52 protein-coding genes (1 of these 52 running past the window's edge) are annotated in these 55751 nt (G+C 71.7%); 14 read left to right on the top strand and 38 right to left on the bottom strand.

The window, feature by feature from the left end:
* From ACZ4UB_RS08640 to ACZ4UB_RS08630, 3 genes are all read left to right on the top strand, one after another.
* A protein-coding gene (locus ACZ4UB_RS08640; protein WP_354381543.1) for a hypothetical protein crosses the window boundary here: on the top strand, positions 1–217 show its 3' portion. It extends 83 nt beyond the left edge of the window; 217 of the gene's 300 nt are visible here — the last part of the coding sequence; its start codon lies beyond the left edge, outside the window; the stop codon is at positions 215–217.
* 113 nt (positions 218–330) lie between these two features.
* A complete protein-coding gene (locus tag ACZ4UB_RS08635) occupies positions 331–2118 on the top strand; it encodes a sodium/solute symporter (protein WP_468069155.1) in 1788 nt (595 codons plus the stop codon).
* The gene (locus tag ACZ4UB_RS08630) at positions 2115–3323 is read left to right on the top strand and encodes a sensor histidine kinase (protein ID WP_468069153.1); all 1209 of its coding nucleotides are present in this window, start codon (positions 2115–2117) and stop codon (positions 3321–3323) included. Before ACZ4UB_RS08635 ends, ACZ4UB_RS08630 begins: the two co-directional genes overlap by 4 nt.
* 256 nt (positions 3324–3579) lie before the next feature.
* On the opposite strand, the gene ACZ4UB_RS08625 is transcribed toward ACZ4UB_RS08630, so the two are convergent.
* The 23 genes from ACZ4UB_RS08625 to ACZ4UB_RS08515 form a co-directional block, all read right to left on the bottom strand.
* Complete coding sequence (locus tag ACZ4UB_RS08625; RefSeq protein WP_468069253.1) at positions 3580–5043, bottom strand: GuaB1 family IMP dehydrogenase-related protein; 1464 nt, start codon at positions 5041–5043, stop codon at positions 3580–3582.
* A gap of 199 nt (positions 5044–5242) precedes the next feature.
* Complete coding sequence (locus tag ACZ4UB_RS08620) at positions 5243–6523, bottom strand: IS701 family transposase (RefSeq protein WP_468069151.1); 1281 nt, start codon at positions 6521–6523, stop codon at positions 5243–5245.
* 72 nt (positions 6524–6595) lie between these two features.
* Positions 6596–7240, bottom strand: coding sequence for a TMEM175 family protein (locus tag ACZ4UB_RS08615; protein ID WP_354381539.1), 645 nt, complete (start codon positions 7238–7240; stop codon positions 6596–6598).
* A gap of 84 nt (positions 7241–7324) precedes the next feature.
* Positions 7325–7666, bottom strand: a complete 342-nt coding sequence (locus ACZ4UB_RS08610; RefSeq protein WP_385777576.1) for a nuclear transport factor 2 family protein — start codon at positions 7664–7666, stop codon at positions 7325–7327.
* A 12-nt stretch (positions 7667–7678) separates the two neighbouring features.
* Complete coding sequence (locus ACZ4UB_RS08605; protein WP_468069148.1) at positions 7679–9148, bottom strand: ATP-binding protein; 1470 nt, start codon at positions 9146–9148, stop codon at positions 7679–7681.
* Positions 9145–10419 (bottom strand): MFS transporter, encoded by a 1275-nt coding sequence (locus ACZ4UB_RS08600; protein ID WP_468069145.1) that lies wholly within the window; start codon positions 10417–10419, stop codon positions 9145–9147. Before ACZ4UB_RS08600 ends, ACZ4UB_RS08605 begins: the two co-directional genes overlap by 4 nt.
* Positions 10420–10450: 31 nt before the next feature.
* Positions 10451–11302, bottom strand: a complete 852-nt coding sequence (locus tag ACZ4UB_RS08595) for an FAD binding domain-containing protein (RefSeq protein WP_468069143.1) — start codon at positions 11300–11302, stop codon at positions 10451–10453.
* Positions 11299–13710 carry a xanthine dehydrogenase family protein molybdopterin-binding subunit gene (locus ACZ4UB_RS08590; RefSeq protein WP_468069141.1) on the bottom strand — a complete coding sequence of 804 codons (2412 nt, stop codon included), beginning with the start codon at positions 13708–13710 and terminating at the stop codon, positions 11299–11301. The genes ACZ4UB_RS08595 and ACZ4UB_RS08590 overlap by 4 nt, the downstream gene beginning before the upstream one ends.
* 5 nt (positions 13711–13715) lie before the next feature.
* The gene (locus ACZ4UB_RS08585) at positions 13716–14180 is read right to left on the bottom strand and encodes a (2Fe-2S)-binding protein (protein ID WP_468069139.1); all 465 of its coding nucleotides are present in this window, start codon (positions 14178–14180) and stop codon (positions 13716–13718) included.
* Positions 14181–14182: 2 nt separating this feature from the next.
* On the bottom strand, positions 14183–14809 hold the full coding sequence (locus ACZ4UB_RS08580; protein ID WP_468069137.1) for an NADPH-dependent F420 reductase: 627 nt from the start codon (positions 14807–14809) through the stop codon (positions 14183–14185).
* 10 nt (positions 14810–14819) lie between these two features.
* A complete protein-coding gene (locus ACZ4UB_RS08575) occupies positions 14820–16304 on the bottom strand; it encodes an aldehyde dehydrogenase family protein (RefSeq protein ID WP_468069135.1) in 1485 nt (494 codons plus the stop codon).
* A gap of 34 nt (positions 16305–16338) precedes the next feature.
* Complete coding sequence (locus ACZ4UB_RS08570) at positions 16339–17079, bottom strand: type 1 glutamine amidotransferase domain-containing protein (RefSeq protein WP_468069133.1); 741 nt, start codon at positions 17077–17079, stop codon at positions 16339–16341.
* Positions 17080–17150: 71 nt separating this feature from the next.
* On the bottom strand, positions 17151–17894 hold the full coding sequence (locus ACZ4UB_RS08565; protein WP_468069132.1) for a MinD/ParA family ATP-binding protein: 744 nt from the start codon (positions 17892–17894) through the stop codon (positions 17151–17153).
* A complete protein-coding gene (locus tag ACZ4UB_RS08560) occupies positions 17894–19168 on the bottom strand; it encodes a PP2C family protein-serine/threonine phosphatase (protein ID WP_468069131.1) in 1275 nt (424 codons plus the stop codon). The genes ACZ4UB_RS08565 and ACZ4UB_RS08560 overlap by 1 nt, the downstream gene beginning before the upstream one ends.
* Positions 19169–19196: 28 nt before the next feature.
* Positions 19197–19664: an ATP-binding protein gene (locus tag ACZ4UB_RS08555; protein ID WP_468069129.1), complete on the bottom strand. Its 468-nt coding sequence runs from the start codon at positions 19662–19664 to the stop codon at positions 19197–19199.
* A gap of 11 nt (positions 19665–19675) precedes the next feature.
* Positions 19676–19987, bottom strand: coding sequence for an STAS domain-containing protein (locus tag ACZ4UB_RS08550; protein WP_354381527.1), 312 nt, complete (start codon positions 19985–19987; stop codon positions 19676–19678).
* 24 nt (positions 19988–20011) lie between these two features.
* Positions 20012–22150 (bottom strand): glycogen debranching protein GlgX, encoded by a 2139-nt coding sequence (glgX, locus tag ACZ4UB_RS08545; RefSeq protein ID WP_468069128.1) that lies wholly within the window; start codon positions 22148–22150, stop codon positions 20012–20014.
* A complete protein-coding gene (locus ACZ4UB_RS08540) occupies positions 22147–22488 on the bottom strand; it encodes an STAS domain-containing protein (RefSeq protein ID WP_399262331.1) in 342 nt (113 codons plus the stop codon). Before ACZ4UB_RS08540 ends, glgX begins: the two co-directional genes overlap by 4 nt.
* A 40-nt stretch (positions 22489–22528) precedes the next feature.
* Positions 22529–24349, bottom strand: coding sequence for an AGE family epimerase/isomerase (locus ACZ4UB_RS08535; protein WP_468069127.1), 1821 nt, complete (start codon positions 24347–24349; stop codon positions 22529–22531).
* A 1-nt stretch (position 24350) separates the two neighbouring features.
* Positions 24351–24803 (bottom strand): VOC family protein, encoded by a 453-nt coding sequence (locus tag ACZ4UB_RS08530; RefSeq protein WP_468069126.1) that lies wholly within the window; start codon positions 24801–24803, stop codon positions 24351–24353.
* Positions 24804–25045: 242 nt separating this feature from the next.
* Entirely contained in the window at positions 25046–27022 is a 1977-nt protein-coding gene (locus tag ACZ4UB_RS08525) for an RICIN domain-containing protein (protein ID WP_468069125.1), read from the bottom strand.
* Between the two features lie 509 nt (positions 27023–27531).
* Positions 27532–27945, bottom strand: coding sequence for a rodlin (locus ACZ4UB_RS08520; protein ID WP_468069124.1), 414 nt, complete (start codon positions 27943–27945; stop codon positions 27532–27534).
* Positions 27946–28097: 152 nt separating this feature from the next.
* Positions 28098–29003, bottom strand: coding sequence for a LysR family transcriptional regulator (locus ACZ4UB_RS08515; protein ID WP_468069123.1), 906 nt, complete (start codon positions 29001–29003; stop codon positions 28098–28100).
* Positions 29004–29083: 80 nt separating this feature from the next.
* Between ACZ4UB_RS08515 and ACZ4UB_RS08510 the strand changes: the two genes are divergently transcribed.
* Positions 29084–30067 carry a DMT family transporter gene (locus tag ACZ4UB_RS08510; RefSeq protein WP_468069122.1) on the top strand — a complete coding sequence of 328 codons (984 nt, stop codon included), beginning with the start codon at positions 29084–29086 and terminating at the stop codon, positions 30065–30067.
* Complete coding sequence (locus tag ACZ4UB_RS08505) at positions 30037–30567, top strand: YbaK/EbsC family protein (protein WP_468069121.1); 531 nt, start codon at positions 30037–30039, stop codon at positions 30565–30567. Before ACZ4UB_RS08510 ends, ACZ4UB_RS08505 begins: the two co-directional genes overlap by 31 nt.
* Before the next feature lie 131 nt (positions 30568–30698).
* Here ACZ4UB_RS08505 and ACZ4UB_RS08500 read toward each other — a convergent pair whose 3' ends face one another.
* Positions 30699–32741 (bottom strand): M4 family metallopeptidase, encoded by a 2043-nt coding sequence (locus ACZ4UB_RS08500; RefSeq protein ID WP_468069120.1) that lies wholly within the window; start codon positions 32739–32741, stop codon positions 30699–30701.
* Positions 32742–33215: 474 nt separating this feature from the next.
* Here ACZ4UB_RS08500 and ACZ4UB_RS08495 point away from each other — a divergent pair, with 474 nt between their 5' ends.
* Entirely contained in the window at positions 33216–33926 is a 711-nt protein-coding gene (locus tag ACZ4UB_RS08495; protein WP_468069118.1) for a hypothetical protein, read from the top strand.
* A 92-nt stretch (positions 33927–34018) separates the two neighbouring features.
* On the opposite strand, the gene ACZ4UB_RS08490 is transcribed toward ACZ4UB_RS08495, so the two are convergent.
* The 4 genes from ACZ4UB_RS08490 to ACZ4UB_RS08475 all read right to left on the bottom strand — a co-directional run bounded on the left by ACZ4UB_RS08490 (position 34019) and on the right by ACZ4UB_RS08475 (position 36825).
* Positions 34019–34474 carry a ribosomal maturation YjgA family protein gene (locus ACZ4UB_RS08490; RefSeq protein ID WP_468069117.1) on the bottom strand — a complete coding sequence of 152 codons (456 nt, stop codon included), beginning with the start codon at positions 34472–34474 and terminating at the stop codon, positions 34019–34021.
* 167 nt (positions 34475–34641) lie between these two features.
* Positions 34642–35070, bottom strand: a complete 429-nt coding sequence (locus ACZ4UB_RS08485) for a hypothetical protein (RefSeq protein ID WP_468069116.1) — start codon at positions 35068–35070, stop codon at positions 34642–34644.
* Between the two features lie 133 nt (positions 35071–35203).
* Positions 35204–35539: a hypothetical protein gene (locus ACZ4UB_RS08480; RefSeq protein WP_468069115.1), complete on the bottom strand. Its 336-nt coding sequence runs from the start codon at positions 35537–35539 to the stop codon at positions 35204–35206.
* A gap of 59 nt (positions 35540–35598) precedes the next feature.
* Positions 35599–36825, bottom strand: a complete 1227-nt coding sequence (locus tag ACZ4UB_RS08475) for a cytochrome P450 (protein WP_468069114.1) — start codon at positions 36823–36825, stop codon at positions 35599–35601.
* A gap of 153 nt (positions 36826–36978) precedes the next feature.
* Here ACZ4UB_RS08475 and ACZ4UB_RS08470 point away from each other — a divergent pair, with 153 nt between their 5' ends.
* The 5 genes from ACZ4UB_RS08470 (at position 36979) to folK (ending at position 40689) form a co-directional block, all read left to right on the top strand.
* Positions 36979–38181, top strand: coding sequence for a hypothetical protein (locus ACZ4UB_RS08470; protein ID WP_468069113.1), 1203 nt, complete (start codon positions 36979–36981; stop codon positions 38179–38181).
* Positions 38182–38301: 120 nt separating this feature from the next.
* Entirely contained in the window at positions 38302–38847 is a 546-nt protein-coding gene (locus tag ACZ4UB_RS08465; protein WP_468069112.1) for a GNAT family N-acetyltransferase, read from the top strand.
* Positions 38848–38878: 31 nt separating this feature from the next.
* Positions 38879–39211, top strand: coding sequence for a YkvA family protein (locus ACZ4UB_RS08460; RefSeq protein WP_468069111.1), 333 nt, complete (start codon positions 38879–38881; stop codon positions 39209–39211).
* 90 nt (positions 39212–39301) lie between these two features.
* Positions 39302–39976 (top strand): DUF4230 domain-containing protein, encoded by a 675-nt coding sequence (locus tag ACZ4UB_RS08455; RefSeq protein ID WP_468069110.1) that lies wholly within the window; start codon positions 39302–39304, stop codon positions 39974–39976.
* 140 nt (positions 39977–40116) lie between these two features.
* Positions 40117–40689: a 2-amino-4-hydroxy-6-hydroxymethyldihydropteridine diphosphokinase gene (folK, locus tag ACZ4UB_RS08450; protein ID WP_468069108.1), complete on the top strand. Its 573-nt coding sequence runs from the start codon at positions 40117–40119 to the stop codon at positions 40687–40689.
* A 75-nt stretch (positions 40690–40764) separates the two neighbouring features.
* On the opposite strand, the gene ACZ4UB_RS08445 is transcribed toward folK, so the two are convergent.
* From ACZ4UB_RS08445 to ACZ4UB_RS08430, 4 genes are all read right to left on the bottom strand, one after another.
* A complete protein-coding gene (locus ACZ4UB_RS08445; protein WP_468069107.1) occupies positions 40765–41262 on the bottom strand; it encodes a hypothetical protein in 498 nt (165 codons plus the stop codon).
* Complete coding sequence (locus ACZ4UB_RS08440) at positions 41263–44877, bottom strand: tetratricopeptide repeat protein (RefSeq protein ID WP_468069106.1); 3615 nt, start codon at positions 44875–44877, stop codon at positions 41263–41265.
* A 167-nt stretch (positions 44878–45044) separates the two neighbouring features.
* Positions 45045–46571, bottom strand: a complete 1527-nt coding sequence (locus ACZ4UB_RS08435) for a C40 family peptidase (protein WP_468069105.1) — start codon at positions 46569–46571, stop codon at positions 45045–45047.
* A 537-nt stretch (positions 46572–47108) separates the two neighbouring features.
* On the bottom strand, positions 47109–47546 hold the full coding sequence (locus ACZ4UB_RS08430) for a DoxX family protein (RefSeq protein WP_468069104.1): 438 nt from the start codon (positions 47544–47546) through the stop codon (positions 47109–47111).
* A gap of 96 nt (positions 47547–47642) precedes the next feature.
* Between ACZ4UB_RS08430 and ACZ4UB_RS08425 the strand changes: the two genes are divergently transcribed.
* Positions 47643–48242 (top strand): TetR/AcrR family transcriptional regulator, encoded by a 600-nt coding sequence (locus ACZ4UB_RS08425; protein ID WP_468069103.1) that lies wholly within the window; start codon positions 47643–47645, stop codon positions 48240–48242.
* 8 nt (positions 48243–48250) lie between these two features.
* On the opposite strand, the gene ACZ4UB_RS08420 is transcribed toward ACZ4UB_RS08425, so the two are convergent.
* A complete protein-coding gene (locus ACZ4UB_RS08420) occupies positions 48251–48682 on the bottom strand; it encodes a MerR family transcriptional regulator (protein ID WP_468069102.1) in 432 nt (143 codons plus the stop codon).
* Between the two features lie 120 nt (positions 48683–48802).
* Between ACZ4UB_RS08420 and ACZ4UB_RS08415 the strand changes: the two genes are divergently transcribed.
* Positions 48803–49630 carry an oxidoreductase gene (locus ACZ4UB_RS08415; protein WP_468069101.1) on the top strand — a complete coding sequence of 276 codons (828 nt, stop codon included), beginning with the start codon at positions 48803–48805 and terminating at the stop codon, positions 49628–49630.
* A gap of 8 nt (positions 49631–49638) precedes the next feature.
* Here ACZ4UB_RS08415 and ACZ4UB_RS08410 read toward each other — a convergent pair whose 3' ends face one another.
* The 5 genes from ACZ4UB_RS08410 to ACZ4UB_RS08390 form a co-directional block, all read right to left on the bottom strand.
* On the bottom strand, positions 49639–50331 hold the full coding sequence (locus tag ACZ4UB_RS08410) for a CE1759 family FMN reductase (RefSeq protein ID WP_468069251.1): 693 nt from the start codon (positions 50329–50331) through the stop codon (positions 49639–49641).
* A complete protein-coding gene (locus ACZ4UB_RS08405) occupies positions 50331–51431 on the bottom strand; it encodes an LLM class flavin-dependent oxidoreductase (protein ID WP_468069250.1) in 1101 nt (366 codons plus the stop codon). The genes ACZ4UB_RS08410 and ACZ4UB_RS08405 overlap by 1 nt, the downstream gene beginning before the upstream one ends.
* A 226-nt stretch (positions 51432–51657) precedes the next feature.
* The gene (locus ACZ4UB_RS08400; RefSeq protein ID WP_468069100.1) at positions 51658–52182 is read right to left on the bottom strand and encodes a hypothetical protein; all 525 of its coding nucleotides are present in this window, start codon (positions 52180–52182) and stop codon (positions 51658–51660) included.
* Between the two features lie 59 nt (positions 52183–52241).
* Positions 52242–53588 carry an endonuclease domain-containing protein gene (locus ACZ4UB_RS08395; RefSeq protein WP_468069099.1) on the bottom strand — a complete coding sequence of 449 codons (1347 nt, stop codon included), beginning with the start codon at positions 53586–53588 and terminating at the stop codon, positions 52242–52244.
* Between the two features lie 45 nt (positions 53589–53633).
* Complete coding sequence (locus tag ACZ4UB_RS08390) at positions 53634–54161, bottom strand: winged helix-turn-helix transcriptional regulator (protein ID WP_468069098.1); 528 nt, start codon at positions 54159–54161, stop codon at positions 53634–53636.
* 104 nt (positions 54162–54265) lie between these two features.
* Between ACZ4UB_RS08390 and ACZ4UB_RS08385 the strand changes: the two genes are divergently transcribed.
* Positions 54266–55627, top strand: a complete 1362-nt coding sequence (locus ACZ4UB_RS08385; protein ID WP_468069097.1) for an MFS transporter — start codon at positions 54266–54268, stop codon at positions 55625–55627.
* Positions 55628–55751 lie beyond the last annotated feature (124 nt).

The following is a 55751-nucleotide window of genomic DNA, read 5'->3' as shown; positions in this document are numbered from 1 at the left end:
GCTGGCCCGGCTGCGCAGCGCGGCCGCGCGTTGGGCCGACGTCCTCTACGAAGCCGACGAGAGCTGCCGCCAGCACCTGCCGCCGCGCGCGGAAGCGGCCCTGACCCTGGCCTTCAGGCGGGCCGAGGAGTCCTACGTGGAGCTGGAGATCGCCCGCCGCGACTGCGCCGAGCACCGCGACTGCGAACACCCGCACGCGCACGACCGGATGCGCTGACCCGGTCCGCTTCCCGCCCCGCCGCGGTGCCGGATCCGGCCTGTCGCCCGCCGCCGGGGCGCGCCTAGAATCCGGTGACCGCAACCCGCCCCCTTCCCCTCCGAGGCCGCACGGTGAACCAGACGTACGCGCTGAGCGCGGTCGCCGTCGTCGTCCTGGCCACGGTGCTCCTCGGCGGGCTCGGGCTGCGGATATCGCGCACCACCTCCGACTTCTACGTCGCCTCGCGCACCGTCGGTCCCCGGCTCAACGCGGCGGCCATCAGCGGGGAGTACCTCTCCGCCGCGTCCTTCCTCGGGATCGCCGGGCTGGTGCTGCTCCAGGGGCCGGAGATGCTCTGGTACCCGGTCGGGTACACCGCCGGATACCTGGTGCTGCTGGTGCTCGTGGCCGCGCCGCTGCGCCGCTCGGGGGCGTACACGCTGCCCGACTTCGCCGAGGCGCGGTTGGAGTCGCGGGCGGTGCGCCGGATCGCGGTGGTCTTCGTCCTCGGCGTCGGCTGGCTGTACCTGCTGCCCCAACTCCAGGGCGCGGGGCTGACCCTGCAGATCCTGACGGGCGCCCCGCGCTGGGCGGGCGGGCTCGTGGTGGCCGTCGTGGTCACGGTGGCCGTGGGCGCGGGCGGGATGCGCAGCATCACCTTCGTGCAGGCCTTCCAGTACTGGCTCAAGCTGACCGCGCTGCTGGTCCCGGCCTTCTTCCTGATCGCCGCCTGGGCCGGGGACGGCGCCCCGCGCGCGACCTTCGACGCCCCGGCGGTGCTCCGGGAGCACACCTCGGTCACCCTGGGCCAGGAGGTGCGCATGACCCTGGACGCGCCGCTCGTCCTGAGCGTCACCGGCCGGATCGACGGCCGGACGTACACCGGGGACACCACCGCGCTGGGCCCCGGCGAGCACACCGTGGCGGCGCACACCCGGCTGGAGTTCGCGCCGGGCAGCGCGCTGCCCGCGGCCCGCGCGGGCGATCGGCCGGCTGCCGCGTCCTGGTCCCAGCCGCTCTCGGGCAAGCGGGAGGAGTACCGGCTCTACGCGACGTACGGGCTCATCCTCGCCACCTTCCTCGGCACCATGGGCCTGCCGCACGTCGCGGTGCGCTTCTACACCAGCCCCGACGGGCGGGCCGCGCGGCGCACCACCCTGGTCGTGCTGGGGCTGGTCGGCACCTTCTACCTGCTGCCGCCGGTCTACGGGGCGCTGGGCCGGATCTACGCTCCCGAGCTCGCCTTCACCGGCGACACCGACGCGGCGGTACTGGTGCTGCCGGCGCGGATGGTCGGCGGCCTGCTCGGCGAACTGCTGGGCGCGCTGCTCGCCGCGGGCGCCTTCGCCGCGTTCCTGTCCACCGCCTCCGGGCTGACGATGGCGGTGGCGGGGGTGCTGCACCAGGACGTGCTGCCGGCCCGGGGGCGCGGGGGCCCCGCGGCGCCGGGCGGCTTCCGCGGGGCCGCGGCCTTCCGGCTGTCGGTGCTGGTGGCGATGACGGTGCCGCTGGTCGGCGGGGTGCTGGCCTCGCACGTGCCGGTGGCGGACGCCGTGGGGCTCGCCTTCGCGGTGTCGGCCTCCTCCTTCTGTCCGCTGCTGGTGCTGGGGATCTGGTGGCCCCGGCTGACCCCGCCCGGTGCGGTGACCGGGCTGGTGGTCGGGGGCGGGGCGGCGCTGGGCGCGGTGCTGGCGACGCGGGCGGGGCTGGCCCCCGCGGGCTGGCCGACCACCCTGCTGGCCTGGCCGGCCGCCTGGTCGGTGCCGCTCGGCTTCCTGACGATGGTGCTGGTCTCACTGGCCACCCCGGGGCGGATACCGAAGGGGACGGCGGCCACCCTGGCCCGGCTGCACCTGCCCGAACAGCTGGTGCGCCGGCCGGAGGGCCAGCGCCCCGGTGGCCCCGGGGACGCCCGGTGACGGGCGCGGCGCTCCTGGCGCCGACGGCCGCGGCCTGCGCGGTCCTGGCCGTGGGGTACGCGCTGGGCCGGCTGCACGCGCGCCGGGCCGGTCGCGGCGCCTCGGATCTGGGCACTCCGGTGGAGCGGGCCACCTTCCACACCCTGCACACCGCTTCGCTGGCCGCTCCCCCGCTGCGCGCCGGGCTCACCGAGGACACCGCCCGCAAGGCGGCCCGGCGGCTGCGCTCGCTGCTCGGCACCGAGGCGCTGTGCCTGACCGACCGGGAGAAGGTGCTGGCCTGGGACGGTCCGGGGGCCGGTCACCACGGGCGGCGGGCGATGGAGCGGGCGGCGCGGCTGCTGGAGTCGGGGCGCGGCAGCAGCGGGTACACGGACTGCCGCGAGCCGGGCTGCGTCCTGAAGTGGGAGGTCGTCGCACCGCTCACCGGGGAGGACGGGGTGCTGGGGGCGCTGGTGGCGTACGGGGCGCAGGAGTCGGCGGTGTTGGTGCGGGCCGCCACCGAGGTGGCCCGTTGGGTCTCCGTACAGCTGGAGCTCTCCGAACTGGATCGTTCGCGCACCCGGTTGATGGAGGCCGAGATCCGGGCGCTGCGCGCGCAGATCTCGCCGCACTTCATCTTCAACTCGCTGGCGGCGATCGCCTCCTTCGTCCGCACCGATCCGGAGCGGGCGCGCGAACTGCTCCTGGAGTTCGCGGACTTCACCCGCTACTCCTTCCGGCGCCACGGCGACTTCACCACGCTGGCGGACGAGTTGCGCTCCATCGAGCAGTACTTGGCGCTGGCCGGGGCCCGGTTCGGGGACCGGCTGAAGGTGACCCTGCGGGTCGCCCCCGAAGTCCTGCCGGTGGCGCTGCCGTTCCTGTGCCTGCAACCGCTGGTCGAGAACGCGGTCAAGCACGGGCTGGAGGACTCCTCCGGGGAGTGCCGGATCACCATCGCGGCCCGGGACGCGGGTCCGGAGGCGGTGCTGACCATCGAGGACAACGGGGTGGGGATGGACCCCGCGCTGCTGCGTCGGATCCTGGCCGGGGAAGCGACCGGCTGCGGGACGGGGATCGGGCTGCCCAACGTCGACCAGCGGATGCGCCAGGTGTTCGGGGACGACTACGGGCTGGTCTTCGAGACGGCCGTCGGCGAGGGCATGAAGATCACCGTACGGATCCCCAAGTACCGGGCCGGCGTCCACAGCTCGGAGCGCTGAGGCCCGGGCGGGAACGACCGTGGCCCCCGACCCGTCCTGGAGCGGACGGGCCGGGGGCCACGGGGTGGTGCGGGGAGGTACTAGGGCGTGTTTCGAAAGTAGCGCCGGGCGCCCGAAGGGCGTGGCTCGCGGCGTCTGGTGCCGTGCATCGCAAGGCGGAGGGGCGCCCGCCTACTGGACGTAATCGGGCGTTCCGACAACGCCGCGAGGTGCGGTATCAGGCGTCGCGAGCCAGGGGGGACTTTCGAAACACGCCCTAGCTCCAGCTGGCGTGCAGCGGCTTGCCCTCGGCGTAGCCGGCGGCGGACTGGATGCCCACGACGGCCTTCTCCTCGAACTCGGCGAGCGAGCCGGCACCGGCGTAGGTGCAGGAGGAGCGGACGCCCGCGATGATCGAGTCGATCAGGTCCTCGACGCCCGGGCGGGCCGGGTCGAGGAACATGCGGGAGGTGGAGATGCCCTCTTCGAAGAGCGCCTTGCGGGCGCGGTCGTAGGCGGACTCCTCGGAGGTGCGGTTGCGCACGGCGCGCGCGGAGGCCATGCCGAAGGACTCCTTGTACAGCCGGCCGTCGGCCGCCTGCTGGAGGTCGCCCGGGGACTCGTACGTACCGGCGAACCAGGAGCCGATCATCACGTTGGACGCGCCGGCGGCCAGCGCCATGGCCACGTCGCGCGGGTGACGGACGCCGCCGTCGGCCCAGACGTGCTTGCCGTGCTTCTTGGCCTCGGCCGCGCACTCCATGACCGCGGAGAACTGCGGGCGGCCCACGCCGGTCATCATGCGGGTGGTGCACATGGCGCCGGGGCCCACACCGACCTTGATGATGTCCGCGCCGGCCTCGATGAGGTCCTTGACGCCCTCGGCGGCGACGATGTTGCCCGCGACGATCGGGACCTGCGGGTCGAGCGCGCGCACGGTCTTGATCGCGTTGATCATCGACTCCTGGTGGCCGTGGGCCGTGTCGATGACGATGGTGTCCACGCCCGCGTCCAGCAGCTGCTTGGCCTTGACGGCGAAGTCGCCGTTGATGCCGACGGCGGCCGCGATGCGCAGCTTGCCGTCGGCGTCGGTGGCGGGGGTGTAGAGCGTCGCGCGCAGCGCGCCCTTGCGGGTCAGGATGCCGACGAGGCGGCCGTCCTTGTCGACGGCGGGGGCCAGCTTGCGGTGGCCGGCGTCGAGCTGGTTGAAGGCCTCGCGGGGGTCGATGTCGGCGTCGATGAGCAGCAGCTCCTTCGACATGACCTCGGAGAGCTGGGTGAAGCGGTCCACGCCGGACAGGTCGTGCTCGGTGACGACGCCGATCGGGCGGTTGTCGGCGTCGACGACGACGCCGGCGCCGTGCGCCCGCTTGGGCAGCAGGGACAGCGCGTCGGCGACGGTCTGCGTGGGGGCCAGCGTGATCGGGGTGTCGAGCACGTGGTGGCGGGTCTTGACCCACGAGATGACGTCGGTGACGACCTCGATCGGGATGTCCTGCGGGATGACGACGATGCCGCCGCGGCGGGCGACCGTCTCGGCCATCCGGCGGCCCGCGATCGCGGTCATGTTGGCGACCACGAGGGGAATGGTGGTGCCGGTCCCGTCGGGCGACGCGAGGTCGACGGCCTGCCGGGAGCCCACCGCGGAACGGCTGGGCACCATGAACACATCGTCGTACGTCAGGTCGTACGGCGGCTTCAGGTCATTGAGGAAACGCACGTGCTGAACATCCCAGTCGATCGGAGGGGCCGCCTGCCCTGACGGGGCAGCCGAGGAAACGCACGTACTTCATTCTCCCATGTCCTGGCGTTGGTGCAGCCCGGGGCGATCGTCCAGGACGTGGTGGGACGATTGGTTCTTTCCTACGGGACCTTAGTCCCGGCAGGGGGGTACGGAAAGGACCCACGCGCGTAGAGCGGGGTCGTGGGGCGGCCGCCGGTCAGCGGATGAACTCCCGGCGGGTCGCCTGGCCGGGGATCAGGGGCCGGGGCGGCAGCACCGCGGGAGTGGTGCGGGGCTGACCGGGGGGCCTGACCGTCGCGGGGTACGGATCGGAGGCGGCCCGCCCGCGCGCGCCCAGCAGGGTCGCGGCGTGGGCGACGCTGGCGAGGGTGGCGTGGTGGTGCCAGCCCCGGAAGGAACGGCCCTCGAAGTCCCGGATGCCGACGGGCTCGCAGATCCCGGCGAAGTCGAGGGAGACCCGGTCGGTGAGCTTCGCCAGCAGGAAGAGCTGGGCGAGCGGCCGGTCGCCGATGTTGGTGATCCAGAATTCCGAGGGCAGCAGGGCGGCCTCGGTCCAGGCCCCGACCAGCAGCAGCGGGGTGGGCGCCGGTGCGACCCGGTCCTCCAGGGGCGTGCCGAGGACGGCGGCCGCGGTCAGCAGGGTGACCGCGCCCTCGCCGCGGCCGTGCCGGGTCCATTCGACGACCCGGCGTTGCGAGCGCAGGGAGTCGATGAGCTCGCGGGCGGGCGCGGTGTGCGGTCCGGGTTTGTGGCGGCCGGTGCCCCCGAAGGACACCGACAGCGATCCGTCGACCTTCAGAACGAAGGGGATGTCCTGGAGGGAGAAGGATTCGATGGTGTGTGCGATGTCGGTGTTGGCGACCTCCATCACCACCGGCCGGCGCTGCAACTGCCAGCTGGCGGCCATCCGTTGGACCGCCTGCACGGCGTCCTGCGCGGGGGTGAGCGAGCGGGCCGTGTCCGGGATGCCGGCGCGGCGGCGGTGCAGGAGTTCGCTGGTCCAGGGCCCGGGGAGGGTGAGGGTCCACTCGACGGGGAAGCTGGCCTCGCTGGAGGCGAGCCAAATGCCCCCGGCCTGCTGACAGTTGGCGGTGCGACCGAGCTGGGGGACGAACTGGCGGCCCACTCCGACCGAGCGGTCGCCGGCCTTCTCGATGACCATGGGCTGCACCACCCAGGCCAGCGGGCGCTGGGCGGTGCGTTCGAGGTGCTGGGCGAGGGAGCGGCGTACCGGCGTCCAGTCCCAGGGCGACTTGCTGATGAACTGCTGGAGGCTCTGCTCCACGGAACTCGCACCGGTTCCGGCGATATTCCGTATGGTCTTCTTTCCGCTGGTCCGCACGAGGCCGTTCAGATATACGCGGGCCCAGTTTCGCTGGTCCCGCCGAGGTAAGGACTCGAAGAACAGCGAGATCAGAACGTCGATCAATTCGGAGATATCCTTGGCGGATTCCTCCGGCAGGACTACGCGAGCCATCCGGGCCTCCCCCGCGACCAGCTAGATCCAATACCCTACTTGACCGGCACAACCGCCCGTAGGGCCCTGCGGCTACTTCATGAGGTCGCTGGTGTTTTCGAGCCGCTCTTCTTCTATCACGAGGGGGATGGGGATCTGGTTCGCCGCGTAGTAGAGCGCGATCAGGAAGTGTGCGACGAGAGTGAGGGGTGCGGAGAAGAAGGACAGGATCACGGTGCAGGGGTAGGCGATGGCTCCCAGCCCGAAGCGCATCCGCGTGGCGCGGGCGCCCTCCCGGTCGACGTGTTCGTGGAAGAGGTGGCCCACGCGCGTGACGTACCACCAGAAACCGAGATAGGCGAGGGCGTAGACGACGGTCCACGCGCTGTAGAGGATGGCGGCCGCGTTGGCCGAATCCCCGTCGTCCAGGTGCTCCGCGAGCACAGAGGTGGTCCACGGGATCACCGAAACCACCATCAACACCAGGAGATTGAGGAACAGGAGCGGCCTGTCCACCTTCTTGAGGTGAATGAAGATGGTGTGGTGGTTGACCCACATGACGCCGATGATGAGGAAACTCACCACGTATGCCGCGTAATGCGGCCACTGCTCCCACAAACCGTGCCAGAGTGCGGATCCAGTTTCCTCCGGTACCTTGATCTCCAGTACGAGAATCGTGATGACAATGGCGAACACGCCGTCACTGAACGCCTCGACGCGCCCGGTTTCCGATTCCATGACCTCCCCTTTACCCCGCTGCTCCGCGTGCCGGGGAGGGCGCTGCCCCCGCCCTCCCCGCACACGCTACCCAGATATCGGGAGTCAGCCGCCGAACCCGGCGGTCTGGCGCCAGATCCGGCCATCGCGGACGACCAGCGTCCCGAACGCGTGCTCCGGTTCACCGTTGAGGTTCATGATCGCCCGGTAGAAGATCGTGTCCTCCGTCTCGACGTATTCCTGGAGCTCGACCAGCGTGGGCTTCACCGAGAGGTAGCCGGTGAAGGTCTCCCGTACCGCGTCGATCCCCACCGACGCGCCTTCGAATCGAAGGAGCACGGCGTCGTCGGTGTAGTTCCTCATCACCGCCTCGATGTCCAGCGCGGCCAACGCGTCCATCTGACGGACGAAGACCGGGTGCAGTGTGGCGATGTCGTAGGTGGCCATGTCGACTGCCTTTCAACTGGGTTGGGTGGTACGGGGCGGTGCGGGGGCCAGCGGGAGGCGGACCACCATCCGCGTCTCACCCGGCCGGGACCGCGCCGCGATGGAGCCGCGGTGGCGCTGGGTGACGATGCGGTAGCTCAGGTGCAGCCCGAGCCCGGTGCCCTTCCCGACGTCCTTGGTGGTGTAGAACGGCTCGAAGATCCGGGGCAGGGAGCTTTCGGGAATGCCGCGGCCCGTGTCGCAGACCTCGACGACCATGCACCCGCCCTCGGCGCGGGCACGCAGCGTGAGCACTCCGGAGCCCTCCATGGCCTCGGCCGCGTTGTCGACCAGATTCGTCCACACCTGGTTCAACTCGCTCGGATAGCCCGTCAGTTCGGGCAGATCGGGGTCGTACGCCCGCACGATGCTGATCCCGGGGAGCTTGGACCTGAGCACGACCAGCGTGTTCTCCAGCCCGTCGGTCACCGCGAAGCGCTGCTCGGGGGCGCGGTCGAGATTGGCGTAATCACGGGTGGCCGATACCAGGTGGGAGATCCGCGGTCCGGCGGCGCGCAGCTCGGCCGCCAGCGCGCGGACCTCCAGGAGGGCCGACAGGTGGTCGAGGGCCGCGGGCAGCGCCGGTTCGCCGATCCCTTCCAGGCGTTCCAGCAGCCAGCCCAGCTCCAGCCCGAGGTCCGAGAGCCCGGCGCCGAGCGAGCCGGGCCGCTCCACCCCCGCCTCCTCGGCCCAGTCGCCGATCGCCTCCTCCGCGTCCGCCTGGGCCAGCGGGTCGGTGGTGACCGGTGGCGGGAGCTTGTCCAGCTCGTCCGCGATCCGGTCCAGGACGGCCCGCTCGGCGCCGGTGGCGGCCGCTCCCCAGGACTGCGCGGTCCGGGTGAGCCGGTCCAGGGCGGGGGCCAGCTCCTGGGCGGCGCGGGCCACGGCCGCCGCCGGGTTGTTCAGCTCGTGCGCCAGGCCCGCCGCGAGGGTGCCCAGCGCCTCCACGGTGGCCCGCTTGCGGGCCTGGATCTCGGAGGACTTGATCCGCCAGGCCAGCACGGGCAGCAGGACCGCGGCCACCCCGTGGCAGCGGGTCAGCATTTCGAAGAAGACCGGCCTGGGGTAGGCGACGACGGTGGTGGCGGGGCCGCTGGCCGCCGCGGTGGCCACGTACGCCCCCTCGGTGAGCAGGGGCAGTTCGCCGGTGAACCGGTGGGCGGCGGCGGGCTTGCCGTCGTGGTCCTCGGCCGCGGCGCCCTCCTCTTCGGTGGAGTGCCGTGTGAGCACCTCCTCCCGGCCGTCGACGACCTTCGTCACGACCAGGCCGCCCGAGAGCAGCACGTGGAAGCCGGTGGCCTCCTCGCCGTCGCGGAAGAGCACCTCGCCCTCGGCGAGCGTGCGGGGCTCGGAGACGGAGACCAGCCAGTCGAGTTGGTCCTCGGTGAGCGCGGCGAAGATCTCCAGCGCGCCCAGCGCCGTGCGCAGCTCGGACGGGTTCACGGCGTGCTCCCCTCTGCCCGGGTGCGGGCGGCCAGTCGCAGGGTCACCCACAGGGCCACCGCGCAGACGGCGGCGACGGCGGTCATGAAGCCGACCGAGGTGCGGTGCAGCCCGTGGATGTTGGTGAGGAGCCCGGCGAGCACGGCCGGGACGCTCATGGCGAGGTACGCGAACACGTAGACCGCGGCGGTCAGTTCGCCCCGGTGCGCCGGATCCGCGAGGGCGCTCAGGGCCCGGAAGGAGCCGAGGAAGGCGGCGCCCCAGCCGGCGCCGAGGACCGCGGTGCCGATCAGGAACACGGCGGCCGAGCGCGTTCCCAGCGCGAGCAGGACCAGCGCCAGTCCGGCGAGCAGTCCGCACAGGCCGAGCACGGCGGTCCGCAGGGCCTCGGTCCGGCCGAGGAAGAGCTGGGCGGTGGTGGCGGCCCCCGCGAGGAGGGCCACGGTGGCGCCGCCGACGAGGTAGTTGGTGCTCTGGAGGAGCGAGAGCGCCAGGTGCGGTCCGAGGGAGAGGTAGAAGCCCCCGACCGACCAGACGGCGACGATGGTCAGGACGAGGACGGCGAAGCGGCGCCGGACCGGGGCGGGTACGCCGATCCGGTGCGGGCTCAGCGAGAAGCCGCGGCCCGGCCGGGCGGCGCCGGGGGCGCTCTCCCGCATCCGCACCACCCCGATGAGGGTGAGCGCGAAGGCGCCGATGAGCAGCAGGTAGCTGAGCGCGGTGGGCGCGGGCCCGTACTGCACGAGGAGTCCGGCCCCGAGCCCGCCGAGCCCGATCCCGACCGTCGGTCCGGCGCTGTTGACCTGGGCCCCGAGCGCGGGCCGGGAGCGCGGGGCCAGTTCGAGGAGTCCGGCGCCCATGGCCCCGGTGGCCAGTCCGACGGCGAGCCCCTGCACGGCGCGGGCGGCGAGCAGCCAGCCCAGTCCCCGTGCCCCGGCGAAGAGGGCCATGGAGACGATCGCGAGGACGAGTCCCGCGCCGAGCACGGGCCGGCGCCCGAGGGTGTCGGAGAGGGAGCCGAAGAGCAGCAGACCGCCGAGCACGGTGACGGCGTACAGGGCGAAGACCACCGTGATCGTGCCGGCGGAGAGGTCCCACTTGCGCTGGTAGAGCACGTAGAGGGCGGAGGGCACGGAGGAGGAGAGCATCAGGAGCACGAGGACCGCGCCGATCACCCAGAAGCCGGAGCCTCTGGAGGGCGCGGCCGCCCCGCCGGCAGGGTGCACCGTCACTCCCGTCGTCGTCTTGGGCAGGTGGGCCACTGCTCTCACTCCCCCGTGGTGCGTCGCTGCGCGGCCGCGCTCAGCCGAGTGCGGTCCATGCGGCCAGGGCCCTGGTCAGGGCCCGGGCCGTCAGTACTCCCGCGAGGTGGCCGAGGTACTCGGCCGAGGTGCCGCGCCCGGGGACGAACAGCTCCCGCGGTTGGGCCCGGAAGGCCGCCAGCACCTCCTGCGTCGGGTACGCGTCGTGGTCGCGCAGGAGCTCCTCGACCCCGTGCAGCCGCACCGCCCGGGCGGTGGCCCCGGTGACCGCGATCCGCGGTCCGTGGCGGGTGATCCGTACGGCGACCGCGCAGACCGGGTAGCGGGTGGCCCGGTCGGCGGTCTTCTCGAAGGCGCCGGCGGCTCCCGCGGCGGGCACCAGCAGCGCGGTGATGAGCGCGTCGGTCGGCGCGCCGGTGGCCGTGAACTCCTCGGCGGTGCGGGTGGACCGGCCGCCGGGCGCGGCGAGCTCGACCAGCGCGTCGGCGGCGAGGGCGGCCACCGGGAGGTCGGTGGCCCGGCCGGGCGCGGCGAGGTTGCCGCCGAGGGTGCCGAGGTTGCGGACCTGCGGGTCCCCGTTGGCCCGGGCGGCGGCGGCCAGCTCGGGGGCCTCGCTCAGCACGAGCGGGTCGGCGGCCAGTTCGGCGAGGGTGGTGAGGGCGCCGATGCGCAGCCCCGCGGCGGTGCGGACGGTGCCGCGCAGCCCTTCGAGCCGGGTGACGTCGACGAGCAGGCGGACCGGCCCGCCGCCGGGGAGGGCCTCCCCGGTGCGCAGTCCCGGGAGCAGGCTCTGGCCGCCGGCCAGGACGCGCGCTCCCGGGGTGCCCGCGAGGAGGGCCAGGGCCTCCTCGACCCCGTCGGGCCGGATGTAGTCGAATGCGGTGGGGATCACTGCTCCGCTCCTTCTCCGCGCAGGCGGCGCCAGACCTTCTCCGGGGTCAGCGGCATGTCGATGTGCCGGACGCCGAGGTCCGCGAGGGCGTCGACGACCGCGTTGACCACGGCCGCCGCGGGCGGCACGGTGGCGATCTCGCCGGCCCCCTTGGCTCCCAGCGGGTTGTGGGGGCTGGGGGTGCAGGTCTTGTCCAGGGTGAAGAAGGGGACGTCGGCGGCGCGGGGCAGGGCGTAGTCGCGCAGGTCCGCGGTGACCAGGACGCCCTGGTCGTCGTATTCGGCGGCTTCCATCAGGGCCTGGCCGAGGCCGTGCACGATGCTGCCCTCGATCTGGCCGAGGACCACCTTCGGGTTGCCGATGTTGCCGGCGTCGTCGACGGCGGTGTAGGCCACCACCTCGGTCTCGCCGGTGAGTTCGTCCACCTCGACGACGGCGACGTGGCTGCCGAAGGGGTAGTTGAAGTCCGGCGGGTCGAAGTGGGTGGTCTCGTCCAGGGCGGGTTCGATGTCGGCGGGCAGTCCCCAGCCGTACCACATGCTCATGGCGAGTTCAGCGAAGGTCTTCGCGTTCTCCTCGTTGCCCGCTTCGAAGACCTTGCCGTTCGCGTAGACGGCCCGGTCCTCGGGGATGCCCAGGAAGACGGCTCCGGCCCGGACCAGCTTCCGCTTGAGCTTGCGGGCGGTGAGGGCGACGGCGGGGGCGGCCATGCTGTAGGAGCGGCTGCCGTACGTGCCTTGTCCGTAGGGGGCCTTGAGGGTGTCGCCCTCGTAGACGTTGACGGTGTCCACGTCGATGCCCAGCTCGTCCGCGGCCACCTGGGCGAAGACCGTGCCGTGGCTCTGGCCGGTGGAGGCGGAGCCGACGGTGACGCTGACCTCGCCGGTCGGGTGGACCCGGATGTTGGCGCTCTCCCAGGTCCCGCCGAGCATGCCCTCCTGGGACATCCGGGTGGAGGGGCCGACCCCGCAGATCGCGACGTAGGTGGCGAGGCCGACGCCGAGGCGCTTGCCGCGGGTGCGGGCCTCGGCCTTGCGGGCGGGCATGTCGGCGTATCCGGAGAGCTCCAGGGCCCGGTCGAAGTTCTCCCGGTAGCTCCCCGAGTCGTAGGTCCAGCCGAGGCCGTTGTCGTACGGGAAGCGGTCGGCCGGGACCAGGTTGCGGCGCCGGACGGCGGCCGGGTCCATGCCGATCTCGCCGGCGTACCGGTCCACCAGGCGTTCCATCAGGAAGGCGGCCTCGGCCCGGCCGCTGCCGCGCTGGGCGCCCAGCGGGACGGTGTTGGTGAAGGCGGCGTACACCTCGCAGAACGCGGCGTCGATGGCGTACATGCCGGTGATCGAGCGCCCCATCAGCGCGGTGGCCACCCCGGGTCCGATGGTGGAGGGGTACGCGCCGAGGTTGGCGTAGCTGGTGCAGCGCACCGCCGTGATCCGACCGTCGCGGGTGCCGGCCAGGGTGACGTGCTGGCGGTGGTCGCGGCCCTGGACGGTGGAGTTCATCAGGCCGGTGCGGGTGTCGACCCACTTCACGGGGCGGCCGAGCGCCTTGGCGAGGACGAGCACCAGGGCCATGTCGGGGTAGAGGTACCCCTTGGTGCCGAAGCTGCCGCCGACGGTCGGGGCGATCACCCGGAGCTTGTTGAAGGGGATGCCGAGGACCAGCGCGGAGAGCAGGAAGCGGTGGTTGTGCGGGCCCTGGGTGGAGGAGTGGAGGGTGTACTCGCCGGTGGCCCGGTCGTAGGTGCCGATCGCGCCGCGCGGCTCGATGGGGCTGTTGATGGTGCGCTGGTTGACCAGGTCCAGCTCCACGGTGACCTCGGCGTCGGCGATGGCCGCGTCCGTACGCTCCTGGTCCCCGCAGGTCCAGTACGCGTTCAGGTTGCCGGGGACGGCTTCGTGGAGCTGCGGGGCGTCATCGGCGAGGGCGTGGTCGGCCCGGGTGATCACGGGCAGCGGCTCGTACTCCACGCTGATGGCGGCGAGCGCGGCCACGGCCTGGCGCTCGGTCTCGGCGACGACCACGGCGATCGGGTCGCCGACGTGGCGCACGGCGTCGCCGGTGAGCACCGGGCGGGCGCCCGGAAGTCCGTACGGGTGGGGCGGGAAGTGGCTCTCGACGCCGCCGGGTATCCAGATGCAGGGCAGCGGCATCAGGTCCGTGAAGTCGGCCGCCGTGGCCACCTTCAGGACGCCGGGCATCTGCCGCGCGGCCTTGGTGTCGATCCCGAGGATCTTCGCGTGCGCCACCTCGCTGCCGAGGATCGCCATGTGGGCGGTCCCGGGCAGGTCGATGTCGGCGACGTACACGGCCTCGCCGCGCAGCAGTTGCGGGTCCTCGCGGCTGTCGATCGGCTGCCCGAGCAGCCCCGGTGCGTGGAGTTCGCTCTCCCCCGTCACGGTGGTCATGGCGTTCACCCCTCCTGTCTCGACGTCGCGCAGGCGCGCTGCACGCCCCGGACGACGCTGTGGTAGCCGGTGCAGCGGCAGAGGTTCCCGGTGAGCCATTCGCGGATCTCGGGCTCGGTGGGGGCGGGGCCGCCGGCGGTGGTGTCGACGAGTTCGCCGAGTGCCATGACCATGCCGGGGGTGCAGAACCCGCACTGGGTGCCGTGTTCCTGGCGCAGGGCCTCCTGGAGTCCGCTCAACTGGCCGTCGGGCCCGGCGACGCCCTCGATGGTGGCGACGTCGGAGCCGGCCGCGGCGACGGTGAGGACGAGGCAGCTCTTGGCGGACTTCCCGTCGAGCCGGACCACGCAGGAGCCGCATTGGCCGGTGTCGCAGCCGACCTTGGTGCCGGTGAGGCCGAGTCCGTCGCGGAGCCGTTCGACGAGCAGTTCGTTCGGCTCGGCGGCGAACCGCTCTTCGACCCCGTTCACTTTCAGTGCGATATCCATGCGAGGGCCTGCGCTTCCGTGAACGGATGATTGAAGAGGGGTCCGCCGGGCTGGTGGAGAATTCCTCCGGAATGCAGCGGACCGGTGTCGACGGGGGCGAATCCGAGATCGGCGATGATTCCCGCGACGATTTCCTTGGCCTTCGCGTCGTCGCCCGCCGTGTAATGCGCCAGACGCTCCGCGGGCGTGACGCGCGACACGCTTCCGGCGACGGCGAGGGTCTCGAAGTGCATGGTGTTCAGGGATTTGACGATGCGGGCCCGCGGATACCATTCGGCGACCCGCTCGCTGGAGGACTTCGACCCGAAGCCCGGCGGCACGCCGCGGTCGCCGAAGGCGTTCATCGCGTCCACGAGCACCGTCCCGTCGACGGCGCCCGCGGGCAGCAGGTCGGCGGCCCGGTCGAAGGGCACCATCAGCACCAGGAGGTCGGCCCGCTCCGCCGCCTGGACGGGGGTCGCGGCCTGCGCGTCCGGGCCCAGTTCGGCCACGAGGTCGTCCAGCGAGCGCGGGCCGCGCGCGTTGGCGAGGACGACCTGGTGGCCGGCGGCGACCAGGATCCGCGCGAGGGTGGATCCGATCCGCCCGGTGCCGATGATGCCGGTGTTCATGGGTGACCCTTCAGTCCATGCCGATCCAGACCGACTTGGTCTGGGTGTAGCTCTCCAGGGACTCGGGGCCGCACTCGCGGCCGAAGCCGGAGGCCTTGTAGCCGCCGTACGGCACCGAGGGGTCGTACTGGTTGTAGCAATTGACCCAGACCGTCCCGGCCTTGATCTGCGAGGCGACCCGGTGGGCCCGGCGCAGGTCCTTCGTGTGCACCCCGGCGGCGAGGCCGTACGCGCTGTCGTTGGCGATGCGCACGGCGTCCTCCTCCGTGTCGAAGGGGATGATCGACAGGACCGGTCCGAAGATCTCCTCCTGGGCGATCCGCATGCCGTTGTCCACCCCGGTGAAGATGGTCGGCAGGAAGTACAGGCCCTCGGCCGAGGCCCCTTCCGGGGTCCAGCCGGTGCCGCCGACCCGCAGGACGGCGCCCTCCTTCTGGCCGATCTCGACGTACGAACCGACCTTGTCGAACTGCCCCTGGTGGGCCAGCGGCCCGAACAGGGTGGCCGGGTCGCGCGGGTCCCCGGGCCTGAGCGCCGCGGCCCGGCGCACCAGGCGCTCGACCATCTCGTCGTGGACGGGCCGCTGGAGCAGCAGCCGCGAACCGGCGGTGCAGATCTCGCCCTTGTTGTAGTAGATGCCGAAGAAGGCGAGCTCCTCGGCGGCGTCGAGGTCGGCGTCGGCGAAGACGATGTTGGCGGACTTGCCGCCGAGTTCCATCGTGACCTTCTTCAGGGTGTCGGCGGCCCTGCGGATGATGGACTGGCCGACGACGGTGGAGCCGGTGAAGGCGATCTTGTCGATGCCCGGATGCCCGGTCAGCGTCTCGCCCAGCTCCACCCCGGGCCCGGTGATCACGTTGAGCACCCCGTCCGGGATCTCCGCCTCCTGGAAGAGCTCGGCGATCTTCAGGGCGGTGAGCGGGGTGGCGGGAGAGGGCTTGTGCACGACCACGTTGCCCGCCGCGAGGGCTGGTGCGATCTTCGTCATCGACAGCAGCAACGGGAAGTTGAAGGGGGTGATGGCGCACACCACCCCGACCGGTTCCCGCAGCGTGTAGGCGAGCTGGCCGCCCGCCGGAGCCCGCGAGGAGCCCTCCACCCGGGTCACGGCCCCGGCGTAGTAGTGCATGAGCTGGGCGGCCATGGGCGCGTCCACGGTGCTGGAGAAGGCGAACGGCTTGCCCATGTCCACGGTCTCCAGCAGCGCGATCTCCTCCAGGTCCCGCTCGATCAGCTCGCCGACCCGGTTCAGCCGGAGCGCGCGCTCCTGTGCGGAGAGTCTGCTCCAGGGGCCCTCCTCGTACGCCGTGCGGGCGGCGGCGACGGCCGCGTCCGCGTCGGCGGCGGCGGCCTGGGCCACCGGCACGATCTCCTGGCCGTCCACGGGGCTGACGTCCGGTTCGGTCCGGCCGTCCCGGGCCTCGACCCAGGTGCCGCCGATGAACAGCTTCCCGGGGTTGGCGAGGGGTTGGCCCTTGAGCTGACGCTTCGTCATGGCTGCCTTCCGGTATCGGGTGCGGGCGGGTGTGCTACCCCTGGTCGAGCTGACGCAGGAACGTCTCGGCAAGGGCCTTGGAGGAGTAGGGGTTCTGTCCCGTCGTGAGCCCGCGGTCCACGACCACGTGCGAGTCCCAGATCGCCTCGGCCTTCTCGTAGCGGGCGCCGAGCCGGGTGAGTTCGACTTCGAGGATCAGCGGGAGCCGGCCCGCCATGTTGGTGACCATCTCCTCGCCGTGCGAGAAGGCCGTCATCCGATAGCCCTCGAAGGGCCACCGGCCCTCGCCGTCGCGCAGCGCGAGCAGCGCGGTGTGGCCGTGGCAGACCGTCGCGAGCGGCTTGTCCTGGGCGATCGCCCACCGCAGGACCTGCGCGAGCTCGTCGGACTTGGGGAGGTCCCCGATGGCGCCGTGACCGCCGCTGATGTAGATCCCGTCATAGTCGGCGACGTCCTTCTCGCCCAGGGTCTCCAGGGCGATCGGCCGCCTCAGCTGCGGGTTGCGCTCGATGGCCCGCAGGTACGCGGCGGCGTTGGCCGCGTCGTGGTCCTCGGAGCCCTGCGGCCGGACCCACCGCAAGAAGGCGGCGTCGACGCTGGTCTGGTCCACCGTGGGGGCCTGGCCGCCGATCGTCGCCACGTCCACGCTGTGGCCCGCGGCCTTGAAGAGCTCATAGGGCACCACGAATTCCTCGGCCCAGAATCCCGAGGGGTGCTGTTCACCGTCCAGCAGGTGGAGCGTGGCCTTGGCCGTCATGACGACGAGAATCTTCATGACTGATCTCCTTGTTTCCGATGCGCTGCCGATTCAACACGCCCCCCGCAAGGGGCGTAAGGGGGATGCCCTCAGGCCCGTGATACTTCGTCACGTGCGTCGAGCACCGCGATGATGGTGCGGAATTCATTGACCATGGGGTGGTCGGGATGGGCTTCGGCGAATATGCGTTCGCCGTACAGCGCGGCCAATTCCGGTGCGTACGGCAGGATTCCGGCCAGGGGCGCGCCGTAGACCTCCTCCGCGCAGCGCCGGAAGCGGACCGGGTCCACGCCCTGCGGGGCCATGCTCATCACCAGGGCCCGCCGGCAGGAGAGCCGCCCGGCCAGGGCGATGCTCTCCTCGACCCCCGAGAGGTCGATCCGGTCGGCGCGCGCGAGGATCAGCAGGACGTCGGCGCTCGCCATGGCGGTGACCGACTCGTTGCTGAGTCCGGCGTGGGTGTCGAGCAGCAGCACGTCCAGGGCCAAGGAGGAGACCAGTCGGTCGAAGCCCTCCGGGAGCAGCCCGACGTCGTAGCCCGTGGTCATGATCTCCCGCAGGGCCGCGCTGCCGGTCCTGGCGGGTACGACGTACAGCCCGGGGACGCCGGCCTGCCGGGCCGCGGCCTCGATCTCGCAGCGGCCGAGCAGGTAGTCGGTCAGCGACGGGCCGGGTCCGAGCCGGAAGAGCAGGTCGAGGGCGGGCGACTGGAGGTCGGTGTCGACCACCCCGACCCGGCGGCCGGCGCCCGCGAGCAGGAGTGCCAGGTTGGCCAGGACGGTGGACTTGCCGGTGCCGCCGCGGTGCGAGTGGACCACGACGGTCAGGGCCATCAGGCCACCGCCCGCTCGGCCGGTCCGGCGTCCCCGCCACCGGTCCCGTGCGGCCCCCGCGCCGCAGGTGGCCGGTGCAGGGCCAGCATGGTGACGTCGTCGTGCTGCTCCGCGCTCCCGGTGTGCTCCCGTACCGCGGTGTCCATCCGGTCGAGCAGGTCCCGGCCGCGCAGCGGCGTACGGGAGAGCAGGTCGAGCATGCGCGCGTCGCCGAGGAAGGTGCCGTTCGGGCACCGGGCCTCGGGCACCCCGTCGGTGAAGATGAAGAGGGTGTCCCCGGGGTCGAGTTGGGCGTACCCGAGGGTGTAGACGCAGTCGGGCAGCACCCCGACGGCGGGTCCGGTGACGTCCAGGGGCCTGGGCGTGGAGCCGTTCGCACTGAGCAACAGGGGTGGGTTGTGGCCGCCGTTGATGTAGACGAGGCTGCCGGTCAGCGGGTCGAGGACGCCGAAGAAGAGGGTGGCGAAGTACCCCTGCCGGAGGTGGTTGCGGGTGAGGTAGCCGTTGGTCGCGGTGACCGCGTTGAGCAGCGGGGTGGCGCCGACGACCGGGATGCGCCTGCTGCCGCCGGCGCGCCCGGCGGCGACCAGGTTCTGCAGGCCGCTGTTCTCGGCGGTGTGCCGCAGCAGCGAGCGGATCAGGGCCATGAAGAGGGCCGAGCCGACGCCCTTGTCGCAGACGTCGGCGACGACCACGGCGAGGCGTCGGCGGTGGGAGATCTCGAAGACGTCGTAGAAGTCCCCGGCTACCTGTCGGGCGGGCCGGAAGCGGACGTCGATCTCCCACCCGTCGGGCACGGGCAGGGACTCGGGCAGGAAGCCGGCCTGGATCTCCCGACCGATTTCCAACTCCTTCTCGTAGCTCATGAGTTCGGCGCGGGCATCGGCTTCGCGCAGGGTGCGGCCGAGCTCGGCGCGCTCGGAGCAGGTGTGCAGCCGGGCCGCCACCAGGGCGGGCAGGAAGGGCGGGACGAGGTAGTCGTGGCCGATGCGCACGTGTTCCTCCAAGCAGGCGAAGCCGCCCACGGTCCAGACGACCACGATCGGGGCTCCGGCCCAGCGGCGCAGCCGGCGCACGACCGTGCGCACGGACTCGCCCGCCACCTCGGCGGGGGCGAGCAGCACGTCGGCGACGGGCAGCGTCGCCAGCGGTCCGGTGAGCAGCTGCGACAGGGTGCGGGCGACCACGGCGGCGTCCATCGCCGCCAGGGCGGCGAGCAGTTCCGGGGGCGGCGGCGGGTCCGCCTCTAGGACGATCACGGTCGTGGAGGGCATGGGCCGGTCCCCTCTGCCTGCATGGGTGTCATCGCCGCGGCCGCGGGCCCGCGAGGACGGTCAGCGTGCTGATGTTGCGGCCCTCCCTGCGTACGTAGCCGAAGTCGTCCACGCTGGTGAGGGCGAGGTGGATGCCCAGGCCCCCGATGCGCCGGCGCTCGGGCGGCAGCTCGGTGGCGGGCGGCAGCCGGCCGGCCACCGGGTCGAAGGCCGGCGCGCCGTCCTCCAAGGAGATGCTCGCCCGCCCGGCCCCGGCGCGGCCCAGGACGGTGATCCGCCCTTCGTCGCCCCGGTATCCGTGCGTCACGATGTTCGTCGCCAGTTCGTCCACCGCGAGCCGCAGCCGGTAGGCGGCCCCCCGGTCGAGTCCGGCCGCCACCGCCACCGCCCGGACGAACTGGGCGATGGCGGTCAGCGAACCGAGGGTGGCCGGGACGTGCAGCTCGGCGGTGGCCGGTTCGGTCAGGCGGGTCCCGCGGTGCGGGCTAGCGCCCATGGGCGCTGCCCTCACTCATCGGAGAGGACGATGCTGCGGTCCAGGCCGGCCGTCCGGATGGTCCGGGAGACCGGCTCGATCGCGCCGACGACCCGGATGGTGACGTGGCCGGCGACCTTCTGCTGGGCGAAGACCAGGGAGCGCAGCCCGGCGCTGGCCATGTAGCCGACGCCGGCCATCCGGATCTCGACGGTGCTCGTGCCGTGCCCGGCTGCCTTCTCGATGGTCTGGTGGAAGTCGGGCGCGGTGTTGGCGTCCAGTTCGCCCGCCAGCTCGATCACGGTGGTGTCGCCCTCGATGCTCAGGGACACGGAAAGCGGCATGTCAGGTCTCCTTCGGCCGTGCGGTCAGGACGTCTCGGGATCCGGAGCGCGGCCGACCAGGACGACGACCGAGCGCGGACCGATCAGGTACTTGCCGGCGTTCTCCAGGAGGGCCTCGCCGCCCGGGGAACGGATGTCGTGCGGAGCCGCGGCGCCCGTGTCGGCGTAGAGGTGCCAGCTACGGTGCCCGGGCAGGGCGGGCAGCTCCAGGTCGTGCGGTTCCCAGTGCGCGTTCATGGCGACGTACACGACGTCGTCGTCGGCGGGCCCGCACCGGGCGACCGCCAGCAGGCGGCTGTCGGGCGACCAGTCGGGCTGCCAGGCCCGCTCCCCGTGCCAGCTGATGTCCGGCAGGCCCACGTGGTCGCGGACGAGGCCGGTGGGGTGCTCGGTGGAGCGCAGTTCGCGGTGGTGCTTGCGCAGGGCGATCATCTGGCGGGCGAAGCGCAGCAGTTCGGCGTTGTCCTCGACCTGGTCCCAGTCGAACCAGGAGAGTTCGTTGTCCTGGCAGTAGGTGTTGTTGTTGCCCTGCTGGGTGCGGCCGACCTCGTCGCCCGCCAGCAGCATGGGGATGCCCTGGCTGGTGAAGAGGATGGCGAGGGCGTTCTTCATCTGGCGCAGCCGCAGCCGGTTGACCTCGACGTCGTCGGTGGGTCCCTCGACACCGCAGTTCCAGCTCTGGTTGTCGTTGGCCCCGTCGTTGTTGTACTCGCCGTTGGCCTCGTTGTGCTTCTCGTTGTACGAGACCAGGTCGGCCAGCGTGAAGCCGTCGTGCGCGGTGAGGAAGTTGACGGAGGCGGCGGTGCCGCGGCCGGTGTACAGGTCGGGCGAGCCGGCGATCCGGGTGGCGAGTTCCCCGGTGAGGCCGGGGTCGCCCTTGAGGAAGCTGCGGACGGTGTCGCGGTACTTGCCGTTCCACTCCGCCCAGCGTCCGTAAGCCGGGAAGTTGCCGACCTCGTAGAGGCCGCCCGCGTCCCAGGCCTCGGCGATCAGCTTGGTGTGCCGCAGCACCGGGTCGTACGCGAGCATCTCCAGCAGGGGCGGATTGGGCAGCGGGGTGCCGTCCAGGTCCCGGCCGAGGATGGCGGCGAGGTCGAAGCGGAAGCCGTCGACGTGGTAGTCGGCGACCCAGTGGCGCAGGCAGTCGAGCACGTAGTTGCGCACGACCGGGTGGTTGCAGTTGACCGTGTTGCCCGTGCCGCTGAAGTTGAAGTAGTACCCCTCGGGCGTGAGCATGTAGTAGGTGGCGTTGTCGAGGCCCTTGAAGGAGATGGTCGGGCCGAACTCGTTGCCCTCGGCGGTGTGGTTGAAGACGACGTCGAGGATGACCTCGATGCCCGCCGCGTGCAGGTCCTTGATCAGGGTGCGGAACTCGTCGCCCTGCATGCCGTAGCGTCCGGTCGCCGCGTACCCGGCCTTCGGGGCGAAGAAGGAGACGGTGTTGTAGCCCCAGTAGTCGAAGAGGTGCTCGCCGGTCTCCGGGTTGGAGCGCGGGTTGTCGCTCTCGTCGAACTCGAACACGGGGAGCAGCTCTATGCAGTTCACCCCGAGTTCCTTGAGGTACGGGATCTTCTCGCGCAGGCCCGCGAAGGTGCCGGGGGCCGTCACGCCCGAGGAGGGGTGCCGGGTGAATCCGCGCACGTGGGTCTCGTAGACGACGAGGTCGGTGGCGGGGATCTGGAGCGGGGTGTCGTCGCCCCAGTCGAAGTCCTGGAGGCAGACGCGCGAGCGGTACTGGTAGGCCCGGTCGCGGTCCGGTTCCACGCCCCACACGTCACGGCCGCTGATCAGCCGGGCGTAGGGGTCGGAGAGGATCTGCCGGGCGTCGAAGCGGTGCCCGGTGACGGGGTCGAAGGGGCCGTCGGCCCGGTAGCCGTATTCGATGTTCTCGTGGTCGAGGCCGAAGACGGTCATGGAGAAGACGCTGCCGGTGCGGAACTCCTGGGGGAAGTCCAGCTCGGCCATCGGCTCGGGCTCTCCGCGCTTGAAGAGGACCAGGGCCATCGAGGTGGCCTGGTCGGAGAAGACGGAGAAGTTGACCCCGCCGGGGACCACGTTGGCCCCGAAGGGGAAGGGCTTGCCGGCGCGGACGCCGTACCCGCCCACCTCGTGGGTCGGGTAGGCGTCGACGCGCAGGACCTGTTCCGAGCTGCCCCCGCTCATCGCACGGCCGGTTTCGCGGCGGCCGCGGCGGCTTCGCCGGTCTCGAAGAAGTCGAGGAAGCCGGTGGCCGACATGACGAACCGGACTTCCTCGCTCACCCCGTACAGGGTGACGGCGACCCCGGCGTGCTGGGCCTCGCGGTAGACGACGAGCAGGGTCCGCAGGCCCGCGCTGGAGACGTAGGTGACGGTGGTGAGGTCGATGCGCAGCGGACGGCCCTCGCGGACCAGCGGCAGCAGCGACTGGAGCAGGGACCCGGAGGTCTCGCTGTTGATCTCGCCGGTGGCGACGAGCACGGTGCCCGTCTTGTTCCGGCGTTCCTTCACGCTGAGTGTCATGGTCTTCTTCCCCTCGTGTTGGGGCGCCCCCCGCCCCGCGCTACTTGTTCACCGGCCGCAGCCGGACCTTGACCTTCACCCGCCCCTGGACGTCGGGCAGCCGCACGGTGAGGCCGTCCGCGTCGAAGTCCGTCCACGGCTTCTCGTCGATCTCGACGGACGCGACCTGGACCGAGCCGGCGGGGAGCAGGTCGGGCGAGACGCGCAGCACGCGGTCGGGCAGGCCCGCCGGGTCGGGCTGGAAGTGGAAGTCCATCTCCCGGCCGTTGATCAGCAGGTTGTTGTAGACGGCGGAGAGGTAGCAGAGCTCGGCCGAGTGGTACATGGACATCGAGTGGCTGCCCTTGAGCCGCTCGGTGCCGAGCAGGTACGGCGTGCCGCTGGCCAGCACGTTGAAGTAGACCGCTCCCTCGTCGTGGTCGAGGAAGAAGGTGTTGTAGAAGGCCTGGGCCTGGCGGCCTTCGCGCAGGAAGTCCTCGTCGCCGAGGGTGCCGTGCAGGATCAGGTAGGCCAGGACGGCCTGTTCCTGCTGCCACCACGCCTTCCGGTCGTGCCAGGCGAAACGATACGTCTGGGCGTCGCCGACCTTCTGGCGCTCCACGACGTCGTACCAGCCGCCGCGCTGGAGGTCGCTCCCGACCTCCGGCATGATCTCGCCGATCCGGCGGGCCAGCTCCTCGTAGGCGGGCTTCGCCTTCAGGGAGTTCATCCGCATCAGGTTCCAGGCGATCTTGAGGTTGTGGCCGACGACCGCGCGGTTCTGCTGCCAGCTGTGCGTGGTGTCGTGGGACCAGTCGCGGTAGAAGCGTTCCTGGACGAAGGGGCTGTTCTTGTAGTCCGGGAAGCGGTCCGCGATGGTGTCGAAGGTGTACTCCAGGAAGTCGGCGTACTTCTGCTCGCCGGTCGCCAGGTACAGGTTGATCAGGTAGGCGGGCGCGTGGTCCCCGACGGAGTTCCAGTTCTTGCGCTCGCGGTTCTCACCCAGCGACTCGTGGTCGGCGCTGAAGAGGATCGGGTCGATGTGCGAGTAGTAGCCGCCGAGTTCGCCGTCGTGGAAGAACTTGTCGAACAGCCGGATGGTGGCGTCCGCGTCGTTCTTGATCCGGACGTCGCCGGTGATCCGGTAGGTCTGGATCGGCCCGGCGAGCGCGTAGATCTGCTCGTACATCGGGATCGCGTCGTAGTCGTCGGAGAACTCCGAGGTGAAGAGCTTGCGCTCGCTGTCCCCGTCGACGCTGATGCCGTGGTACCAGAAGACCACGTCCTCCTCGCTGTCCACGACCCGCATGTGCTTGCGCAGGTACTCGGTGCCGCGCTCGGCGACCTCCAGGTACTCGTCCTTGCCGGTCAGGAGGTAGGCCGAGGCCATGCCGTAGACCAGGCGGGAGATGGTGTCCGTCTCCTGGACGTGGCTGGCCGTCTTGTCGCCGCCGAGCCGGATCTCCGTGCGGTACTGCGCGAAGTCGACCGGGCCGTCGCCGAACTGGGCGCGCCGGTAGAAGGAGGCCAGCGATTCGATCTGTTTGACCCACCAGCTCGGCTCCTCGAAGCGGAAGTCCTCGGCGCCGCGGCCGAGGAACACCAGCCGCTTCGCCTCGAACCGGCCCCCGGCCTCGGGGTAGTGCACGCCGTAGACGTAGAGGAAGCGGCCCGGCGAGAGCATCTCGTCGATGTGCCCGGAGGCGTCCACGTACGGCTCGTCCAGATTGCGGACCAGTTCGGCGCTGGGGTCCCCGGCGAGCGAGACCTCGAAAGCGCGGCCGTCGGCGGTGTTCAGGCGCAGGGTGCGGGCGCTGGAGTCGAAGCGGCCGACGTAGCCCGCGATGGTGTCGGAGAAGGAGAAGCTCACGGCGTCCGCCATGTCATGCACCGTCCTTGTCGGGAGAGCGGTCGGTCACTGAACGGTCTTCGTCCTCGTATCCCTGGCTGACCTCGACGATCACCCCGTCGGGATCGCGCAACCACACCGTGCGCCAGCCGCAGATGAAGTCGTCGAAGTCCAGCGGCCCCAGGGTCACTTCGGCCGCGTCCCCCAGCTCCGCGAGGAAGGCGTCGACGCTGTCGGTCTGGAAGGCCAGGTGGCGCATCCGTCCCGGGGCCCGGGGGCCGTCCTCGTGCGCCGGGCGGGCCGGTCCGTCGGCGGAGCCGAAGAGCTCCAGGTACGCGTCCCCCTTGCGCAGGAACACGATCCGGGCGTCCCCCAGGTCCACCACGCGGGCCCGGGCGAAGCCGAAGTACCGGGTGTAGAACTCCTCGGTGGTCTTCTGGTCGGCGCAGTTCAGGCCCACGTGCGAGAAGCGCAGGCTCGCGTCCATCAGCGGGCACCTCCCGGCGGCGGGGGGGGGGGGGGGGGCCCGGGGGGGGGGGGGGGGGAGGGGGGGGGGGGTGGGGGGGGGGGGGGGGGGGGGGGGGGGGGGGGGGGGGGGGGGGGGGGGGGGTGTGGGTGGTGGGAGGGGCGGGGGGAGAGGGAGGGGGGTGGGGGGTGGCGCCCCCCCCCCCCCCCCCCCCCCCCCCCCCCCCCCCCCCGGAGGGGTTGTCAGGCGGGCTTCAGGGAGGGTCAGCCGACCTTCTGCGCGGTCCAGGACTGTGCGGCGCGGCCGTCCGCGCGCTGGAGGTCCAGCAGCCAGTTCCCGTAGTAGGGACGGCTGCTCACCGTCAGCGCGAAGCCGCCGCTCGGGTCGGTGACGGTCACCGCGGCGCCTCGGGAGGCGAGCTTCCAGGCCTGCGCGGCGCCGCCGCACGGCTGCTGGGCGACCCACACCCCCGCGGCCGGGGCGCTGCCCGGCTGCAGGCACTTGCCGGAGACCGCGGAGCGGATGCGGACCAGTCCGTTGCCCGCGTCGTCGAAGTACCACTGCTGCTGGGCGTACCCGTTGGAGCGGGCCCCGACGAGCACGGTCCCGTCGGCGGCGCGCCCGCCCCAGACCTCGGCGTTCATGCCGGTGCTGCCGTTGCCGAGCAGGTAGCGGGCGCCGGGTGTGGTCGCGCCGCCGCCCGTGCCCTTGGTACGGAAGGACGCGCTCTTGCCCGCTCCCGTGTCCCGGCCGGCGTTGTCGCGGACGGAGACGGCGACCGTGTAGGCGGTGTCGGGCCGGAGGTTGTAGACGCGCAGCACCGGGGACTGGACCCAACCCAGGTGCTTGCCGTTCAGCAGGACCTGGTACCAGGCGGCGCCGTCGACCTTGGGCCAGTTCACGACGGCGGAGTCCGACTGGATCTGTCCCACCGTCACGTCCGGACCGCCGGTGGGGCTCTTGGTCGGCGTGGGCGTCGGCTTCTTGGTCGGCGTGGGGCCCGGGTTCGGGCCGGGGTCCGTGCCGCCTCCGCCCTGGGTGCGCATCAGGAACTGGTTGTCCGCGATGTTCCAGTGCGTGGCGAGGTAGCTGCCGGCCTTGGGGCTCGTGTGGAAGTAGTCGTCGTGGTTGCAGTCCAGGATGTTCTCGGACGCCTGGTTGGTGCAGACGTTGCGCATCTGCGGGTAGTAGGGCGTGTCCGAGTAGCACATGACGTCGAACTCGTCGGTGCAGTGAGCCCCGCGGCTGCTGTTCGGGGCGCTGTTGTTGACCGCTCCCAGATTGTGGCCGAGCTCGTGCGCCGCGGTGTGGCCGCCCCAGCAGCCGGAGTCCGTGCGCCCGTACGAGGGGCCGAAGTTGCTGATGTTGGCCTGGCCGGGCCGCTCGTCTCCGTTGAAGGTGCCTATGCCGCAGTAGACCTGGGTGTCCGCGAAGATCATGTACTTGCGGTCGCGGCGGTCGAGCCCCTTGCCGGCGAGGGCGGTGTTGGTGGCGCTGAACTCGGCCAGAGCGGAGTCGGGGAGCTCGATGTTGACCACGGTCGGAGTGCAGTCCGCGGCCGTGACGTAGCGGATGTGGCGGATCCCGCCGGTCTCCTGGGCGCTCGTCGCGTAGATGAGGTCGGCGTCGGCCGCCCACTTGCGGAACGAGGCCACGTATTCGGAGTAACGGTCGCGGCCCGGTCCGTGGACGTACACGACCTGGACCCGGTTGCCCGTGCTGCCGTCGCCGTCGCACTGGACGGTCTGGCCGGCGGGTCCGGCGGCGACGGCCTGACCCGCGGGCGAGGGCGCGGGCGCGGCGGCCTTGTCGGCGGCGCGACCGGCGTCGGCGGCGGGCGCGTCCTCGGGACGTCCGCCCCCTTCGGAGCTCGCGGGGTCGTCGGCCTGCGGGCGGGCCGGATCGGCCGCCGGCGCCTGGGACTTGACCGCGGGCTGGATGTCCTTCGTGATGTCGACGCCCTTGGGCGGGGCGTCCGGTCCGTGGGTACAGAGGCCGGCGCTGGTCCGGTAGACGCCGACGCACCGGTCGCCTCCCGGCGCGGGGTCGAGACCGTCGTAGACCATGCCGCGCGCGCTCTCGTTGGCGGGCGCGGCCGCGAGGGGCTTGGGCTCCTGGTCCCGGGCGGGCGCGGCGGCCGGGGCGCCGGCCCCCGCGGCGGCTTCTACGGACACGGCCTGGGCGCCATCACCCATGCCGGAGTAGGCGATGCCTGCGGCGATCACCGCCGCCGTGCTCATGGCGGCGGTGAGAAGTATCAGCCGCCGGGGCTTGCGGCGATGCTCCCGCCGTCTACGTCGTCCTGTCATGCGCACCTCAACTGTGGATCGGATGAGTGGGTGCGCGGAAGCCTGCCAGACGAACACGGCGGAGAATTCGGACAAAGAGGGGCCGCACCTCAAGAAATCATTCCGTTACCTGCCCGTCGAATTTGACGAACACTCACCACCCTTGAAAACAAGGCCAGTTACGCGCGTCACGTGGATTGGTCCAGGCCTTATAGAGGACAGTCGTTATCGAAATGAAATATGAAGCGGAGGGCTATTGACAGGAATTCAGTCAAGAATTCACCTAATTACTACCTGTCGAAATTCCCTCGTCACGACCTGTGAGGAACGCGAGCCTCCGGCCGGCCCTGACAACCGGTCAGGGCCGGGGCGCCGACCGCACTCGTGCATGCGGCCGGCGCCCCGGCCCGCCGGGAGGCAACGGATCAGCTGACGGATCGGCTAACGGATCGGCTCACGGGTCAGCTGTTGAGGGAGCCGTTGCCGGACAGCACCGGGATGTTGTCCAGGATGTGCGAGAGCGACTCGTCGCCCTTGGCCTGGGTGGAGTTCTCGGTGCACTGCTGGTTCATCGGGTTGGACAGGACGTTGATGTCCTGGACCCCGACGTTGGCGATGATCGCGACCAGCGACTGGGCGTTGACCTTGACGGGCAGTCCCACGCAGGGCTTGTTGGCGGAGCCCTGGACCAGGCTGAGCTGCGGGCTCTGGTTGCCGGCGGTCTTCTGGTTGCCGTAGACCTGGGAAGCACCGTTGCCGTTGACGGTGTTGACCCCGTCGTCGTTGCCGATCGCCATGGCGGGGGCGGCCACGGCGGCGCCCGCTCCGAGGATGGACGCGGTCGCGGCGGCGGTGGCCAGAATCTTGTTGAACATCACAGGTCCTTCTACGAGTGCACGGTCAATGACGCCTCGATCAACGACGGGACCGGCCGTAGGTGTCTGTGATCCGCCTGAACAGCCCACTGCTGGGCCCTCGTTCGACGCCGGCCGCACACGGCGAGCCGCGTCGGCCGTGCGATCGAAGCTCAGCGGCCGGGGCCCTGGATCCGGGCCGCGGCGCGGTGCAACTCGGCGAGGACCGTGCGCACGGCCCTGCGCGCGGTGCGTTCGGGCCGGTGCAGGACGTCGATGTCGCGCCGCGCGCGCACTCCGCTCAGGGGCCGCAGGACGACGTCGGGGTGTGGCCGGGCGGTCCAGCGGGGCATCAGCGCGAGACCTCCTCCGGCGGCGACGACCTCGGCGACCACCGCGAACTCGTTGATGCGGTGGACGATGTCGAGTCGGCGGTTGGCCACGCTGGCGATGGCCTCGATGGTGGACATCAGCGGGAAGCCGTCGTGCACCGTGATCCACGGTTGGTCCGCCACGTCCCGCGGGGTGAGCCGCGACTTGGCCGCCAGCGGATGACCGGCCGGCAGGGCGACGTCGAGGGGCTCGCGCAGCAGCGTCGTCGAGGTCACGGTCCGCGGCCAGGGCGGGCCGTGGTCGAGACGGTGGGCGAGTACGAGGTCGTAGTCACGGGTGAGGGTGGGGAACCGGTCCTGGGGCACGTCCTCGTCGGCGAGTGCGGGGCGCGGGCGTCCGGGGCCGGCGAGGCCGCGCAACAACAGCGGGAAGAACGCGGACGCCGCGCTGTGGAACGCGGCCACCGACACGTCGCCGTCTCCTTGCTCCGCGAAGTCGCTGATCGTGTTCCGGGCCTGGGCCAGGGCGGTCTCGACTCCGACGGCCGCCACGGCCAGGGCCTGGCCGGCATCGGTCAGTACCACCTTGCGTCCGGCACGTTCGGTGAGCGGGACGGGAATCGAACGCTGGAGCAGCCGCAGTTGTTGCGAGATCGCGGACGGCGTCACGTGCAGTGCCTCGGCGACCGCGCTGACGCTGCCCAGGTCTCCCAGTTCGCGCAGGATGCGCAGCTGCCGTTCGTCCACGCCGACATTGTAGTGCCGCTACACCGTAGGTTTAGAGATTGGTCGTGGCCTTCAACGTGCTGGTGGGGCAGCGTGGCGGCATGCATGTTGCCCGCCGCACCGATGCGGTACTTTTCCTGGTCGCGCTGGTCTGGGGTTCCAGCTACCTCGCGGCCAAGACGGCCACCGTCGCGCTCCCGGTGCTGGCGGTCCTGTTCGCCCGGTACGCGCTGTCCGCACTCGCGTGCGGAGCCCTGGTGGCCGTACGCGGCCGCGCCCGGAGCCGCACCCGCTGGACCCGTGCGGAGGTCCGCGTCGGGTCGCTGCTGGGAGTCACCCAGGCGGCCGTGCTCGTGCTGGAGACGTACGGGGTGGCGCACACCAGCGCCGCGAACGCCGGTTTGATCATCAGCCTGACCATCGTGTTGACGCCCCTGCTGACTCCGCTGCTGCACCGCACGGGCGGCCGGCGACTGCCGTGGACGTTCTTCCTCGCCGCCGGTGTCTGCGTCGTGGCCGTCGGGCTGCTCACCGCCGGCACCGGGCTGCACGCCCTACGCACGGGAGACGCGCTGATGCTCGCCGCCGCGCTCGTCCGGGCCGGGCACGTCGTTCTCGTCGGCCGGCTCACCGCGCGCCGTCCTCTGGACCCGCTGCACCTCACGACCGTGCAGACGGTCGTCGGCTCGGTCCTCTTCCTGCCGCTCGCCGCCGTCCACCTGCCCGACCTGTTCCACAGCAGCGCCACCACCTGGGCCCAGCTGGCCTATCTCGCCCTGTTCTGCAGCGTGTTCGCCTTCCTCGCGCAGACGTGGGCCGTGCAAGGCACCTCCGCCAGTCGAGCCAGCCTGCTGCTGGGCACCGAACCGATCTGGGCCGTCGCCATCGGCATCGGCGTCGGCGGGGAACGGCTCACCCCGTGGGCCGCCCTGGGCGCCCTGCTGATGGTCGCCGGTACCTACTGGGGCCAGAACATCGAACGTACCCACCGGACCGAGCCGACCGCGCACCACACCACCACAGCGAGAGCAAGCACCGGAAAAGAGGAAGAACCATGCCCGAAGATGACACGTACCAGCGCCTGATCACCCTGTTCGACACCACAGGGACGCCCTACCGACTCATCGATCACGAACCCGAGGGCAGCACGGAGGCGGTGTGTGCCCTGCGCGGGCACCCCACCTCGCACGCGGCGAAGTGCATCGTCCTCAGGGTCAAGACCGACAAGAAGACCACCCGCCACGTCCTCGCGGTCGTCCCGGGCGACCGGCGCGTCGACCTGGACGCCGTCCGTACGTTGTTCGACGCCCGCTACGTCGGCTTCAGCGACGCCGCCACCGCCGAGCGACTGGCCCACGCCGTCCCCGGCACCGTGCTGCCCTTCGCCTTCGATCCCGACCTCGAACTCGTCGCCGACCCCGCGGTCGTCGCCCGGCCCGAGCTGTACTTCAACGCCGCCCGGCTCGACCGGTCGGCGGTCATCTCGGGCGAGGACTACGCCCGGCTCGCCGTGCCGCGCGTCGCGCCCATCGCCGCTGCGGCTCCCGCTGCCACCGCCGCTGCCGCGACCGACACCGTGACGTAACGAAGATGCCCGGGGCCTGGGGAGGCTCCGGGCATCTTCTTCACTTCACTTCACTTCACTTCACGTCACTTCACTTCACGTCATCTCGTGTCACGTCACGGCCGGTCGGCCGTTCGGCTGATCGGTACGTGTCAGAAGGTGAGCTTGAAGTCGGTGATCGTGCCGACGTCGGCGGCTCCCTTGTCCTGGACCTTCAGCTTCCAGGTGCCGTTGGCCGCTACGGCCGAGGCGTTGACCGTGTAGGTCTTGTCCAGGTTCGCCGTGGAGTCGGACGACGAGCTCTGCAGGCGGAACGAGGTCCCGTTGGGGGCCACGAGGTCGATCTGGAGGTCACCGATGTAGGTGTGCGTGACCTTCACGCCGACCTTGAGGGTGCTCGGCGCGTTGCCGGTGACCCCGCTGACGGCGACCGACGAGGTGACCGCGGGGCCGGGCGAGTCCGGAATGGCCACCCGGGTCGTGCTCTCGAAGACCTTCCCCGGGGTGGTGGTGCCGCCACCCGAACGGGCGCCCACATTGACGGCCGCCCAGGCGTCGGTGACGTTCTTGACCTCGGCGCTGCCGGCACCGTACAGCTCGGTCGCCGCGGCGATCGTGCCGGTGCGGGCACCCGCGTAGTCCGTGCTGGAGTTGAACTTGGTGGTGAGGGCCTTGTACCAGATGAGCTGCGCCTTGTCCCGGCCGATGCCGGTGACGGGCAGGCCGTCGGAGGTCGGCGAGTTGTAGCTGACGCCGTTGACCGTCTTGGCGCCGGAGCCCTCGGAGGCCAGGTAGAACCAGTGGTTGGCCGGGCCCGAGGAGTAGTGGACGTCGAGGTTGCCGACGCCGGAGTACCACGCGTCCGCGGAGCCGCCGTCCTTGCTCGGCTTGTCCATGTAACGCAGCGGAGTGCCGTCGCCGTTGATGTTGATCTGCTCGCCGATGAGGTAGTTGCCCGGCGCGCTGGGGTTGTTCGCGTAGAACTCCACGGACGTGCCCATGATGTCGGAGGTCGCCTCGTTCAGGCCGCCCGACTCGGCGCTGTACTCCAGACCCGCGGTGGCGGCGGTGACGCCGTGCGTCATCTCGTGGCCGGCGACGTCCAGCGAGGTCAGCGGGTCGTTGTTGGCCGTTCCGTCGCCGTAGGTCATGCAGAAGCAGTCGTCGTCCCAGAACGCGTTGACGTAGGCGTTCCCGTAGTGGACGCGGGAGTAGGCGGCGACGCCGTCGCCGCGGATTCCGGAGCGCCCGAGGACGTTCTTGTAGAAGTCCCAGGTGACCCCGGCGCCGTACGCGGCGTCCGCGCCCGCGGTGGCGAGGTTGGAGTTGGCCCCGTTGCCCCAGGTGTCGGTGGACTGGCTGAAGAGCGTGCCCGTGCCCGACGTACCGCGGTTCAGGTTGTACGTCTTGTGGCCGCCGCGGGCGGCGTCGTTCAGCGTGTAGGTCGAACCGGACGCGGACGTGCCGAGGGTGACCTGGCCGCTGTAGTGGGTGTTGCCGACACCGGTCTCGATGCCCTGCCACTGGTGGAGCTTCGCGCCCGTCTTGGCGTCGGTGATGACGTGGAGCTTGTTGGGGGTGCCGTCGTCCTGGAGGCCGCCGATGACGGTCTCGTAGGCCAGCGTCGGCACGCCGTTCGCCATCCACACGACCTTGCGGGGCGCGGCGTCGGCCTTGTCCGCCTTGGAACCGACCGACTTCGCGGCGTCGAGCGCCTTCGCGGAGGCCGCTGCCGGCGCGTCGGCCGGGGCGGAGGTGGAGATGCCCTGGAGCTGGGCGGCGGACGCCTTGCTCACGCTCTGCGTCCGGTCCGCGGCGGTGCGGCTGACGACCAGGTCGCCGCCCAGGACGGGGAGGCCCTCGTACGTCCGCTCGTACCGGGTGTGGGTGGTGCCGTCCTGGTCCTTCACCACGTCGTGGACCAGGAGCTTCTCCTGCGAGCCGAGACCGAGCTCCTTGGCCGTGGCGGCCGTGGTGCCCTGCGCCTTGGCTATGAGCTCGGCGCGCTGGCTCGGGGTGAGCTGAGCGGGCAGTGCACCCGGGTTGCGCACGGGTGCGCCACCGGGGGCGTTCGTGTTCGCGGACGCCTCGGGCTGCGCGCTGGCGCTGCCGGCCTGGACGCCGACGGTCAGCAGGGCGGCGGCTGCGAGCAGGGCGCCGGTGGCGGTGGCGTTCCGGCGGTGCGTGGACTTCACGCGGACTCCTTCAGAGTGTGGGGGGTGGAACGAACCGGCGGCCGGGACGAGGCCGGCTTGCCGGACAGAGCCGGAGGTGTCAGTGGTTCTGGTGGTGCTGGTGGTGCTGATGGCACGTCTGGCTCTGGTGGTGCTGTTGGGGATGGGGAGAGGTTGCCAGCGATCTTCGTGATCGCCATGGACACGCCATGTATCAGCCGAAACATGTCCGGATTTCGATGAGTGGCGACCGCCGAGCGGACACGTAGGGGCAGAACGAAACGCCCCCCAAGGATCCCAACTGGCCCATCACGGACAGGATTTGACCAGATCCTGACACTCGGCTCGGTCTTGCGCATTCAGGTAAAGCGTTCGACATCAACCGTCAAACAGTCTTGCTCCGCGCATGACTTGACGGGTGTGATCACGGAAACCGCCCCGACAGCGGGGCACAATCGCGTTGACCCGCGTGGGCGGGGCGGAGATCGTGAGCGCATGACGGACAGCACCTGGCTCAACCGCGACCACCACTTCGCTCCCGGCAAGGAGCTCTTCCGCAGCGGGCGCAGCTTCCACCTCTTGGCCTTCACGGCGAGCCACAGCCAACTCCTGATGCGCAGCGTCGGTCGGCCAGACGAGCCCGGTGAGCCCGAGACCACGATCGACCTGCTCTTCAAGCCCGCCGCTGTGGTGAAGATCAGCACCGGTTACCGCGGCTTGGTGATCAGGTGCGCGACCGAGGCCGAGACCGAGCGGGTGAAGGCCGAACACGCCAGCATGTACTTCGGCAGGGAAGATCGCGTTTTCGTCCTGGAGAGCGAGGGCGATTCCGATTACGTGGTCGCCATGGCCGTCGGCTGGACCGAAGGAGTGCTCCGCCGCACGCAGCAGAGCTTCTTCAACACCTTCTACCCCGCCGGGCGGCCCGCCTGGCCCAGCCAGCCGCTCTCCGGTGTCGATGCCGGCCTCGACATCGCGTCGGCCCAGGAACTCGTCGAGGCACTGTCGGCCGAGGAGAACACCACGATCCGGCGCGAGCGCCACCGCCACATCAGCGTCCTCATGACACGGGTGATGCGCCCCGAGGGACCCCAGGTCACCGCGGCGGGGGCCTTCCTGAGCAGAGCCGATGCCGAGGAGGCCCGAGCCGTGATCACCGCGGAGTCGATCGACTGCTGGATCGAGGAGATCCCGATCGCCGTGTGACCGGATGCGGCCCGGGCGTCCCGGCCATGGGCGGACCGCGCCTAGAGTCGAAGGCCGCGGATCGACCCGCCCGTTCCGCGGACCGTTCCGCGCTAGTGCGGTGCCCGGGAACCGTTGCCGGGCCCGCGATGGGGGGCGGGCCGGCGGCGGTGCGCCGAGGCGTGGAGGCGCCAGCCGACCGCGGCTCCGACCGTGTACCAGAGCAGGTCCGGGGCGTTGAAGGTGGAACCGAGGACGAGACGGGCCGCGGTGCTGTGCCGCGCCAGTTCCGCCGGCAGCGGGCCGAGTTGGAGGAACTCGATCGCCCAACTCGCGGCCAGGGCGATCGCCGCGGCCCGCGAGGGCGTCGTACGCGGCGCGACCACGACGACGAGCGCGAGCAGCAGGACCGTGTAGAGGGCGTCGCCGCCGTACTTGGCCACGTCCCCGCCCGCCACGGCCCGAAGCCCCAGACCCGCGCACTCCGTCGCCGCGGCAGCGGCGGCCGCCACGAGGCGGATCCGTACGGGGTCGGCGGCCGTGCGGCCATGGGTTCCTGGTACGAGCACGGAGTCATCCTGCCGCACGCCGCTCGCCCGGGAGGCCCGGGCCCTACGGGCGGACTGCGGGACGACACGGCCGACGGCGTCGGTCCGATCGCAGTGCGCGATCGGACCGACGCCGTCAGTAGGAGGTCCGGTGGCGGGCCCAGCGGCAGGCCCCGTGGCGGGTCGGATCAGCCGCACTTCAGGCCGGACTGGGCACTGGCCACGGCCGTGTCGAGCTTCTGCAGGTCCGGGGTGAGCTTGGTCAGGGCCTCGGCGCCCGTGGTGTCCCCGGGCAGACCCTCGTACGTCTTCTTCACGGCGTTGGCCGCGGACTTCACCGCGTCCTTCTGAGCGGCGTTGAACTGCGCGGTGGACTCGGCGACGGTCTTCCAGTCATCCTGAACGGCGTTGTGCGCGCTCTTGATCTGGTCCTTGGTGGCCGTCGCCGGGTCGAGCGTACGCAACTTCGCGTTGTCGGCCTTGAGTTCGGTCAGGCTGCTGCACAGCTTGTTCGTCGCGTCGTCGGTCGGCGCGGCGGCGAAGGCCGAGGCGGCCCCGCCGGTCACGAGAAGTGCTGCGGCGGCCGTGCTCACGGCAGTGGCGAGAAGTCGGTTCATCTGTGATGCACCCCTTCGGGGAAGAAGACACCCCCCGTCCAGCCCCCACTCGTACCAACCTCGCACAGGCCCACCGAGGCCGCATCCCCGCACGGCGCTCCCCCACCACCGCTGATCTGTATGAAACCGCAGGTCAGCGGACTTCTATCGTGATGTAGGAGATGTTCTGCCGGTACGCCGCCGCGCACGAGACCTTCGAATTCTGGTACCACTGCGCCCACGGGCCGTAGAAGGTGTACCTCTCCCCGTTGACCCCGTCCAGGCAGGTGATCACCACTCGCTGCTGGCCGGGTCCGTAGTGGCAGGTCGAGCTGGCCGTGGCGTGGTCCAGCTTCGTCGACTGGCAGCCGTGCGGGGCGGCGCTCGCCGGGGTGGCGAGCGCGATGGGCACCGCGGCGACCGCCCCGGTGAGCAGGAGCGGCGCGGCGAGTGCGGAGACTAAGGAAGCCCGTCGTGAGCGGTCGTACATGGCAGTCCCTCCGATGGTTTCGTTCGTTCGTTCGTTGTCTCGTTGGCTTCGGCTGGCGCTCACCAGGTCGCGTGGAGCGTCGGGGGCGAGCGGTGGATGAGGGTCGGGCGCATGGGCGCAGGTGAGCGGTCCGAGTCCAGGCGCAGACCGGGAAGGGTCTGCGAGAACAGCTCCAGCGTCAGGTGGAGCTGGGCACGTGCCAGGCGGGAGCCCGGGCAGTTGTGCGGTCCGTGTCCGAAGCCGAGGTGCCGCCGGTCCGCGGGCCGTCGGATGTCGAAGCGGTCGGCCGTCCCGTGCCGGCGGTCGTCGCGGTTGGCGGATGCGTAGGAGACCAGCACCGCGGCGCCCGCGGGCAGTCGGGTCCCGCCCAGCGTCACCGACCGTGTCGTGATCCGGCGGAAGGCCTGGATGGGTGGATCGAAGCGGGCGCATTCCTCCACGGCCGAAGCGGTCAACTCCGGCTCGGAACACAGCAGCTGCCACTGCTCCCGGTCCCCCAGCAGGTGCAGCAACGCGGTGGAGATCAGCGCGCTCGTCGTCAGGAATCCGGCGATCAGCAGGTTCTGCAGATTGGCCACCAGTTCGTGACGCTGCTCCAGGGTCAACTCCCCCTCCCCCGGCGCCAGAGCCGCCACCAGGTCCGAGCACAGGTCGTCGCGGGGGCGGGCCCGTCGGTCGCGAACGTAGCCGTCCAACAGGTGTTGCAGCGCCACCACGTCCTGCGCGGCGGTGGCCTGCCCCTGCGGCGTCAGCGGCCGGAAGAACAACTCCTCGGCGCGGTAGCCGCCGTGGACCGCCGTGAGGGCGTCTTCGGGCTCCAGCCCGATGAGACGCCCGATGACCAGCCCGGGCAGCTTTCGGGCGTACGCCTCCACCAACTCGGCCGAGCCGTCCGTGGCGAAGGCGTCCACCAACTCGCGTGCCCGCTCCCGCGCGTACGGCAGCAGCGCCGCGATCCGGGTGGAGGACAGGCCCCGGTTCAGCGGGGCGCGCAGGCGGTGGTGGGCGGTCCCGTCCGTGGAGACCACCGTCGGCCGTGGTCCGAAGCCGCGCGGGAGGACGCCGAGCGCGGCTTCCGACAGCGGGACGTCCGGCAGGAGCGCGTTCGCGGAGGAGAAGTCCGTGTCGCGGCGCAGGACTTCCCGCACGTCCGCCTCTCGCGCGACCAACCAGGCGTCGGCCTCCGGCAGCCAGGTCAGTCCTTCGGCTCGCCGGGCGAGGGCGTAGCGGGGATAGGGGTCCTGGTAGAACGCGTCCCGGAACGCCTGCTCGTGACCTACTGACACACGGAGCCCCCGTCCCACGGTCCGCGCCCGGGAGCGGCCCCGCGCGCACCGGGCATCCTGCCGGACGCCGGGCCGGACCGGAAGAGCGCGTCGCGACGGCGCACGTAGCGCGCGAACGGCCACCAGCGCCACCGAACCTGTCATGGTGGGGCAATGGCCTTACGGATCCCGTACGCGGGCGGTCGGCTCGGTGAGGAGCTCGACGTCACGGTGTACCTGTTCCCCCGCGAGCCGGACCGGCCCGCTGACGACGGCACGCGCGCGCTCGGGTCCTGGCGGACCTGGCCGCCCCGACAGGTCGACGTGGACGGTGCTCCCGAGGAGGTCGAGTGGTGGACCGCGGCCGCCGCCTCGCTCCTGCGGCGGATCGCCGAGGCGGAACGGCTGCTGGGTCGGGCGGAGCGCCGTATCCGGAGGTGGGACTCCTTGGTGACGCGTCGACGGGCTCGGGCGAGGTACGACGACTCCCGAGCGGACTTCCTGGCGCAGGTGCGGGCCGCGGCGGCCGACTACCAACCGGTCCGGGACGTCATCGAGGTGCGCCTGGCCGCTCAGGAGGCTCACGCGCGCGACGTCGCGCGACGGGCGTACCAGGAGAAGGAGCGGCGATGGAAGGAGGTCGTGGCCCGGTTCAGGCAGTGGGAAGCCCGCCAGGCGGTCGCCGACCGGCCCTTGCCCGGCGGTCTCACCCCTCGCCAGATGGCGGCCCGGGGGGAGGAAGGTCCCGCGAGCTGGCCCGCGGACGTACGGGCGGCCGTGGGCGACCCCGCCGCGTGGTGGGCGGGTGTGCGCGCCTCGGTCCGCAACCGGCAGGCGGAGGCACTGGCCCTGCGGCAGGTCCTCGGGGCGATCGCCGAGGCGGCCTCGGCGCTGGAGGCCGCGGGCAGGCCCGGCATCGAGACCATCAGGGGCAATCCCAGCGAGGTGCTCCGTGGCTGGTGTCTCCACTTCGACTGGTCGGACCTGCCCGACACCAGGCGGCTCAGGACCCCACCGGACGTGCCGCCAGGGACCGTTGACGCGAGCAGGTGGCTCTACCAGCTGTACCTGCCCACCGACCAGATCTTCGTCGCGGGCCGATCCGCCGCCGCGTACGGCTTCGCGACGGAAAGCCGGTCGAAGATCCCCCCGGGGGGCTACGGCTACCGCTACAGCTGGTCCAAGAGGGACCCCGAACGGTTCGCCGAGCTGCTGGTCCACCACGAGATCGTCGCTTTCGACGCCCCCGGGCACACCGGTCCCGTGACCTTCCCGATGGCCGACCACGCGGACCCCGACGCCTACGTGCCGTACGTGGAGGCCGTGGCCGAGCGGGCGGCGGCCCGCTTCCGGGCGCTGATCCCGCGTCAGCCGTAGGAGGGCGTGGTGGGGTGGGGGCCGTACACGCTCCGGCGCGCGGTCCGCCCCGTCCAAGGTGGCGGCCCGGGCGTCCGTACTTCGACAGGGCGGTGCGTGCCTTCGCGGTCGCGTCGCGCCATGATCGAGGACCAGGCCCAGGACCGAGACCAGGAGTTCCCCACCATGCCCGACATCACCGTCCGTGCGCCCCGGCCCGGCGACTTCGCCCAGTGGCGCGCCCTCTACCGCGGGTACGCCGACTTCTACGCGGTGGAGCAGACGGAGGCCGCCGCCGCGACCGTGTGGGCGTGGGTGAACGATCCCGCGCACGAGGTCGGTGCGCTGGTGGCCGAGGACACCGAGGGGCAGCTCGTCGGGCTCGCCCACTACCGCCCGTTCGCCCGGCCGCTCTCGGCCACCGTCGGCTGCTTCCTCGACGACCTGTTCGTGGCACCCGAGCACCGCGGTGCGGGAGCGGCCGACCTGCTGCTCGATGCGCTGCGCACGATGGCCGCGGACAAGGGCTGGAGCGTGGTGCGTTGGATCACGGCCGACGACAACCACCGGGCCCGGTCCAAGTACGACCAGGTGGCCACCCGCACGATGTGGGTGACGTACGACATGGCCCCGACCGCCCCGGCGACTGCGGCGACTGCGGCGACCGACACGGCCACGTCCCGCTGACTACGCGCGCACCGCCGGGTATACGGGTGCCATGGACACAAAAGCCTGGCTCATCCTGGCCGCCGTGGTCGCCGCCGGACTCGCGGTCGGCGCCGCCGTGTTGCTGGTGCGCGTCTTCGCGGCGCGGCGGCTGCTGCTCGACGCCGGGATCCCGCTGCGCGACAAGGCCCTGTTCTGGGTCGCCGTCGTGTACACGATCTCGCCCCTGGACCTGATCCCGGACCCGGTGTACCTGGACGACATCGGGGTGCTGCTGCTCGCCCTGCGCTCCCTCCACGCGGCGGCGGCGCGGATCCCCGGCGGACCGCGCCCGCCGGAGGGTCCCGCTCCGGTCGGTCACCTCAAAGACGGCCGAGTACGGTGACCACCCGGCCGTCGAGGTCCCGGACGAAGAACCGCCGCACTCCCGGGGCCGCGCGCGCGTGACCATGGATCGACGGGGAATCCGGTGAGCATGGACACCAAGGAGACGCACGTCGCCCCGGATCGGCGGTCCCGCACGGCCCGCACGGTCGGCCGGATCGCCGTCGCCGTCGTCGTGACGGCCGCGCTGCTCGTCCTCGCGTTCCGCTTCCTCCCCGTGACGGGCCTGGGAGACCTCTTCGGCTCGCGCACCCACGACCGGACCGGACCGGCCGTGCTCAAGTCCCTGCGCGACCTGAGCCGGTTCGAGGGCGCGGCGGGCGACTACCAGGTCGTGGTCGACCTGGAGCACGACGCCCCGTTCCTCCCCGACGGCATCCGCGGCACCCGCACCCTGTACGTGGGCGCGGGCTCCGTGTCGGCGTACGTCGAAATGGGCGGGCTCGGCCCGCAGGCCGTCACGGTCGACGCGGACCGGACCTCGGCCTCGCTGCGGCTGCCGCACGCCAAGCTGGGCGGCGCGGCACTGGACCCGGCGCGTTCGTACGCGGTCTCCAAGCAGCGCGGCCTGCTCGACCGGCTCGGCGACTTCTTCTCGGACAACCCCTCGGGCGAACAGGCCGTGCAGAAGGTCGCCGTGCAACGCATCGGCGAGGCGGCCAAGGCGAGCGGGCTGGAGCAGCGCGCCGAACACAACACGGCCGCGGTGCTCGAAGGAATGCTGCACTCCCTGGGTTTCACCACGGTCACGGTGACGTTCGCCTGACGCGAGCGAGCGAGCGCGGCGGGCCGGGGCGTGCGGAAGGAACGCCCTCTTTCGGCGACGCGGAGTGGCCGTTGGGTGAGTGCGCCGGACCGACGTGGTCGCGGAGGATCGGAACACCACCCTTCTCCCCGGAGCCACACATGCCCCACGACGTCGTGAACACCCCGAGCGGACCCGCGTCCCCCGTATTCTGCGCGCCCTGTACGGCGGTCATCGCGCTGGGCGCGAACGCGGGCCACCGGCTGGCGAGTCTGCAGGCCGCCGTGGACGCCCTCGGGGACACCCCGGGGCTGGAGGTGACGGCCCTCTCGCCCGTCTGCGAGTCCGCTCCGTCGGCGCCGGGAGCACCGGGAGCGCCGGCCCCGTACTTGCACGCGATCGTCGTCGTACGGACCGCGCTGGTCCCGGACGCGCTGGTGGAACGCGGCCGGGCGGTCGAGGAGGCCTTCCACCACGACGGCGTCGGCACCCGGCCGGGGCAGCGGGAGATCGACGTCGACCTCGTCTCCTACGACGGCCGGGTCCGCGCCGCACCCGGCCCGCCCCTGCCCCACCCGGCCGCGCACCGCAGCGCCGGGGTGCTCGTGCCCTGGTACTGCCTGGACCCGGCGGCGCTGCTGCCCGGCCACGGGCCGGTCGGGGAACTGCTCGCGGCGCGGGGCCCGGCAGGTGTCGTACCGCGCCGCGACCTGTATCTGAGCCTGCCGGACTGACCGGATCCACGGGGCCGTTCGCCACCGCCAGGGCCGGCGCCGACACCGCCCGGTCGCCATCCGGCGCGGCACGCGTCACGGTGGCGGCTGCACGCGACCGAGGAAGCGCGTGAGCGCGGCCATCGGGCCGAGCGGGTCGGCGTAGTCGACCGTTTCCCGCTCCTCGAACGAGCCGTCCCTGCGCCGGATGGTGGTGCGCTGGCTGCGCTTGATGCCGCCGGTGCGCAGCAGGTAGAGGCCGTACATGGCCGCGACGCTGATGATCCCGATCTCGATGACGGGGAGTTTGGCCTTGGCGTCGGCGGCGATCTGGAGGATCCGCTCGGCCTGGTCCGGCTCGTCCCAGGCGCCCGACAGGACGAGGAGCGCGGCGTTCTCCAGGAGCAGCGGGTCGGCGGCGAGCCGCTCCAGGTCGGCCGCGAAGTCCGGGCCCCATCCCCGGGCGAGTTCGGCGCGCATCTCTTCCGTGGTCGGGTCGTCCAGCCGTTCGCTGAGGTAGTAGCGCAGGGTGTGGTGGACGGTGTCGGGGTCCACCTCCCGCTCCGACAACGCCGACGTCAAGGTCCGAGTCATCTACCAGTCCCCTTCCAGGGCCATCGACCAGGCGATCCAGCCGGGCACGCCGGACCGTTCCGCTTCCAGACAGGACGTGCGCAGGGCGACGCCCGGTGGGCTGCCGGACAGCACGAGGGCGCGGCAGCGGTCGAGGACCGGCAGCACCTGCTCGGCGAGGATGTCCCAGCGCGGCGCGACCAGGGTGCGCAGGCCGCGGTGGCGGAGCGCGCTGAACAGGCCGACCTGCTGACCGCCGCGGGTGTGGTTGAGCCCGCTCGAACACGCCGCCGAGAAGATGGCGGAGGGCGAGCGGGCGACGGCCGTCGCGGACCGCCAGTCGAACCGGTGGGCGGGCCCGGAACGGGCGGCGGCCAGGGAGTCACCGGGCGGGAGCCGCCCCTCGGACGAGAGCAGGAGCGACACCGAGGCGCTGCCGGTGTCGACCAGGCCGTGGCAGAGCAGGGTGCAGAGGTCGCAACCTTCGAGGACGCGGACGAGCGCGGCGGCGTCCGCCTGCTCCCTGTCCGCCGAGGCGAAGGGGAGCTCGGCCGCGGCGGCCTCCGCCCGGCTCGCGACCAGGGACGCCGTCAGGGCCGCTTCGACGGCCGGGGATTCGCCGAAGCGGGGCGCGCACACCGCACCGACGGCCGGGCGGGCGACCGCGGCGTCCGGCCGGAGCATGAGCGACCCCCAGCTCGGCGCGTAGGAGCACGTCCAGGTGGGGCCGAGGGCGAGGTGCCACGGCAGCCGGTACAACTGCGGCGACTCGATGACGACGACGTGGTCGGCGGAGCCGAGCCGTTCGCGGAGCACGGCGTGGAGCGTGCGGGTGAACGTCCGCCACTGCGGGACGTCGAGGGGGTCACCGGGACGGCTCGGGGTCCAGTTGGCGATGCGGGTGCCGAGCCGGGCGGCGAGCGGACCGAGGTCGTCCAGGGGCATGACGACCTCGGTGACCGGAATCTGTCCGGCCTCGATCAGCGTCAGGACCAGCGACCGCCGGTCGGGGCCGTGCTCGACCTGTTCGAGGACGGCGGTGCGGACGAGACCCGTCCGGTCGCAGAAGGCGGTGAGCGCCCGGTCGTCGGCGAACGAGCCACGGGCCTCGTAGCCACCGGAGGCACCGGGGACACCAGGGACACCAGCGGTGAGCAACCGCCGCGCCGGGTCCCTCCACAGCTCCTCCACCGTCCGCTGCAGTTCTCCGCATCCCTCGCCGTCCAGGAGCGCTCCCTGGATCTCCCGCAGGTCACCGGGGTGCGCCGCCTCCACGCCGGCGGCCTGCTCGAAGTCGGTGAACCCCTCCATCGCCCGGCCGACGAGCCGGTCGGCCTTCCGCACGAGCGCGAGGGCGTCCCGGTGCGCACCGGCCGTGGCCGCGGCGACCGCGGGGCGCACGAAGCACTCGACCGGCGGATCGACCCGGTACTGCTCGACGGCCAGCCGTTCGAGCGCTTCCCAGTCGGGGGCCTCCGCGTCGGGGGTGCCGCCGCGGATCTCCGAGGCGAGGGCCTCCACCCGGATCGCCTGGAGGTGCACGAAGCAGTCGCCACGGGCGGCCGCCCGCGCGCGCAGGTCCGACAACCCGTCGAGGGCTCCCGCCGCTGGGCCTCCGCGTCGCAGCTCCTCCAGCCGGGCCATGGCCGCATAGAGGTCCGCGACGGGGCTGTACGGGACGGCTCCCAGGTTGGTGACCTCCCCCGGCCCGCGGATGTCCAGCGCGTGCAGCGGCAGGGCCCACAGCTCTTCGTCGGGTTCCTCCTCGTCACGCAGGAGCGCGTACTGGAGCTGCGCCCGGACGATCGGAGTGACGAGGGAGGAGAATTCGAGGGCGTGGACCAGGGCTTGCCTCAGCAGGGTCACGGCGTCGCCGAACCGGCCGGTGGTGAAGTACCCCGGCGCCAGCTCCACGGCGACGTACGGGCGCAGGCTCGGCCGGAGCTTCGCCCACTGCGGTTCCAGGAGGGCCAGGGCCTGGTCGACCCGACCGCTTTCGCGGAGCACGACGGCGGTGGTGATCGCGTGCTTGTGCGGGAACGGGTGGAGCGCGGTGAGCCAGCGATCGGGTGTGAACCAGGCGTCCTGGTCGCCGATCTCCGCGAGCGCTTCCCCGGTGCGGCCGGTGAGGGTCAGCGCGAGGGCGCGGACGTCGGAGAGGTCCGACCGGCGGAAGTCCACTGCCGGTTCGAGGTCCCGCACGCGTTCCAGCATGCGCAGGGCGCCCGCCGCGTTCCGCGCGGTGATCAGCGCCTCGCCCAGGAGCACCGTGGCGTTCAACGACCCGGTCTTGCGTTCCAGAGCCGCGTGGACCAGGTCGAAGTCCGCGTCGGTGCCGTGGTGGGCCAGTCCCGAGTAGATCTGGGAGCGCATCATGGCGAGGGATTCGACCCCGAGTCCGTCGATCATGCCGGCCAGGGCGGCGCCGACGTCGTTCTCGGGAAAGCGGATGGCGATGTGGTCGGCGAGCCGTGCGGCGAGGTTCGGGTGGCCCGCCTTGACCGCCGCCTGCTGAATGCGCTCCTCCGTCGTGTTCCACTTCCTGCCGACCCGGCGCGGCCGCCGCTGGAACGCGTCGATGCGGAGCCCCTTCTCCAGCTCGATGAGGCGGCCGAGGTCGAAGGCCGACAGGGTGGGGCGCAGGTGTTCCTCGCTCAGCCGCAGCCGTTCGGTGGGCGACGTACCGATCCAGGCCCGCTTCACGCGCACTTCCAGGCTCATGTACTCCATCGCCCAGTCGAGGGAGGCCGGGTTCGGCAGCCCGGCCCGGTGATGGAGGACGGCCTCGACGGCCCGGGCGCAGTAGAACCACTCGCGCTCGCCCTTGGCCCCGGTCCGCGCGACGCGGGCGACGGCGGCGGAGAACTGGCCGAGCGCGTCGCCGATGGGCGGTGACCCGTCCACGTACGTACGCAGGTCCTCTTCGAAGGTCCTCGGCAGCCCGCGCGCCCGTAGTGCCCACGCCGCGCAGAGGTTCTGCCACGTCCGTGCCTGGCAGGAGCCCAGGACGGCGACCCCCTCGTCCGGGTCGACCCTGACCCGCGGCAGCACCCCGGCCGCGGCGACCGCCAGCGCGGAGTACACCGCCCCGGTCAGCTCCCGCCATCGCCGGTCGAGCTCCGCGTACTCCGCTTCGGTGAACCACCCGAGCACCGCCTCGATCCGCAGCCGCAGCAGTGTGCCGACCAGGTGCTTGAAGTGGGCGGGCGAGTCGGCGAGAAGGCTCTCGCCCTCCCGCCGCTGCCCCCGGTCATGCCCCTGATCCCGCTCCAGCTCCCGCAGCCACTCCCGGTATGGGTGCTGGTCCTGGTCCTGGTCCTGGTCCCGGTCTCGGTCCTGGTCCCGGTCCTGGCTTCGATCCCGATCCTTGCTCCGGTTCCGTTGGATCCGCTCGTGCAGCGCCGCACGCAGGGCGGCGGGCGTGGCGATCTCGGACGACGCGTGAGAGCGGATCAGGCTCTGTTCGGTGGACGCCCAATAGAAGACCTTGGCGGGTACGGTCGTGTGGCATCCCGTCGCGCAACGCAGGAAGTCCAGCTCTCCGCCGAGGAGTTGGACCGTCTTGGCGACTTCGTGGTCGCGTATCAGCAGCAGGCTTCCGGTATCGATCTCCGCCCCACAACGGGTGCATCGCACCCGTTCACGGTACGGGCTCACTCTGCGCGAGGGAAGGGTCCGCATCCTGTGACCCCGCCGGACTGCTCGGGTCCCGCCGCCCAGTCGCGGCGGGACCTGCGAGACGGTCCGAAGCGGGCCGACGGACGGTGACCCGTGGGGAGGTGCGGCTGCTCGTGCGCCGGGTGTCAGCCGGCGAGCTGGAGGCGGTGGTCGTTGACGTAGGTGCCGAAGCCGGTCGCGACCTTGTGGAAGTCCTTGAAACCGTCGCCGGTACCGGTGCCGAGGGTGAGGCTTCCGTCGGGCTCGACCGCCAGGATGTCCGCCCTGCCGTCACCGGTGACGTCGCCGAAACGCAGGCGGTCGTTGCTGACGAAGTCCCCGTAACCGCTGGAGATCGTGTGGTAGTTCGAGAACCCGTCACCGTTGCCGACGGCCAGGGTCAACGAGCCGTTGTTCTCCAGGGCGATGAGGTCGGCCTTGCCGTCACCGGTGATGTCGGCGAGCTTCAGCCGACTGCCCGTGACGTACTCACCGAAACCGGTGGCGACCTTGTGGAAGTTGGTGAAACCGTCCCCCGTACCGACCGCCAAGGTCAGCGAACCGTCGCTCTCCACCGCCAGCGCATCGGCCTTGCCGTCACCGGTGATGTCACCGAACTTGAGCCGGCTGTTGTCCACGTACTCGCCGTACCCGCGGGAAATCGTGTGGTAGTCGGTGAAACCACTGCCCGTGCCCCGGGCCAAGGTGAGCGTCCCGTTCGTCTCCAGACCGATCAGGTCCGCCTTCCCGTCGCCGTCCGCGTCCACGTAGTTCAGCCGGTCCGCATTCACGTGCAGACCGAAACCACTGGCGATCTTGTGGTAGTTGGTGAAACCGTCCCCCGTGCCGTCAGCGGCCGTGATCGAACCGTCCGCCTCGAGCGCCACCAGATCGGCCTTCCCATCACCCGTCAGATCGCCGTTCCCCGCATCGGTGATGTTGTCGTAGCGGCGGGGGCTGAAGGTGCCGTGCCCGGAGTAGTACGGGTACGGGATCTCGTGGTGCACCGCGCCGGTGCTGCTGGCCTCCTCGTAGGCGTCGTACCGGGTGTGTTCGGCGTTGGCCCAGCCGTTGAAGATGACGACGTGACCGAGGGCCCCCGAGGCGGGGTTGAGCAGGATGTCACCGGGCTTCAGGGACTCCTTGGCGATGGAGGACGTGAAGTCCAGCAGGCTCCCCGTCGTCTCCCCGTAGTTGTTGGCCGAGGAGGACGCGAGGTGCCAGGCCATGGAGACGAAGCCCGAGCAGTCGGTGCGGTAGCGGCCGCCCGCGTCCGAGCGGTAGCTGGTCATGCTGTACGGAACCCCGGCGTCGGCCCAGGTCTTGGCACGCGCTATGACCTCGGTGCGGCTGATCCGACCGCCGGTGCCGGAGTCGGCGACGGCGGTCTGCGCCTGGGGGGCCAGGAACGTCTGGCCGGGCTTCGCGGTCTTGGCGGCGGCCGCCGCGAGTTCCGCCTTCGTGGCGGTCGTCGGGTGGGGCACGGTCGGCGTGAACGGCGTGATGGTGCCCGTGTCCCCCTTGGTGGTCCGCGAAGCGGCCGCCGCCGCGGGGGCCTGCGCCGCCTGCGCCGGGATCGTGCTGGTCAGCACCACGGAGGCGAGACCCGCGGCGAGCAGGGCGGTGGCGGACGAACGGCGCAGGAAGCGAGTCATCGAGATCTCCAGATCCATGGGTGGTGCGATGAAGGTGGTGGCCCCTCGGCGCTCGGACTCGGGGGCAGCCCTGATCGGCTCGCGGAGAGGGAAGGGCGTGTGGGATGGGCGTGCGGGAAGGGTGCACGGGCAAGGCCGTGGCAGGCCGAGCACCGGACCGGCGGGCGGGCCTGGTCCGTTGCGAGGAGGACTACGCGTCCCCGAGCTTCCGGTCCGGTGCTACTGCCGGCCCATGGCGTCCGGGGCCGTGGCAGCCGATCCGGCGGCCGAGTGCGGGGCGATCAGGAAGAGCCTTGGGGCCGCGCCGTCCTGGGCGCTGCGCATGCGCATCACGAAGGTTCTTCCGTTCTCGGGTGTTGTCGGCGCGTCGCCCTGGTCCGCTGGTGCCCTCTGTTGCCCTGACCCGGTCGCGTCCCGCGGCGGCGCATTGCGGTACGAGTCCCTTCCGGACCGGTGTCCGTCGGGCAAGGACTACTTTCGCCGCAGGTCAACACGGGTGGAAGGGCGCAGGGGTGGACGGAAACGGCAGCGGCCGTTTGTGCGCGGCCGCGGCCGTCAGAGCGCGGCGAGGACGCACGCCGACACGAAGATGACCTGGAGGAACGTGCGCGGCACCAGGGGCATGACGGGCTTCCCGGCGAGCGTGAGCCCGGACCGGGCCGCGTGGACGTTGGCGGGGAACATCGCCAGCAGCATGACGGTGAGCCCGATCGCGGCCAGGGGGCGCGTCACAGGGAGCAACAGGCCGCCGGCTCCGGCCAGTTCGAGCAGTCCCGTGGCCGTCACCAGCAGGTCCGCCCGGGGCAGCGCGGGCGGGACCATCGCGATCATCTCGGCTCGGCGCCCCGTGAAGTGGGCAACGCCGGTGAGTGTGAACATCAGCGCCAACGCGACGCACAACGCGGGCTGCCAGCCGTCCAGAACGGAGAGGCCGAGCAGTCCGGCGAGGCGGGCCAGGATCCAACCGACGACGAGCACGATCACGGGAGCCATTGCGTGTTCACCCTTCGAATTCCCAGAACTTGACACTGGAAAGATTCACTCATCCTGCCGATCCTGTCAATGACTAGATCCAGGTAAACTGACCCCATGACAACCCCCTCCTCCGCGTCCCGCCCCGCCGCAGACCGTCAGAGCTACCACCACGGCGATCTCCGCCGCGCGCTCCTGACCGCAGCCGTCGAGGCCATCGAGGAAACCGGCGCCTCCGCGGTGAGCCTGCGCGACCTGGCCCGACGGGCCGGGGTCTCCCATGCCGCGCCCGCCCACCACTTCGGCGACAAGGCCGGCCTGCTCACCGCAGTGGCCGTCGAAGGGTTCGGCCTCTTCGCCGACGCGCTCGACGCCACCTGGGAAAGGACAGGCGACTTCGCCGAGGTCGGCGTCGCCTACGTACGGTTCGGGTTGACCCATCGCGGGCACTTCGAGGTGATGTTCCAACCCGGCCTGTGCCACGCGGACTCCGCCGACCTGGCCGCCGCCCGGGCCCGCGCGGGCGAGTCACTGCGCCGCGGCGCAGCACTCCTGGCCGCCCGCGCCGAAGACGGGGACCCTCGGATCGCCACGTTGGCGGCCTGGTCGCTGGTCCATGGATTCACGGCGCTCCAGCTCAGTGACACGCTGCCGCTACCGCCGGACGCCGACCTGGAGGGCGTGGCGCGGCAGGTCACCAGGTTCCTCGTGCGGTGAAGCGGGCCCTACCGATCGGCGGGGCCGTCCTGCGCGGCGTCCGAGGCGGACGGATTCCAGAGCCGGTCGGCTTCGCCGCGGGCGAGGTGCTCCTCGTAGATGCGCACCTTGTACCGCATCACGTCCAGGGTGCCCTGTAGCTCGCGCATCCGCGCCTCCACGTGGGCCTCGTGCCGGCGCAGCAGTTGGAGGCGCTCGTGTTCGTTGCCCGGGCCCTGACGGGCCAGGTCGATGTACTGCCGGATCACCGCGAGGGACATGCCGGAGGAGCGCAGCTTCGTACAGATGGCCAGCCACTCCAGGTCTTCCTCGTGATAGACCCGGCGGCCGTTGGACAGGCGGCGCACGGGATTGGCGAACAGGCCCTCCCGCTCGTAGAACCGCAGCGCGTGCACGCTCAGTCCACTGCGCTGCGCCACCTCACCGATGCTCAGGTCCACGAGCGTCCCCTTCCTCCCCCGACTGTTGATCTAGACCCGACTCTAGGTTCTAGCGTCTGGTCATCGGCTCGCCGGGTCATGAAAACGGCGGCACAGGGGACCAGTTGAACAGGGGAGAACATGAGCGTTTGGTTCGTCACCGGGGCGTCGCGCGGGCTCGGCGCCGAGATCACCCGGGAGGCGCTGGACCGGGGGCACAGCGTGATCGCCACGGCGCGGGACGCCGGCGCGGTGCGCCGGGCGCATCCCCAAGGGCGTGCGGGACTGCTGGCGGTGGACGCGGACGTCACCGAGCCGGGGCAGCTTACGGCAGCGGTGGAGGCCGGTCTGGCGAGGTTCGGCCGGATCGACATCGTGGCCAACAACGCCGGTTACGGCCTCATCGGCGCGATCGAGGAGATCTCCGACGAGGCCGCCCGAGCCCTGTTCGACGTCAACGTCTTCGGCGTGCTCAACACCTTGCGGGCGACCCTGCCGACGTTGCGCGCCCAGCGCTCCGGGCACGTCCTGAACATCGGCTCCGTGGGCGGCTTCGCCACCGCTCCGGCGGCGGGCCTGTACGGCGCGTCGAAGTTCGCTCTCGAGGGCGTCTCCGAGGCACTGCACGGTGAACTGGCACCGCTCGGCGTCCGCGTCACGATCGTGGAGCCGGGCGGGTTTCGCACCGACTTCCTCAGCAGCTCCAGCATGCGGGTCGAACCGGCCTCCATCCCCGACTACGTCGCCGGCGCGGGGCCGGTGCGCGCGGCGCTGGCCGAGAACGACGGCCGCCAGCCGGGCGATCCGGTGAAGGCGGCGAAGGCCATCGTCGACATCACCGAGGTCGCCGAGCCTCCGCTGCGCCTGCAACTGGGTGCGGATGCGGTCGAGCGCGTCGAGGCGAAGCTGGATCTGGTGCGGAGCGAGCTCGACCAGTGGCGCCACGTGGCGCTCTCCACCGGGGTCTGACGACTCCCCTACTCGGACCGTAGCGCGGCCAGGCGCTCTTCGAACGGGATCACCTTGAACCCGTCCGCCGGGTCCACCGACGTGATCGATCCGGTGAGCGAGCGGGGAGCGCTCGCGGCAGGGACAGAGGGGGCGGAGAGGGCGGAGGAGGTACGGGTGGGTGCGGCGGCGGCCATGGAGCGGGCCAGTTCCGCGCCCGCCCGGGCGATGCGGTGGTCCAGCCTCGCGTCGCCCCAGTCCCCCGAGGCCGCGTACACGGCGGTGGGCTGGACGAGGGCGCGCAGGTAGGTGAACAGCGGGCGCATGGCGTGTTCGGTCACCAGGGAGTGCCGGGGCGTGCCGCCGGTCGCTCCGAGGAGCACCGGTTTCCCGGTCAGGGCGTCCTTGTCGATGAGGTCGAAGAACGACTTGAACAGGCCGCTGTAGGAGCCGGCGAAGACCGGCGTCACGGCGATCAACCCGTCCGCGGCGGCCACGGCGTCGAGCGCGGCGGCCAGTCGCGCGGGCGGGAACCCCATGACGAAGTGCTGGCCGATCTCCGCTGCCAGTTCCCTCAGCTCTATCAGCTCGATCGGCTCTATCAACTCGATCGCTTCGGGCTCGGCGTCCAGCTGCGCCACGGTCGCCGCCGCGAGGCGGTCGGCCAGCAGGCGCGTGGAGGAGGGGGTGCTCAGGCCCGCTGTGACGACGACGAGCTTCATCATGCCTCCGTGTCCGTCACCGGAGCGTTCCGGACCGCTGCCACGCGGGCGGAATGCGTCGGCGCGTCCGGTACACCGGCCGGGCGCAGGTTCGCGAACTCCTTGCGCAACACCGGCACGACTTCCTCGCCGAGCAGGTCGAGCTGCTCCAGGACGGTCTTGAGCGGCAGGCCCGCGTGGTCCATGAGGAAGAGCTGGCGCTGGTAGTCACCGGCGTAGTCCCGGAAGGACAGGGTGCGCTCGATGACCTGCTGCGGCGAGCCGACGGTCAGTGGCGTCTGGGAGGTGAACTCCTCCAGGGACGGGCCGTGACCGTACACCGGCGCGTTGTCGAAGTACGGCCGGAATTCGCGCACCGCGTCCTGCGCGTTCTTGCGCATGAACACCTGACCGCCGAGTCCGACGATGGCCTGTTCGGGGGTGCCGTGCCCGTAGTGGGCGTAGCGCTGCCGGTACAGGTTCACCATCTGCCGGGTGTGGGAGACGGGCCAGAAGATGTTGTTGTGGAAGAAGCCGTCGCCGTAGTACGCGGCCTGCTCGGCGATCTCCGGCGAGCGGATGGAGCCGTGCCACACGAAGGGCGCCACGCCGTCCAGTGGGCGCGGGGTGGAGGTGAAGGACTGCAGCGGGGTGCGGAACTTGCCCTTCCAGGTGACGACGTCCTCGTCCCACAGCCGCCGCAGCAGCGCGTAGTTCTCGATGGCGAGGTCGATGCCGTCGCGGATGTCCTTGCCGAACCACGGGTAGACCGGGCCGGTGTTGCCGCGGCCCATCATCACGTCGACGCGGCCGTCCGTGACGTGCTGGAGCATCGCGAAGTCCTCGGCGATCTTCACCGGGTCGTTGGTGGTGATCAGCGTCGTCGACGTGGACAGGATCAGGGACTCGGTGCGCGCGCCGATGTAGCCGAGCAGGGTCGTCGGCGAGGAGGGGACGAACGGCGGATTGTGGTGCTCACCGGTGGCGAAGACGTCGAGGCCGACCTCTTCGGCCTTCTGCGCGATGGCGAGCATGGCCTTGATGCGCTCGTGCTCGCTGGGCGCGCGCCCGGTCGTCGGATCGACCGTGACGTCACCGACGGTGAAGATCCCGAACTGCATGGCTCCCGTGGCTCCCATGACTTCCTGGCTCCCTCTCCATGATTGTTTCACTTTCAACCATTGCCTCCAACGAGGGGCCCCACCGAGGTATTCCCGACGGACGGCGGGGGTCCGCGGCGGGAGCCGTGGGAGGTGTCCGATGGGAGCCCGATAGGCCGGGTCACGGCCCTGCCCGACTATTGGATCTTGCAAATGTCCGGTGCGCGGGTCCGCGGCGCCCGCGCGCCTACATTTCGTCCAGCACTACGGCGGCCGCCTCGATGAAGGGCCCGATCAGTCGGATGAAGGCGCGCAGCGTCCCCTGGAACTCGCGGCGGTTCTCCCTACTCGGGTTCTCGACCACGGCCGCCAGGGCCGTGGAGAGCGTCCCCGACATGATCAACAGGTTCGATGCCGCGACCTTGACGGCGGAAGGACCCTCCAGATCGACCGATGTCACCGCGCGCCGCAACTGCTGGTGCCGCTCGCGGTGAGCGACCAGAGCGGCGTCGGACTCGTCGGTCGAAAGGCCGTCGACTCCTCGGAGCCCGTCGGCGACGGTGTGGGCCTGCTCGATCGTGGCCAGATAGGCGGCCCGCCGGCTCTGCCGGATGCCGCCGCGCCGCTGGGCCGCGGTGGTGGCCTCGACCTGGATCCGCGCGGCGTGGGCGTTGCCCCTGCTGGTCAGCCAACTCGCCAGCGAGCTGGCCACGATGGCCGTCGCACCGGTGAGGGCGGCGACGAGCAAGGCGTTGTCGGACGCGTCGAGCATGTAGAGCAGTCTGTCCGAGAGGACCCTACGAGAACCACCGCTTCCTCGAAACCGGCTGGTCAGAACAGTGCCAGGCCCTCGCCGCCGGTATCGACGACGATCGGCCGGGAGCGGAGGGGGAGGTCGTCCAGACGTTCCGGTCCGGCCGCGGCGGCCACGGCGGGGGCGGTCTCGGCCAGCCAGCTGCCGAAGCGTTCGACGGCTTCGCGGTAGGGCATCTGCGCCAGGAGGCGGTGTTCGCCGGAGGGGCAGAAGTCGACGGCGACGGTGAGCAGGCAGGAGCGGGGCGCGCGGTGGCTGCCGGTCCAGTACGCGCGCAGCACGCCGCAGGGTTGGCGGCCGCGGGGGGCGCGGTGGGTCGGACGCAGGGCGCGGCAGGCCGTGTGCGCGGTCCATGCGGCGAGGTGCGGCAGCGGCAGGGTGCTGCGGGTGCGGCAGCCGGGGCAGCGGTGCCAGTGGCGGAGCCAATCGGCTGCCTGCGTGTCGAAGAGGCGGGTGTAGTGGTCGGCGACGCGGACGTCGTTGCTGTACAGGTGGTCGGGGCGTTCATGGGTGTTGCAGGACTGGCACACGGGGGCGCGGACGTAGCCGTGTTCGTGGCAGTGGTCGAGCACGGCGGCGGGGGCGGTGCGACAGACGGCGCACGCCCACCCGGCCACCTTGCGGGCGGTACCGGCCTTCCTGCTGAGTACCGAGTACAGGTGGCCTTCCAGCTCCCCTTCGTACGGGCGCGGCGGGACGGTCGGGCGGTCCTGGCCCGTCGACCGCGGATCGCCGGTGGACGGGGGCCGGCGGCGCGGGGAGGGCGGTTCGGTGACGGCCGCGTCCGCCCGGCGGGTCCGTTCGGCGTGCAGCCAGCGCGTTTCGGCGTGTTCGGCCGCGTCGAGCAGTCGGACCAGGGCGCGCGGCAGCCACCAGGTCGACGCCGTGCGGTCGTGCGGCTTCTCCACGAGCATCCGCCGCCAGTCGATACCCGCCAGCGCGCACGGCCGGCCGCCGCCTTCGCTCGGCGCCGCCCGCTCCGGGGAGCGCGGGTGCTGCAGTTCCCCCATGATGCGCGCGCGCCACCGCAGCGAGGTCTCCCCGTCGGGCTCCCCTCGCGGCGCGCCACGGAACGGACCGATGCGGACCAGGTCCCGGCCGTCCAGCGCGACCGCGTTCATTTCCGCTGCCGCGCGGCGCACCTCCGCCTCCGCAACGCTCCACCGGCCGCCGCCCGTCTCGTCGATCGTGACCACACGGCAGCCGAGCAGGACGTACCCCGCTCGGCCACGGGCGGCGGGGCGGGTGAACACCTCGGCGGCCGTCGGCACGGCGCTGGCGGACGTCAGGTCGGCCCACAGGGTGTCCGCGGCACGCAGGGTGATCCGACCGCCCGTGCGGCCCGGGATGGCAAGCTCCGACATGCCAACAGGCTAAGGTCTGGCCGCCCTTGGGCGTCACCGCTCGGTTCAGGGGCCCTCGGTCGGTCCGGCCCGGTCCCATCCGGGCGCCCGCACGTCGAGCGTGAGGCTTCCCGGCGCGACCTCCTCGCCGCAGGTGCGGCACGTCGACGCCGGGTCGAGGTCGTGCTCGGCCTCGTGCGCGGAGCCGGGACCGGCGCGGTGCCGGAAGGCGACCGGTGGAGTGTCCACCGCCCAGCGGTCACCCCAGGTCAGCATCGCCCGCATCACCGGCGCGAGATCGCGGCCGGCCTCCGTGAGGTGGTATTCGAAGCGCGGTGGGCGCTCGCTGTAGGCGCGGCGCTCGACCACGCCCGCCTCCTCCAGTGCGCGCAGGCGGGCGGCGAGGCGGTCGCGGGGGGCGCCGGTGTTGCGGACGATCCGGTCGAAGCGCCGGTTGCCGTAGAAGATCTCGCGGATCGCCAGCAGGGCCCAGCGCTCGCCGATGAGGTGCAGCGCGGCGGCCACGGAGCACGGTCGACCGGGCACTTCGGGGTGCGGAACCGCCTTCTCGCCCTGCTTCGCATTCGAGGTCACGTCCCCATCATCCCCCTACTCCGTTGTGTTTTCAAACTCACACCGCTAGCCTCCGCCGCATGATAGTTGGAATTTCAAACCCACCACGGCGTGGATCCCGCGCCGTGTTCGCGACGGTCGCGGCCGCGGTGTTCATGTCGAACCTCGACCTCTTCATCGTCAACGTCGCCCTCCCGGCGATCGGCCGCTCGTACCCCGGCAGCGGCCTCGGCTCCCTCTCCTGGGTCCTCAACGGCTACGCGATCGTCTTCGCGGCGCTCCTCGTGGTCGCCGGCCGCGTCGCCGACCGCTCCGGGCACAAGCCGGTGTTCCTGACCGGATTGGCCGTCTTCACCCTCGCCTCGGTCGGCTGCGCGCTCGCTCCCGGCGTCGGGACGTTGGTCGCGGCACGGCTCGTACAGGCCGCCGGCGCCGCGCTGCTCATGCCGACCTCGCTCGCGCTGTTGCTCGACACGACGGCGCCCGAGAAGCGTGCCGCGGCGGTGCGGGCCTGGGCGTCGATCGGCGGGATCGCCGCCGGACTCGGGCCGGTGGTCGGCGGGCTGTTGGTCGAGGCCGGATGGCGTTGGGTGTTCCTCGTCAACGTGCCGGTGGGGATCGCGGCGATCGTGCTCGGCGTCAAGGTGCTGCCGTCACCGGGCCGCGCCGGGGCGGTCAAGAGCCCGCTGCCCGACCTGTTCGGCGCCGCGCTCCTCACCGGGTCGATCGCCACGCTCGCGCTCGGCCTGGTCAAGGCGCCCGACTGGGGTTGGACGAGCGCCGCCACCCTCGGCGGCCTGGCCGTCGCGGTGCTGCTCGGCGTCTGGTTCGTCCTGCGCTCGGCCCGCCACCCCGTGCCGATCGTCGAACTGCCACTGCTGCGGGTTCCGGCGTTCGCGTCCGCCGCGGCCGCCCTGACGCTCTTCACCGTCGCCTTCGCCGGCATGCTGCGCTGCGCGGTGCTGTGGTGCCAGGGGGTGTGGGGCTACTCCGCCCTGCGCACCGGCCTCGCCATCGCGCCGGGGCCCTTGCTGGTGCCGCCGGTCGCCTTGCGGATCGGGCCCGCCGTGGCGCGGTTCGGCGCGGGCCGCATCGCACTGGCGGGGACCTTACTGTTCGCCGCCGGCGTCCTGTGGTGGGCCGCCGCGCTCGACACCGGATCGGCCTACGCGACCTCGCTGCTGCCCGGCATGGTGCTGACCGGCCTCGGCGTCGGCATGACGCTCCCGGTCCTGACCGGTGCGTCGGCGGCCGCCCTGCCGCCGGCCCGCTTCGCCACCGGCTCGGCCATCACCTCGATGGGCCGTCAGATCGGTGCGGTCCTCGGCGTGGCGGTCCTGATCGGCCTCCTCGGCGCCCCGACCCCCGACCACGTCGTCACCGCGTTCCAGCACGGCTGGTACGCCGTCGCCGCGGCGTCCCTCCTCGCCGCGTGCGCGACGCTCCCCATGGTCCGCGAGCCGCGGGCCGCGACCGTCGCCGCCTGAGGAAGGGGTCCCGGGGGGCCTCGGGGGGAAGGGGAACGAACTCTCCCCCAGTGTTTTTCCCCCCAGCACAATGCGGGTCAGTCGCTCAACACACAAACCATCCGCACGCAGTTATGGGTCCCGG

This window comes from Streptomyces sp. NPDC028419 (genome assembly GCF_055565515.1).
The sequence above is the reverse complement of the archived record's forward strand: the minus strand, read 5'-3'. Positions and strand labels throughout refer to the sequence as shown.

What these genes read in the sequence shown, in the direction of transcription:
- ACZ4UB_RS08510 (WP_468069122.1), top strand. Translation starts at nt 29,084, where the DNA reads ATGCATGTTGCCCGCCGCACCGATGCGGTACTTTTCCTGGTCGCGCTG.
- ACZ4UB_RS08575 (WP_468069135.1), bottom strand. Translation starts at nt 16,304, where the DNA reads ATGACGAAGCGTCAGCTCAAGGGCCAACCCCTCGCCAACCCCGGGAAG.
- ACZ4UB_RS08530 (WP_468069126.1), bottom strand. Translation starts at nt 24,803, where the DNA reads ATGGACGCGAGCCTGCGCTTCTCGCACGTGGGCCTGAACTGCGCCGAC.
- folK (WP_468069108.1), top strand. Translation starts at nt 40,117, where the DNA reads ATGCCCCACGACGTCGTGAACACCCCGAGCGGACCCGCGTCCCCCGTA.
- ACZ4UB_RS08535 (WP_468069127.1), bottom strand. Translation starts at nt 24,349, where the DNA reads ATGGCGGACGCCGTGAGCTTCTCCTTCTCCGACACCATCGCGGGCTAC.
- ACZ4UB_RS08410 (WP_468069251.1), bottom strand. Translation starts at nt 50,331, where the DNA reads ATGAAGCTCGTCGTCGTCACAGCGGGCCTGAGCACCCCCTCCTCCACG.
- ACZ4UB_RS08590 (WP_468069141.1), bottom strand. Translation starts at nt 13,710, where the DNA reads ATGACCACCGTGACGGGGGAGAGCGAACTCCACGCACCGGGGCTGCTC.
- ACZ4UB_RS08560 (WP_468069131.1), bottom strand. Translation starts at nt 19,168, where the DNA reads ATGCCCTCCACGACCGTGATCGTCCTAGAGGCGGACCCGCCGCCGCCC.
- ACZ4UB_RS08615 (WP_354381539.1), bottom strand. Translation starts at nt 7,240, where the DNA reads ATGGAATCGGAAACCGGGCGCGTCGAGGCGTTCAGTGACGGCGTGTTC.
- ACZ4UB_RS08405 (WP_468069250.1), bottom strand. Translation starts at nt 51,431, where the DNA reads ATGCAGTTCGGGATCTTCACCGTCGGTGACGTCACGGTCGATCCGACG.
- ACZ4UB_RS08445 (WP_468069107.1), bottom strand. Translation starts at nt 41,262, where the DNA reads ATGACTCGGACCTTGACGTCGGCGTTGTCGGAGCGGGAGGTGGACCCC.
- ACZ4UB_RS08495 (WP_468069118.1), top strand. Translation starts at nt 33,216, where the DNA reads ATGACGGACAGCACCTGGCTCAACCGCGACCACCACTTCGCTCCCGGC.
- ACZ4UB_RS08425 (WP_468069103.1), top strand. Translation starts at nt 47,643, where the DNA reads ATGACAACCCCCTCCTCCGCGTCCCGCCCCGCCGCAGACCGTCAGAGC.
- ACZ4UB_RS08505 (WP_468069121.1), top strand. Translation starts at nt 30,037, where the DNA reads ATGCCCGAAGATGACACGTACCAGCGCCTGATCACCCTGTTCGACACC.
- ACZ4UB_RS08580 (WP_468069137.1), bottom strand. Translation starts at nt 14,809, where the DNA reads ATGAACACCGGCATCATCGGCACCGGGCGGATCGGATCCACCCTCGCG.
- ACZ4UB_RS08470 (WP_468069113.1), top strand. Translation starts at nt 36,979, where the DNA reads ATGGCCTTACGGATCCCGTACGCGGGCGGTCGGCTCGGTGAGGAGCTC.
- ACZ4UB_RS08610 (WP_385777576.1), bottom strand. Translation starts at nt 7,666, where the DNA reads ATGGCCACCTACGACATCGCCACACTGCACCCGGTCTTCGTCCGTCAG.
- glgX (WP_468069128.1), bottom strand. Translation starts at nt 22,150, where the DNA reads ATGAGCGGGGGCAGCTCGGAACAGGTCCTGCGCGTCGACGCCTACCCG.
- ACZ4UB_RS08435 (WP_468069105.1), bottom strand. Translation starts at nt 46,571, where the DNA reads ATGGATCTGGAGATCTCGATGACTCGCTTCCTGCGCCGTTCGTCCGCC.
- ACZ4UB_RS08400 (WP_468069100.1), bottom strand. Translation starts at nt 52,182, where the DNA reads ATGCTCGACGCGTCCGACAACGCCTTGCTCGTCGCCGCCCTCACCGGT.
- ACZ4UB_RS08540 (WP_399262331.1), bottom strand. Translation starts at nt 22,488, where the DNA reads ATGACACTCAGCGTGAAGGAACGCCGGAACAAGACGGGCACCGTGCTC.
- ACZ4UB_RS08565 (WP_468069132.1), bottom strand. Translation starts at nt 17,894, where the DNA reads ATGGCCCTGACCGTCGTGGTCCACTCGCACCGCGGCGGCACCGGCAAG.
- ACZ4UB_RS08455 (WP_468069110.1), top strand. Translation starts at nt 39,302, where the DNA reads ATGGACACCAAGGAGACGCACGTCGCCCCGGATCGGCGGTCCCGCACG.
- ACZ4UB_RS08395 (WP_468069099.1), bottom strand. Translation starts at nt 53,588, where the DNA reads ATGTCGGAGCTTGCCATCCCGGGCCGCACGGGCGGTCGGATCACCCTG.
- ACZ4UB_RS08525 (WP_468069125.1), bottom strand. Translation starts at nt 27,022, where the DNA reads ATGAGCACGGCGGCGGTGATCGCCGCAGGCATCGCCTACTCCGGCATG.
- ACZ4UB_RS08520 (WP_468069124.1), bottom strand. Translation starts at nt 27,945, where the DNA reads ATGTTCAACAAGATTCTGGCCACCGCCGCCGCGACCGCGTCCATCCTC.
- ACZ4UB_RS08415 (WP_468069101.1), top strand. Translation starts at nt 48,803, where the DNA reads ATGAGCGTTTGGTTCGTCACCGGGGCGTCGCGCGGGCTCGGCGCCGAG.
- ACZ4UB_RS08485 (WP_468069116.1), bottom strand. Translation starts at nt 35,070, where the DNA reads ATGAACCGACTTCTCGCCACTGCCGTGAGCACGGCCGCCGCAGCACTT.
- ACZ4UB_RS08570 (WP_468069133.1), bottom strand. Translation starts at nt 17,079, where the DNA reads ATGAAGATTCTCGTCGTCATGACGGCCAAGGCCACGCTCCACCTGCTG.
- ACZ4UB_RS08620 (WP_468069151.1), bottom strand. Translation starts at nt 6,523, where the DNA reads ATGGCTCGCGTAGTCCTGCCGGAGGAATCCGCCAAGGATATCTCCGAA.
- ACZ4UB_RS08480 (WP_468069115.1), bottom strand. Translation starts at nt 35,539, where the DNA reads ATGTACGACCGCTCACGACGGGCTTCCTTAGTCTCCGCACTCGCCGCG.
- ACZ4UB_RS08460 (WP_468069111.1), top strand. Translation starts at nt 38,879, where the DNA reads ATGGACACAAAAGCCTGGCTCATCCTGGCCGCCGTGGTCGCCGCCGGA.
- ACZ4UB_RS08555 (WP_468069129.1), bottom strand. Translation starts at nt 19,664, where the DNA reads ATGGGCGCTAGCCCGCACCGCGGGACCCGCCTGACCGAACCGGCCACC.
- ACZ4UB_RS08430 (WP_468069104.1), bottom strand. Translation starts at nt 47,546, where the DNA reads ATGGCTCCCGTGATCGTGCTCGTCGTCGGTTGGATCCTGGCCCGCCTC.
- ACZ4UB_RS08465 (WP_468069112.1), top strand. Translation starts at nt 38,302, where the DNA reads ATGATCGAGGACCAGGCCCAGGACCGAGACCAGGAGTTCCCCACCATG.
- ACZ4UB_RS08550 (WP_354381527.1), bottom strand. Translation starts at nt 19,987, where the DNA reads ATGCCGCTTTCCGTGTCCCTGAGCATCGAGGGCGACACCACCGTGATC.